General features: G+C 40.9%; 44 protein-coding genes and 1 pseudogene. 35 read left to right on the top strand and 10 right to left on the bottom strand.

All coding sequences use genetic code 11. From position 1 onward, the window contains the following. A pseudogene (locus ABJL82_RS12540) lies at nucleotides 1-1,396 on the top strand (IS66 family transposase); the annotation flags it as partial. 59 nt (nucleotides 1,397-1,455) lie between these two features. On the opposite strand, the gene ABJL82_RS12535 reads toward ABJL82_RS12540, so the two are convergent. Further along, nucleotides 1,456-1,641, bottom strand: coding sequence for a hypothetical protein (locus tag ABJL82_RS12535; RefSeq protein ID WP_347275030.1), 186 nt, complete (start codon nucleotides 1,639-1,641; stop codon nucleotides 1,456-1,458). 315 nt (nucleotides 1,642-1,956) lie between these two features. On the opposite strand from ABJL82_RS12535, the gene ABJL82_RS12530 reads away from it, so the two are divergent. The 22 genes from ABJL82_RS12530 to speB all read left to right on the top strand — a co-directional run bounded on the left by ABJL82_RS12530 (nucleotide 1,957) and on the right by speB (nucleotide 20,536). Further along, nucleotides 1,957-2,142: a hypothetical protein gene (locus ABJL82_RS12530; protein WP_347275029.1), complete on the top strand. Its 186-nt coding sequence runs from the start codon at nucleotides 1,957-1,959 to the stop codon at nucleotides 2,140-2,142. A gap of 315 nt (nucleotides 2,143-2,457) precedes the next feature. Then, nucleotides 2,458-2,694, top strand: a complete 237-nt coding sequence (locus tag ABJL82_RS12525) for a DUF433 domain-containing protein (protein ID WP_347275028.1) — start codon at nucleotides 2,458-2,460, stop codon at nucleotides 2,692-2,694. Then, on the top strand, nucleotides 2,691-3,044 hold the full coding sequence (locus ABJL82_RS12520; protein ID WP_347275027.1) for a DUF5615 family PIN-like protein: 354 nt from the start codon (nucleotides 2,691-2,693) through the stop codon (nucleotides 3,042-3,044). Before ABJL82_RS12525 ends, ABJL82_RS12520 begins: the two co-directional genes overlap by 4 nt. 346 nt (nucleotides 3,045-3,390) lie before the next feature. Further along, on the top strand, nucleotides 3,391-3,573 hold the full coding sequence (locus tag ABJL82_RS12515) for a hypothetical protein (protein ID WP_347275026.1): 183 nt from the start codon (nucleotides 3,391-3,393) through the stop codon (nucleotides 3,571-3,573). Further along, nucleotides 3,561-3,866, top strand: coding sequence for a type II toxin-antitoxin system RelE/ParE family toxin (locus tag ABJL82_RS12510; protein ID WP_347275025.1), 306 nt, complete (start codon nucleotides 3,561-3,563; stop codon nucleotides 3,864-3,866). Before ABJL82_RS12515 ends, ABJL82_RS12510 begins: the two co-directional genes overlap by 13 nt. 83 nt (nucleotides 3,867-3,949) lie before the next feature. Beyond that, entirely contained in the window at nucleotides 3,950-4,117 is a 168-nt protein-coding gene (locus ABJL82_RS12505) for an addiction module protein (protein WP_347275033.1), read from the top strand. 695 nt (nucleotides 4,118-4,812) lie between these two features. Then, on the top strand, nucleotides 4,813-5,148 hold the full coding sequence (locus ABJL82_RS12500; RefSeq protein WP_347275024.1) for an ankyrin repeat domain-containing protein: 336 nt from the start codon (nucleotides 4,813-4,815) through the stop codon (nucleotides 5,146-5,148). Between the two features lie 291 nt (nucleotides 5,149-5,439). Then, nucleotides 5,440-6,822, top strand: a complete 1,383-nt coding sequence (argH, locus tag ABJL82_RS12495; protein ID WP_347275023.1) for an argininosuccinate lyase — start codon at nucleotides 5,440-5,442, stop codon at nucleotides 6,820-6,822. A gap of 5 nt (nucleotides 6,823-6,827) precedes the next feature. Beyond that, nucleotides 6,828-8,117, top strand: coding sequence for a diaminopimelate decarboxylase (lysA, locus tag ABJL82_RS12490; RefSeq protein WP_347275022.1), 1,290 nt, complete (start codon nucleotides 6,828-6,830; stop codon nucleotides 8,115-8,117). A gap of 13 nt (nucleotides 8,118-8,130) precedes the next feature. Beyond that, the gene (locus tag ABJL82_RS12485) at nucleotides 8,131-8,769 is read left to right on the top strand and encodes a bifunctional precorrin-2 dehydrogenase/sirohydrochlorin ferrochelatase (RefSeq protein ID WP_347275021.1); all 639 of its coding nucleotides are present in this window, start codon (nucleotides 8,131-8,133) and stop codon (nucleotides 8,767-8,769) included. A 147-nt stretch (nucleotides 8,770-8,916) separates the two neighbouring features. Then, nucleotides 8,917-9,807 (top strand): 4Fe-4S binding protein, encoded by an 891-nt coding sequence (locus ABJL82_RS12480; protein ID WP_347275020.1) that lies wholly within the window; start codon nucleotides 8,917-8,919, stop codon nucleotides 9,805-9,807. Nucleotides 9,808-9,820: 13 nt separating this feature from the next. Beyond that, nucleotides 9,821-10,240 carry a DsrE/DsrF/DrsH-like family protein gene (locus ABJL82_RS12475; protein WP_347275019.1) on the top strand — a complete coding sequence of 140 codons (420 nt, stop codon included), beginning with the start codon at nucleotides 9,821-9,823 and terminating at the stop codon, nucleotides 10,238-10,240. A 63-nt stretch (nucleotides 10,241-10,303) separates the two neighbouring features. Further along, on the top strand, nucleotides 10,304-11,188 hold the full coding sequence (locus ABJL82_RS12470) for a cysteine synthase family protein (RefSeq protein WP_347275018.1): 885 nt from the start codon (nucleotides 10,304-10,306) through the stop codon (nucleotides 11,186-11,188). A gap of 41 nt (nucleotides 11,189-11,229) precedes the next feature. After that, nucleotides 11,230-11,649 carry a M67 family metallopeptidase gene (locus ABJL82_RS12465; protein ID WP_347275017.1) on the top strand — a complete coding sequence of 140 codons (420 nt, stop codon included), beginning with the start codon at nucleotides 11,230-11,232 and terminating at the stop codon, nucleotides 11,647-11,649. A gap of 44 nt (nucleotides 11,650-11,693) precedes the next feature. Continuing rightward, nucleotides 11,694-11,939 carry a sulfurtransferase TusA family protein gene (locus ABJL82_RS12460; protein WP_347275016.1) on the top strand — a complete coding sequence of 82 codons (246 nt, stop codon included), beginning with the start codon at nucleotides 11,694-11,696 and terminating at the stop codon, nucleotides 11,937-11,939. Between the two features lie 314 nt (nucleotides 11,940-12,253). Further along, complete coding sequence (locus ABJL82_RS12455) at nucleotides 12,254-12,775, top strand: ubiquinol-cytochrome c reductase iron-sulfur subunit (protein ID WP_347275015.1); 522 nt, start codon at nucleotides 12,254-12,256, stop codon at nucleotides 12,773-12,775. A 35-nt stretch (nucleotides 12,776-12,810) separates the two neighbouring features. Beyond that, nucleotides 12,811-14,556 (top strand): FAD-dependent oxidoreductase, encoded by a 1,746-nt coding sequence (locus ABJL82_RS12450; protein WP_347275014.1) that lies wholly within the window; start codon nucleotides 12,811-12,813, stop codon nucleotides 14,554-14,556. 82 nt (nucleotides 14,557-14,638) lie between these two features. Then, on the top strand, nucleotides 14,639-15,409 hold the full coding sequence (locus ABJL82_RS12445) for a cytochrome b N-terminal domain-containing protein (RefSeq protein ID WP_347275013.1): 771 nt from the start codon (nucleotides 14,639-14,641) through the stop codon (nucleotides 15,407-15,409). Between the two features lie 41 nt (nucleotides 15,410-15,450). After that, the gene (locus ABJL82_RS12440) at nucleotides 15,451-16,173 is read left to right on the top strand and encodes a hypothetical protein (RefSeq protein ID WP_347275012.1); all 723 of its coding nucleotides are present in this window, start codon (nucleotides 15,451-15,453) and stop codon (nucleotides 16,171-16,173) included. Between the two features lie 37 nt (nucleotides 16,174-16,210). Continuing rightward, a complete protein-coding gene (locus tag ABJL82_RS12435; protein ID WP_347275011.1) occupies nucleotides 16,211-17,302 on the top strand; it encodes a multiheme c-type cytochrome in 1,092 nt (363 codons plus the stop codon). A gap of 82 nt (nucleotides 17,303-17,384) precedes the next feature. Beyond that, nucleotides 17,385-19,139, top strand: a complete 1,755-nt coding sequence (locus ABJL82_RS12430; RefSeq protein ID WP_347275010.1) for a multiheme c-type cytochrome — start codon at nucleotides 17,385-17,387, stop codon at nucleotides 19,137-19,139. Between the two features lie 473 nt (nucleotides 19,140-19,612). Beyond that, nucleotides 19,613-20,536, top strand: coding sequence for an agmatinase (gene speB, locus ABJL82_RS12425; protein ID WP_347275009.1), 924 nt, complete (start codon nucleotides 19,613-19,615; stop codon nucleotides 20,534-20,536). Nucleotides 20,537-20,628: 92 nt separating this feature from the next. Here speB and ABJL82_RS12420 read toward each other — a convergent pair whose 3' ends face one another. The 3 genes from ABJL82_RS12420 to cimA all read right to left on the bottom strand — a co-directional run bounded on the left by ABJL82_RS12420 (nucleotide 20,629) and on the right by cimA (nucleotide 26,402). Further along, on the bottom strand, nucleotides 20,629-22,059 hold the full coding sequence (locus ABJL82_RS12420) for an SUMF1/EgtB/PvdO family nonheme iron enzyme (protein WP_347275008.1): 1,431 nt from the start codon (nucleotides 22,057-22,059) through the stop codon (nucleotides 20,629-20,631). Between the two features lie 4 nt (nucleotides 22,060-22,063). Beyond that, entirely contained in the window at nucleotides 22,064-24,751 is a 2,688-nt protein-coding gene (locus tag ABJL82_RS12415; protein WP_347275007.1) for a valine--tRNA ligase, read from the bottom strand. A gap of 79 nt (nucleotides 24,752-24,830) precedes the next feature. Further along, the gene (gene cimA, locus ABJL82_RS12410) at nucleotides 24,831-26,402 is read right to left on the bottom strand and encodes a citramalate synthase (RefSeq protein WP_347275032.1); all 1,572 of its coding nucleotides are present in this window, start codon (nucleotides 26,400-26,402) and stop codon (nucleotides 24,831-24,833) included. Between the two features lie 559 nt (nucleotides 26,403-26,961). Here cimA and ABJL82_RS12405 point away from each other — a divergent pair. Next, nucleotides 26,962-28,038: a radical SAM protein gene (locus ABJL82_RS12405; protein ID WP_347275031.1), complete on the top strand. Its 1,077-nt coding sequence runs from the start codon at nucleotides 26,962-26,964 to the stop codon at nucleotides 28,036-28,038. On the opposite strand, the gene ABJL82_RS12400 is transcribed toward ABJL82_RS12405, so the two are convergent. Continuing rightward, a complete protein-coding gene (locus ABJL82_RS12400) occupies nucleotides 28,035-29,276 on the bottom strand; it encodes an aspartate kinase (protein WP_347275006.1) in 1,242 nt (413 codons plus the stop codon). The genes ABJL82_RS12405 and ABJL82_RS12400 overlap by 4 nt on opposite strands. Before the next feature lie 517 nt (nucleotides 29,277-29,793). Between ABJL82_RS12400 and ettA the strand changes: the two genes are divergently transcribed. Further along, nucleotides 29,794-31,479, top strand: coding sequence for an energy-dependent translational throttle protein EttA (gene ettA, locus ABJL82_RS12395; RefSeq protein WP_347275005.1), 1,686 nt, complete (start codon nucleotides 29,794-29,796; stop codon nucleotides 31,477-31,479). 186 nt (nucleotides 31,480-31,665) lie between these two features. Here the strand turns inward: ettA and ABJL82_RS12390 are convergent, their stop codons facing one another. The 3 genes from ABJL82_RS12390 to ABJL82_RS12380 all read right to left on the bottom strand — a co-directional run bounded on the left by ABJL82_RS12390 (nucleotide 31,666) and on the right by ABJL82_RS12380 (nucleotide 36,935). Beyond that, nucleotides 31,666-34,062 (bottom strand): glycosyl hydrolase family 65 protein, encoded by a 2,397-nt coding sequence (locus tag ABJL82_RS12390; RefSeq protein WP_347275004.1) that lies wholly within the window; start codon nucleotides 34,060-34,062, stop codon nucleotides 31,666-31,668. Further along, a complete protein-coding gene (otsB, locus tag ABJL82_RS12385) occupies nucleotides 34,055-35,626 on the bottom strand; it encodes a trehalose-phosphatase (protein ID WP_347275003.1) in 1,572 nt (523 codons plus the stop codon). The genes ABJL82_RS12390 and otsB overlap by 8 nt, the downstream gene beginning before the upstream one ends. Nucleotides 35,627-35,825: 199 nt before the next feature. Then, nucleotides 35,826-36,935 (bottom strand): site-2 protease family protein, encoded by a 1,110-nt coding sequence (locus tag ABJL82_RS12380; protein ID WP_347275002.1) that lies wholly within the window; start codon nucleotides 36,933-36,935, stop codon nucleotides 35,826-35,828. A gap of 263 nt (nucleotides 36,936-37,198) precedes the next feature. Between ABJL82_RS12380 and ABJL82_RS12375 the strand changes: the two genes are divergently transcribed. The 10 genes from ABJL82_RS12375 (at nucleotide 37,199) to ABJL82_RS12330 (ending at nucleotide 44,538) form a co-directional block, all read left to right on the top strand. Continuing rightward, entirely contained in the window at nucleotides 37,199-37,360 is a 162-nt protein-coding gene (locus tag ABJL82_RS12375) for a hypothetical protein (protein WP_347275001.1), read from the top strand. 267 nt (nucleotides 37,361-37,627) lie between these two features. After that, nucleotides 37,628-39,016: a F0F1 ATP synthase subunit beta gene (gene atpD / locus ABJL82_RS12370; RefSeq protein WP_347275000.1), complete on the top strand. Its 1,389-nt coding sequence runs from the start codon at nucleotides 37,628-37,630 to the stop codon at nucleotides 39,014-39,016. Beyond that, nucleotides 39,013-39,405 (top strand): F0F1 ATP synthase subunit epsilon, encoded by a 393-nt coding sequence (locus tag ABJL82_RS12365; RefSeq protein ID WP_347274999.1) that lies wholly within the window; start codon nucleotides 39,013-39,015, stop codon nucleotides 39,403-39,405. The genes atpD and ABJL82_RS12365 overlap by 4 nt, the downstream gene beginning before the upstream one ends. Continuing rightward, nucleotides 39,398-39,712, top strand: a complete 315-nt coding sequence (locus ABJL82_RS12360; protein WP_347274998.1) for an AtpZ/AtpI family protein — start codon at nucleotides 39,398-39,400, stop codon at nucleotides 39,710-39,712. The genes ABJL82_RS12365 and ABJL82_RS12360 overlap by 8 nt, the downstream gene beginning before the upstream one ends. Before the next feature lie 299 nt (nucleotides 39,713-40,011). Beyond that, complete coding sequence (locus ABJL82_RS12355; protein WP_347274997.1) at nucleotides 40,012-40,317, top strand: ATP synthase subunit I; 306 nt, start codon at nucleotides 40,012-40,014, stop codon at nucleotides 40,315-40,317. Nucleotides 40,318-40,327: 10 nt separating this feature from the next. Further along, nucleotides 40,328-41,038, top strand: a complete 711-nt coding sequence (locus ABJL82_RS12350) for a F0F1 ATP synthase subunit A (protein ID WP_347274996.1) — start codon at nucleotides 40,328-40,330, stop codon at nucleotides 41,036-41,038. A 6-nt stretch (nucleotides 41,039-41,044) separates the two neighbouring features. Then, entirely contained in the window at nucleotides 41,045-41,326 is a 282-nt protein-coding gene (locus ABJL82_RS12345) for a F0F1 ATP synthase subunit C (protein WP_099326714.1), read from the top strand. Further along, the gene (locus tag ABJL82_RS12340; RefSeq protein WP_347274994.1) at nucleotides 41,326-42,093 is read left to right on the top strand and encodes a hypothetical protein; all 768 of its coding nucleotides are present in this window, start codon (nucleotides 41,326-41,328) and stop codon (nucleotides 42,091-42,093) included. Before ABJL82_RS12345 ends, ABJL82_RS12340 begins: the two co-directional genes overlap by 1 nt. Nucleotides 42,094-42,101: 8 nt before the next feature. Next, nucleotides 42,102-43,652, top strand: a complete 1,551-nt coding sequence (locus ABJL82_RS12335; RefSeq protein ID WP_347274993.1) for an alternate F1F0 ATPase, F1 subunit alpha — start codon at nucleotides 42,102-42,104, stop codon at nucleotides 43,650-43,652. After that, entirely contained in the window at nucleotides 43,639-44,538 is a 900-nt protein-coding gene (locus ABJL82_RS12330; RefSeq protein WP_347274992.1) for a F0F1 ATP synthase subunit gamma, read from the top strand. The genes ABJL82_RS12335 and ABJL82_RS12330 overlap by 14 nt, the downstream gene beginning before the upstream one ends. Before the next feature lie 46 nt (nucleotides 44,539-44,584). On the opposite strand, the gene ABJL82_RS12325 is transcribed toward ABJL82_RS12330, so the two are convergent. Together ABJL82_RS12325 and ABJL82_RS12320 are read right to left on the bottom strand one after the other, a co-directional pair. Next, entirely contained in the window at nucleotides 44,585-45,208 is a 624-nt protein-coding gene (locus ABJL82_RS12325; RefSeq protein ID WP_347274991.1) for a peptidoglycan DD-metalloendopeptidase family protein, read from the bottom strand. A gap of 224 nt (nucleotides 45,209-45,432) precedes the next feature. Continuing rightward, complete coding sequence (locus ABJL82_RS12320; protein ID WP_347274990.1) at nucleotides 45,433-46,407, bottom strand: transposase; 975 nt, start codon at nucleotides 46,405-46,407, stop codon at nucleotides 45,433-45,435. Between the last annotated feature and the right edge of the window lie 166 nt (nucleotides 46,408-46,573).

The raw sequence follows: 46,573 nt of genomic DNA, 5'->3' as shown, positions 1-46,573 counted from the left end.
CAACACTCCGGAAAGTAGAGAAGCTACTTTCTGAAGAGAAAGGGCTGTCACCGGCGGTGAGGTCAATGATAGAGTTGTTGGTATTATTGATAACACTGCTGGCAGGACGTCTGAACCGGAACAGCCGGAACAGCAGCAAGCCGCCCTCAAGTGATCCGAATCGCAAGAGAGAAAGCAAGGCGAAGGGTGAAAGGAAGGCAGGCGGGCAAAAGGGCCGTGATGGAGTAACGCTCAGAAAGGTAGACAATCCTGATGAGGTGGAAGTAATAAAAGTAGACCGGAGGAAGTATCCGCGCAGCAAATACAAGGTGGTAGGTTACGAAGCACGCCAGGTGTTTGATATAAAGATTTCGCGTGTAGTAACGGAGTATCGTGCAGAGGTAGTTGAGGATGCGAAAGGGAATCGGATTGTAGCGTCATTTCCGGAAGGGGTAACAAAGGCGGTGCAGTATGGTCCGGATTTGAAAGCGCATGCGGTCTATATGTCGCAGTATCAATTGATACCCTACAAGAGGATACAGGAGTATTTTGAAGGGCAGATTGGGATACCGGTGAGTGAAGGTTCTATTTACAACTTTAACAGGGAAGCCTACGAGTCTTTGGAACCCTTCGATGTGAGAGTCAGGGAAGAACTTGCAAAATCAGAGGTGATGCATGTGGATGAAACGAGCATCAACAAGAATGGAGACAGGTATTGGTTGCACAGTGCATCCAATAGTTTGTGGACGTACTTTTTCCCACATGAAAGGCGTGGAACAGAAGCGATAAATAGTATTGGTATATTACCTGAATTTAAGGGGATTCTTTGCCATGACCATATGAAGTCGTATTACACCTATAGCAACTGTACGCATGCGTTGTGTAATGCGCACCACTTGAGGGAATTGGAGGGGGTGTGGGAAGATGATAATAAGCAGGAGTGGGCGAAAGAGATGAAAGCATTACTTAAAGAGATAAACCGTGCGACAAGCGATGCCGGGGGGGGATGTTGAGAACAGATGAGTCTGAAAAATACCGGCAAAGGTATAGGACGATACTACAAAACGCAGAAGCCGAAAGCCCTCCTCCAGATGAAACTAACCGTAAGGGAAAAAGGGGGAGGGTGAGAAGGACAAAGGCACGGAATCTTCTGGAACGATTGAGGAAGTATGAAGGTGATGTGCTGAGGTTTATGGACAATAAAAATGTTCCCTTTACGAACAATTTGGCAGAAAACGATATCAGGATGACGAAGGTTCAGCAGAAGATATCGGGCTGTTTTCGTTCTTTGGAGGGAGCAAAAATTTTCTGCCGCATTCGGAGTTATCTCTCTACCTGCCGAAAACAAGGGGTAAATTTGAGCCGGGCATTACAGATGCTATTCCGTGGTGAATTGCCTGATTTTGCTAGCTCGTAGTGACAGTGGGTGAAAATACGCTGAATAGATACGCATGTTTTAGATATCCCGGAGAATATTCAATCTTCCGTTTCATCAAATACTGCCTTTACAGCATCTTCTATAGTTTCAAACAGTATCCCAGGTTCCTTTTCAGCCTTAAGCACCCTCTTTTCAAATGCCTTGCGTTTTTTTTCCTTTTCAAGAAGACGCTCGACATATTTTTTTACCGCTTTAAGTTTCTTTTCCGGGAGTTTTGTGAGCATTTTGTCAATATCGGATATTTGAAGTGTTTTCATGTCACAAATAGTAAAGAATAAATTATTTTATGTCAATGGAAAATAGTGCTGTGTGTAAGGGTAGACAGCGATTGGCAATGCAGAGGAGTGGGGAAAGATTGAAGGATGAAAATTAGATTGCAGATTGGAAATAGCGGGGAAGAAGAACGGGGTCACATCTTGATTAGTAATTATGTGTTTGACAATTAAAAAGGTAACACTTTATTTTTTTGAAAAATCCCAGCAATCTGGATTCTAAGCCCACGAAATTCTTGTAGTGCGACGAGGTTCGTCGCACTACAAATGACAATTTCCAGTTTCAAAAGACTAAAGTGTTACTTAAAATCTGATTATGCTATCGTTTATGCCATGGCAAGGCAATGGAGAATAGAATTTGAAGGTGCTTATTATCACATCTTATCAAGAGGGAATGAAAGGAGGAATATTTTCCGTGATAATGATGACCGCGTTTCTTTTCTTGATATTTAGGAAAATGGCGGACAGGTTTAGTATTGAGGATTTTGCTTATGTTCTCATGAACAATCATTACCATCTGCTGCTTAAAACCAATAAACCTAATATATCCAAAAGTATGCAATGGTTCGGTGACCCCAATATTGCCACATGCAACACGCAGGCAGCTTGAGTGTTCAATAGCACAAGCAAGATGCTTGTGATACAATATTGTGAAAATTTTACACATTGGTAGTATGGCAAATATAGTTTGGAACAACTATTTTTGTAGTTAGCGACACTTTCTAAAGTTTTGAACGTAAGATGATATGTCCTTTGAAAGGAGAAAAAATGCAGAAAAAATTAATCATATCAGACCCTGCGGTGATGATGGGCAAGCCGGTTATTGCTGGAACACGCATTACCGTGGAGCTTGTTTTAGATAAGCTTGCCGCCGGTGAAACTATCGAGCAAATCCTGGCTGCACACCCACGTCTTACCCGCAATTCTGTTCAAGCAGCCCTGGCGTTTGCGGCGGATTCATTACGAGATGAAGTAGTTTATCCAATTCAGCAGGAGGTGGCTTGAACTTTCTGGCAGATGAAAGTATAGATCGGCAAATAGTAGAGCGTTTAAGGCAAGATGGCCATCAGGTATGGTACGTTGCTGAAATGGAACCTGGGATTTCAGATGAGAATGTGTTTGATCTTGCGAACAAGGAAAGATATTTGTTAATAACAGCAGACAAGGATTTTGGGGAATTGGTATTTTTACAGCGACGCCTGATGTCAGGTATTATTCTTATCCGCTTGACGGGGTTATCCCCATTGAATAAGGCGGATGTGATCGCTTCGGCTTTAAATAAACATGGTGCAGAGTTAGACCAGGCATTCACCGTTATTATGGCAGGAGCTATCCGTATTCGTAAGCGGAAATAAGTGGGAAGAACGGGGGGGGGAGCATGCCCGTTTTTTTGTAACCGTTAATGATGGGGTCAGGACGAAACAACCCTGTCAGGGTTAACACTACTGCAACGTTTCATTAAGGAACAAGAACGGGGTCACATTTTGATTAGTGATTATGTGTTTGACAATTAAAATCGTAACACTTTAGTTTTTTGAAACTGGAAATTGTCATTTGTAGTGCGATGAGGTTCGTCGCACTACAAGAATTTCGTGGGCTTAGAATCCCGATTGCTGGGATTTTTCAAAAAACTAAAGTGTTACCATCTTAAAGATCATTATGTAATATACTATTATAAACAACAATTTAGGGGGAACAATTATGATTCCAAAAGAACAAGTACTTAAAGCAATTCAAGATCTTCCAGAAAATGCTTCTATTGAAGACGCTATGGAAAAATTGTATCTCATTTATAAAGTAGATAGAGGTATTAAACAGGCTGATTCAGGGCAAAAAATTTCTCAGGAGGAAGCAAAAAAGAGAATGGGAAAATGGTTAAAGTAACATGGACAGATCAAGCTTTAGATGATTTGGACTCTATTTGTCTCTTTATTGCGCGTGACTCTATTCAATATGCAAAGTTGTTTGCAATTAGAGCATTTGAGACAACAGATCGTCTTGAACTCTTTCCAAAATCAGGCAGAGTTGTTACCGAAATAAATCGTGAAGATATTAGGGAAATTATATTAGGTAACTACAGAATTATTTATCGTATAGTTGCTGAGGAAGTTGAGGTTCTTACTGTCCATCATGGAGCAAAACCCGTTGAATTTAATAATCTATCACAAATCACATAACAAAAAATGTCGCGAAGGGGGTCGAATCTTTACCATTGACAGATATGTAATTGATAAAGATTTGCCCCCCATCTCTCTTTTAAATCCTAACGCAGCTTGACAGACCATACCCGGAAATCGACCGTATCTGGGCGGAAGAAGCAAGGAATCGCTGGCAGGCGTACAAGGCAGGCAAATTAGAGACAGTTTATTATGAAAATGTGATGAGCAAACAGTCGTCATGTCACACTTGTGACACCCGAAAACGATGAAAATTCATAAGCACTTGTATAATCTGCACTTAATTTTGAATTTTCGTGTTTAGCAAGATTGATAGAAAATTAAAGTAATTATAGAGGGAGGTAATAAGGAAATTCTCAAAGATAAGGATTTACTTAAAAGTATTATAAGAGGTGATGAGGATTTTAAAGCAGGCCGATTTAAAAAGTGGTCTGAGGTAAAAGAGAATGTATGAAGTCCTCATTTCGAATGAAGCAGAAAAGAATTATAAAAAACAGGATAAAGGTACTAAGCGAAGATTAAATAAATGCATAGACGACCTCATTAGAGAGCAGAGGAGATATTTACAAATAAGAGCCACAGATAGACGGGGGATCACCTTGATACATTTGTTATCAATTTCATTTTTGCGGATAATGTGCCAGAATTCCGGAAGATTACTTAGGATTTTTTTGAAAACTATGTAAAAAAAGGTAAATATCTTGTTTACGTTTCAGATGTGGTAATCGCAGAAATTGAAAAGACAAAACATGGGTAACACTTTAGTTTTTTGAAAAATCCCAGCAATCGGGATTCTAAGCCCACGAAATTCATGTAGTGCGACGAGGTTCGTCGCACCAAAAAAAATTGTGCGATAAGAAATGGGGTCTACTCAAATAGTGCGACGAACCTCGTCGTACTACAAATGACAATTTCCAGTTTCAAAAGACTAAAGTGTTACAAGAAAATGGGTATTTTTTCAGGATTTCAAAACAAATTACAGAAAACAAAACTTCAAATTGAAATTGAAGCAAGGAACGTAATTGCAATAAAAAATCTTCTCAAAACAAATCCTTCATTAGTAACCGCTACGTACCAAAACAATTATACCGCCCTTCATCTGGCGGCACATGAGGGACAAAAAGCTATTGTAAAGACGCTTATCTCCTACGGCGCGGATATTCACGCCAGGGCAAAAAACGGGGATACTCCCCTGGATATCGCAAAAAAGAGGAATCATCTTGCGGTAGTAAACATTCTGGAAGGAAAAGGCGACCATCCGGGGAAAAAACAAGACGAATAATGCATCGGGATGCTCCCTAAGCTCTGGCTTGGTCAGCGCAAATATTTGGCACACATCCTTGTTCAGGTTACTTCGCATTATGACTTTGATGTTGCCGTGTGCGAGAATGATATTGTGTTGACTAGGGGCAGGTATTGAGCTATAGTACTCCTTTTTCTTTTCTATAGCCTGAGTGTGCTCCTCTTTCAGGCATTGTATTTGACGTTTGGAGCAATACGTTCTGCATGTGAATTGTCATTTTATAAAGGCAACATGTTTAAAAAAATTTTTTAATGGTGAAAGTATAAATTCATGAAGAAGAAACTTTGGGGTGGAAGGTTTACCGAACAGACAAAGGCGTCTGTAGAGTCCTTCACCGAATCAATATCCTTCGATTGGCGTCTTTATAAGTTTGACATTGAGGGAAGCATTGCACACGCTACCATGCTTGCGCAGCGCAAAATCATTACTGAAAAGGAAAAAAAGGAGATTATAAAGGGTCTGGAGATTATTTTGGCGGAAATGAACGCCGGTACATTTAAATTTAAAAAAAATCTCGAAGACATTCACATGAATATCGAATCGGCTTTGATAGAACGTATCGGAGAACCGGCGAAAAAACTACATACGGCAAGGAGCAGAAATGATCAGGTAGCCCTCGACCTGAGATTGTGGGTGCGTGAGCAAATATTGATTACGAACAACTACTTAACCCTTGTACAGCAAGGGCTGGTGAAAAAGGGCAAGGAGTATTTTGGAGCAATAATGCCTGGCTTTACCCATATGCAACATGCCCAGCCAATACTTTTGTCGCATTATTTACTGGCATATGTCGAGATGTTTGAAAGAGATAAAAAGAGGCTTGCCGATTGCGCAAAAAGACTTAATGAATCCCCTTTGGGAGCGTGCGCCCTTGCGGGTACAACGCTGCCGACAGATCCGATGATAACTGCAAAATTGCTTAACTTCGGCAGTATTTGCCAAAATAGCATTGACGCGGTAAGCGACCGGGATTTTTGTATGGAATATGCCTTTGCCCTCTCTTTGATCTCAATGCATTTGTCACGGCTGTGTGAAGAGTGGATTATTTGGTGCAATGATGAATTGCGTTTTATTGATATTAGCGATGCTTATTGTACAGGTTCAAGCATAATGCCACAGAAGAAGAATCCAGATGTGCTGGAGCTTATCAGGGGTAAGTGCGGGCGCGTGTACGGCCATTTGACCACATTGTTAACATTGTTTAAGGGATTGCCTTTAAGTTATAACCGTGATATGCAGGAAGACAAGGTTGCCGTTTTTGATGCTGTGGAGACGGTTCATTCTATGTTGAATATATTTGCTGAGCTTATTGCAAATACTCGTTTTAACAGCGAAAGAATGAAACTGGCATGTGAAAATGGTTTCAGTGACGCAACGGCGCTCGCTGAATATCTGGTAAAGCGGGATGTGCCGTTTCGCAAGGCGCATGAGATTGTCGGGAATATTGTGAGGGAATGTGTTCGGCTGAACCGGAAGATAAAAGATTTAGATTTAGAAACATTGAAACGTCATTCTCACCTTATTACGAAAGATGTATTTCAGGTGATTGGGGTAGAGAATTGTGTTATGAATTACAAGAGCTCCGGTTCTTCAGCACCGCGTTTTGTGAAAAACCGTATTGCACACTGGGAAAGAAAATTGAATAAGGGATAATGTTTATGAATGCTTTTAATTATGATGGGAATACCCTCTATTGTGAGGGGTTAAAGATTAAAGATATTGTTTCAGAGACAGGCACGCCGGTTTATATTTACAGCAAAAATGCAATTCTCACAAGGTTTAACGAATTAAAAACCGCATTTCAGGAGGTTGACGCTACCATCTGTTTTTCGGTGAAGTCGAATTCAAATCTTTCGGTTTGCAAAATATTGGCCGATGAAGGTTCCGGTTTTGATGTAGTTTCAGGCGGTGAGCTGTTTCGGGCGCTTAAGGCAGGAGGAAAGCCATCAAAAATTGTATTTGCCGGAGTGGGGAAAACGGATAAAGAAATACAATACGCCCTGGAAAATGATATTTTCATGTTTAATGTTGAATCAATTGCGGAGATTGAACATATAAATGCGGCGGCATGCAGGGCGGGGAAGACGGCAAAAGTTGCTTTGCGTATTAATCCCGATATTGACGCCAAAACTCATGCAAAAACCACGACAGGGAAAAAGGAAAACAAATTTGGCATTGACCTGATTGTTGCGGAAACAATTATTGAAAAAGCGAAGGCATATACAAATGTTACTATTTGCGGAATTCATGTACATTTAGGTTCGCCGATATATTCAGCAGACCCTTATGTGAATGCCTTAAAAAAAATTACCATATTTATGGAGAAATGTCGTAATGCCTGCATCAATATACAATATTTAAATATAGGGGGGGGATATTGTATTTCATATACGGGGGAAAAAGTAATAGCGCCAAAGGATTATTCAGCCCAAATACTCCCATTTGCTAAAGAGATGAAGTGCCGGATAATTATGGAACCCGGGCGGTTTATTGCAGGTAATTCGGGGATTTTAGTAACAAGTGTTATTTATAACAAACAAAACTCGCATGGCAAGAAATTTGTTATTTGTGATGCGGCTATGAATGATTTGTTACGTCCCGCTCTTTATGATGCGTTTCACAGGATATGGCCGGTAAACACCAGCATTGCGATGCCTGATGTTGAAACTCCTGACACAAGTGAGGCAAAACAAGTGATGGATTTGGTGGATATTGTAGGCCCTGTATGTGAAAGCAGCGATGTTTTTGCGAAAGACAGGGCGATTCCTCCGGTCAATGAGGGAGATTTGCTGGCAATATTTAGTGCTGGCGCGTATGGGTTTACCATGAGTTCCAGCTATAATTCCCGTCCCCGTCCATGCGAGATTCTTGTGGATAGAGACAAATATTTTGTTATAAGAAAAAGGGAAACGTACGAAGATTTAATTGCAGGCGAGGAATTGGTTTAATTGCGGAGAAAATATGTCGAAATATTACCCGGCGCAGATCAATATTAATAATAAAAAATGTGTGGTGGTCGGGGGTGGGAACGTTGCCTGGCGTAAGGTCTGTAGCTTGAAAAATGCCGGTGCAAAGGTAGTTGTGGTGTCTCCTGTGTTTTGTCCGGAGATGGAAAGGGAAGAAGGCATTGAACTCGTCGAACAGAAATATGACGAATATGTTTTGAATGGAGCAGTAATTGTAATTGCATCTACTGATGATGAAAAGGTGAATGAAAAAGTCTATCATGATGCAGTGAGAAAGGGGATGCTGGTGAATGTTGTGGATAAACCGGATTACTGTTCCTTTATTGTTCCGTCGTCTATTGTACGCGGAGATCTTTGTATTACCATTTCTACCGGGGGGTCAAGCCCTGCTTTTGCGCGCAATATACGGTTGCATCTGGAAAAACAATTTGGAAATGAATACAGTGAATTTACAGAACTTTTGTCAGAAATGCGGAGAAAAGTGCTTGGCGAGATTTCAGATGAAAAAATCAGGCGTGAAATTTTACAGCGAATTGCGGAGTGGGATATGTTTGATTTTTTTAAGGAAAAGGGCGTCGCTGAAACTAGAAATAAAATGCTGAATATTATTTCAGAGAAACATATTTGTAAATAATATATGTAAGATTTCTGTTAAAAATCTCTTTTTTCTTGCTTGAGTTTTTGCAAAGTGCTAATATTGATTTAAGAAAGAAATATGTTGTAACAATATACGTAAATACTTTAATGTGTTATGGTTATAATTAAAACGACTGGAGTGGCAATGGCAGAAAAAACAGTGAAACAAAAGATTGATTTAAACGAGCTAAAGTCCGGAGGATTTATAAAACAGACGCAAAAAGATCTTTTTACGGTTCGTTTAAAAGTTCCTGGTGGTAGAATTACCCCTGATAAAATGTTAAAGATTGCGGAAGTTGCGAAGAAATACAGTCGGTTGGGATATTGCCACCTGAGTTTCAGACAATCGGTGGAAATTATTGGGGTTCATATTGACGATTTCGATACGGTAGTAAAGGAGCTGGCGGAGGTAGGTCAAAAAATTGCTTCCTGCGGGCCTAGGGTCAGAGTTCCCACTGCATGTGGTGGTTGTGAATACAATCCGAATGGAATAATGGATACACAAGCAAAGGCGCTGGAAGTGGACGAAAAGTTTTTCGGCACGCCGTGTCATCATAAGTTCAAAATGGGTTTTTCCGGATGCCCGATTGACTGTACGAGAACGAGGGAGTCTGATTTGGGGTTTCAGGGTGTTGTTTATCCTGTGTGGACAGAAGATTTGTGCAATGGGTGTACCTTATGCGCAAAGGCGTGCCTGGAAGGTGCTATAGTTTCTGATAAAGAGGGAAAGCCTATATTTGACCAATCGAAATGTGTATATTGCGGCGATTGTATTAAGGCATGCCCGACGGATGCCTGGAAAGAAAAGAAAAAGGGCTGGCTGGTAAGAGTGGGAGGCAAGCATGGTAGGCACCCCCGTGAAGCGGATGTTGTTCTTGATTATTTACCTGATGAGAAAGTAAATGATTTTGCGAATGCCACAATCGAATGGTATAACAAAAATGGTAAAACGAAAGAAAGAGTTGGTGCATGTATTGACCGCGTAGGTTTGGATAAATTCAAAAAAGAAGTTGTTGGCGCTTTTACGAAAAGATAAAGGATTGTTATCAATGAGCAGGAAAAAAAAATTTGTCATATTTGCGCATAGTGGAACCTACGATAAGCTTTATCAGATTGTGACATTGGCTATTACTGCTGCTTCAATGGGAAGGGAAACGTACATTTTCCTCTTTTTTTGGGCATTGAAACGTTTTGTTAATGAAGAATTTTCTCCTGAAATTTTGGGTTCTGAATTTGGAGAGGAAGGCAAAGGGCTGGGGAATCGTATGGTCGGTCTGAACCCGGTACCGCTCAAAGAGCTATTGGAAGAGGTAAGGTCTCTTGGAAATTTAAAACTGTATGCATGTTCGGGAGCCGTGAAGCTAATGGATCTTGAAGAAGTAAAAGTAAAATCGAAAGTAGATGATATTCTTGGCTTGACAACAATAATAGAAATTGCTGATGGAGCAGAAACACAATTGTTTATTTGATGTATGCAGGTTGGGATATTAAAAGATAACTATATGCCCCGAAAAGTACGTTGCAATTCAATTTTGGAGAGAATTGGAAACACGCCGCTTATCAGGATTAACAAAATTGCAAAGGAATTGCAGAAAAGGAACGTAGAAATTTACGTTAAAGCAGAATGGTTTAACCCTGGAGGCTCTGTAAAGGATCGTCCTGCGTTACGAATTGTCGAAGATGCTGAAAAATCGGGGAAGTTGAGCGGCGATAAAGTATTGATAGATTCGACTTCAGGGAATACCGGCATAGCATATGCGCTTATTGGTGCAGTAAAAGGATACGAGGTTAATTTGGTAATGCCCTTAAATGTGAGCGAGGAAAGAAAACGAATCGTATCTGCTTTCGGGACAAAAACCATATACACGGATCCATTATTAGGTTCTGACGGCGCTATGAATGAAGCCAAGAGGCTGGTCAACGAAACCCCGGCAAAATATTTTTATGGCAATCAGTACAATAACCTTTCAAATTGGATGTCACACTATGAAACAACCGGTGTTGAAATATGGAAGCAGACAGAGGGTAACGTAACCCATTTTATTGCTTGTTTGGGAACGAGCGGCACGTTAATGGGTACGGGAAAAAGGTTGAAGAAATTTAACTCAAATATTCAGGTAATATCGGTTGAACCCGCGACTTCCATTCACGGACTGGAAGGAATGAAGCATATGGAAACTTCGATTACTCCTGGCATTTACAATGAGGATTTCCCCGATAGGAAAATGTATGTTGAAACAGAAGATGCGTATAAATTGGTAAAGAGGCTTGCCGCAGAGGAGGGATTTTTTGTCGGGTATTCTTCTGGCGCCGCCCTTGCAGCATCGTTAAAGGTAGCGGATGAAATTAAAAATGGGATGATTGTGACAATATTTCCCGACAGGGGTGATAGATATCTTAGTACAAGTTTTTGGTAATTTGTGTACAGGCTTTTCTTAAGATTTGAGGTGCTGAGTAATTGTTGCACATCGGTAAAAATGAGTTAAACACTATTAAAAATGAGGTAATAAAGAACTACCCTTCAGAATGTTGCGGGTTATTAGTCGGCATGAATACTTCAGAAAAAAGAGTAGTAGAGGTACATACTGTTCAAAATAAAAATACTGAAAGAACGCAGGATAGATACGAAATATCCGGTAAGGATTTCATGAAAACAGACAGAAATGCTTCCAAAAAAGGATTACAAATTATAGGCATTTACCATTCACATCCCGATCATCCCGCAGTCCCTTCAGCATTTGACACAGAGAATGCATGGAGTGGTTATTCTTATGTGATCGTTTCTGTGGAAAAACGGAAAGATATTGAATTCAGGGCATGGGTTTTTGATGAAAAGAGAAAATTATTTATAGAAGAAAAAATTAATTGCATCGGGTAATTTTTACAATACATATTATTTTGTTATTTTTTGGGGATGTATAAGTGACAGAGAAAGAGGAATTTGTTCCGGATGATACAATTGATTTAAGGGGAGTGCTTTGTCCTATTAACTTTGTAAAAACAAAATTGAAATTGGAAATGTTGGATACCGGTCAAATTTTGGAAGTTATATTAGATGATGGAGAACCGATGAGAAGTGTTCCCAGAAGCATAAAGGAAGAAGGCCATAAAATAATTAAAGTAGAGAACTTGGATGATAGTTATAGAATCCTGATTAAGAAGGTCTGAAAATATCTTTTAGTTTATCAAAATATCCTTGACTTTTCTTTTTGATATCTTTATGATTCGACCCTAAATATACGCTTGACTTGCACTGAATATGTACATCTGAAAGATATCCTATCTGTTGATTTTACAATTCAGTACTAACAGAAGCCGTTCTAAAGAAGAAACAGGACAAAAGCAATTTTAATTATTTTTACCATTCAAGCATTCGTCAGATTAAAGATAGTTTTTGATTATTTTATTAAATGTTGCGTATTAGATAGAGTGATCGATTACAAACCTGAGAAAATCAAATTCAATTGATTGAGGAGGTATTTATGGGATCAAAAAAAGATGAAAACAAATGCTGTGAATCAGGGAAAGAAGGGGGTATCTGGTTTACGATATCCCGCAGAAATTTCCTGACGTTAGCTGGTTGGGGTTTGTTCTTTGCTGCGATGGGGGCTTATTTAGGCCAATTGTTTGGTTATAAGGGGTTCTTCTATCCAAAAGTTCTTTTTGAACCGTCGCCAAGGTTTTCTGTTGGCGAACCGAAAGCGTTTCCGGCTGGCTCGGTTACTACTTTGAAATCGAGGAAAATATTTGTTGTTCGTGACGCAGATAGTTTTAAAGCAATTTCTGTTGTTTGTCAGCATCTTGGTTGTGCAGTAGAGTTTTCAAAAGAAAAAAATATATTCGAATGTCCATGCCATGGAAGCAAATATTACCGTAACGGTGTAAATTTCGCGGGGCCAGCGCCGCGGCCATTAGATCATTTTCAGATGATACTTGACGATAATGGAAAATTGGCTGTTGATACAAGCGTGAAAGTACCGTTAGAGACAGAGTTAATTGTGTAGGATTTTTTTTTGGATTTATTTAGAAAGATACTTCAATGACTCAAACAACAATACCAGAGCAAGGAATACGTGCACTTTTAGATTTGGATTGGTTGAGAGAAAACATACGTTGCCAGCACCGTTGTCCGGCGCATATGGATGTACCGGGATATATACGATTAATTAGCCAGGGTAAGTTTGAAGAATCTTACAGACTTATGAAGGAAACAAACCCTTTTCCCGCGGTGTGTGGTTACGTCTGCCCCCATCCATGTGAATCTAAATGCAAGCGCGGGGATTTTGACCGGCCTGTTGCTATCGATGCTTTAAAGAGATTTGTCACTGATTATGTTTTTAAAAATAAAATAAAAATTCCTGCTCCGGCGATAGTGAAGAAAAAAGAGAAGATAGCGATTATAGGAGCTGGACCGGCGGGGTTGACTGCGGCTTTTGACCTTGCAGGGATGGGATATAAAGTGACCGTATTTGAAAAAGAAGCCCAGGTAGGCGGTATGATGATGTGGGCTATTCCATCTTATAGGTTGCCTCGCGAGCAGATTATATTTGATGTTAGCCATATTTTAGAAAGAGGCGTGCAAATAAAGACAAACACTCCAATTGGAGGCAAAGGCAAGTCTTTTTCTGATTTACTGGAAATGGGATATGATGCGGTGTTTATTGCTGTAGGTGCGCAAATTGGCAAACGCCTTGAAATAGCAGGGGAAGAAGGTACTGATGGTGTAATGGATTGTCTTGTATTTTTGAAAAATGTTAGTGCTGGTGATACAAGGAAACCCGGTGAAAATATCGTTGTAATTGGCGGCGGCAATTCTGCCGTAGATGCTGCAAGAACTGCAAAGCGGCTATCCAAAAATGTTTCCATTGTTTATAGAAGAACCAGGGAAGAGATGCCTGCATTGTCGTGGGAGGTTGAAGAAGCTGAGCACGAAGGGGTGGATTTCCACTTTTTGGCTGCTCCTGTGAAAATTGTAACCGAGAATGGGAAGGCAAAAGGTTTGGAATGTATCAAGATGCAGTTGGGAAAACCAGATGAAAGCGGAAGAAGAAGGCCGGAACCTATTCCAGATTCTACTTTTGTGATTGATACGGACTGTGTTATTTCAGCGATTAGCCAGGAACCGGACTTGAAATTTTTAGGCGATAAACATGGTTTGAAAGTTAATAAATGGGGAACTATTGCCGTTGACGGAAATCTTGCAACAAGTAAAAAAGGGGTTTTCGCGGGAGGAGATGTAACGTTAGGTCCAAGCACAATAATCGAATGTATAGCACAGGGCCATATAGCTGCCAATTCTATTAACAGGTTTATAAGCGGTGAATCTTTGAAGGAACCTAAGAAAAAAGTTTGGGTAACGCTTCTTGATAGTGAAATTGATTTGCGGGAAGAAAATTACGATGCAACTCCCCGGCAAGACATGCAATTGTTGCCAGAACACGAAAGGGAAGGCAGTTTTGATCTTGTGGAGCTTGGCTTAGATGAATTTCAGGCGGCAAGGGAAGCAAACAGATGTCTTAAGTGTGACCTTACGATAAATGTTGAAACAAATGAATGCGTGTTGTGCGGGCGTTGCAGCATGGTGTGTCCTGTAGGCGCTCTTAAGCAAGTTGATGCATTTGACCAAAGTAAAGAACACAGGCCATTTATGAGCAAGGATGGTATTGTTGTTAAATATACTGATAAGTGTATTCGTTGTGGAAATTGTAAAGATTGTCCGGTAAATGTGATATCTATGAAGCGGGTGTTATGGCAGCCCAATGAGGACGTTAATAAATTTCTATAAAGAAAGGGGGGAGGTTGGAGGGTATATTAATCATGAAAAGAGAGCATAAAGATAAAAGTATAGCTGAGAAGGGGATGTTTAAATGAAATCACTGAATGAATTAAAAAGACTGATTACGGAGAATGAAATTTGGAGATCTGTATTCCGGCATGGTTATGCAGATACCCCAAGGAACAGAGTCCTTCAGATAATCAGCAATGTATGGTTGCATTTGCATCCGGCGAAGGTGCGAGAACACGGTACAAAGATACGGTTCACTTGGTGCATGGGTGGGATTACGTTTTTCATTTTTCTATTTGAAGCATTGACTGGTATTTTGCTCATGTTTTATTATACACCAGATGTAAACAGGGCATATGCTGACACCGTAGATTTGATGTATGTGGTGCCATTTGGGAGATTTTTAAGAAATTCTCATCGCTGGGGCGCTCATGCAATGGTTATTACCGTGAGTATTCATATGTTGCGAGTGTTTTTGACAGGCTCTTACAAACCGCCGCGCCAGTTCAATTGGGTGGTGGGTGTTTTTTTGCTAGTGTTAACATTTTTGCTGAGTTTTACTGGTTATTTGTTACCGTGGGATCAATTGGGATATTGGGCTATTACTGTTGGCACAAACATGGCTAGGGCGACCCCCTTGTTAGGACATGAAGGTCCCTTTGCTTATATTTTGGGAATGGAGGCAAGTAATGATATCCGATTTGCCTTATTGGGAGGCACATCAATTGGAGCCCCTGCGTTATTGCGTGCTTATGTGTGGCACTGTATCGGTATACCTGTTATCGCCTCTGCTCTTATGATGGTTCATTTTTGGAGAGTTCGTAAGGATGGCGGTATTTCTGGCCCGTTATAGTTTAAATTTTTGTTTCATCGGAATTTCAGAGGAGTAGTTCCATGGAAGTTAGTGAGCGAAGAAGTGTTTCTATTGAAATCAAAGATGATAAGGTCTTTACGTGGCCCAACTTGGTAGCTAAAGAGTTTTTGGCGGCTATCTTCGTTACCGTAGGGCTTCTTGTTTATTCATATTTTGTAGATGCGCCGTTACGTGAGTTGTCAAATCCAGGGCAAGCTGAAAATCCAGCGAAAGCGCCGTGGTATTTTTTGGGATTACAGGAGGCTTTGGTTTATTTTGACCCTTGGTTTGCAGGTGTTGTACTTCCTAGTATAATTGTTTTAGGGTTAATTGTGATACCATACATTGATAACAATCCCAAGGGGAACGGTTATTATACATTCAGGGAAAGAAAGTTTGCAGTAAGTGCTTTCATGTCTGGTTATATATTCTGGTATATTTTGATTTATATCGGAACAGCATTAAGAGGGCCTTTTTGGTCTTTCTTTTGGCCGTGGGAAGAATGGACGCATGATTTTCCAACGCCTCCGCCTTTACATGATATGCCGTTGCCGGTAGGTGTGGCATTGTTGTTAGGCTTTTATTTCGTTGGATTAGTTGTTCCCGTTTTAGTTAATCGTAATTTTTTTAATAGGATAGGCGTTATACGTTATGTCATAACGATGGGGCTTATGCTTACAATGATTGGCACTGTATTAAAAATGTTTTTAAGGCTTGCTTTTAATATTAAGTATATTATAGCGACACCTTGGATTAACATATGATTTTAATACAAAAAATATTTCTTATGGCAGGTGATTTATGAGCATACAAAGACTGATATTTTTTGTTTTTAGCAGCATGTTTTTTATCAGCACGCTTTTTTGGTTCAACGAAGAATTCAATCCTGAATGGAAGAATTATCAGGAAGAATATTACAAAGAAAAAGCAAAGGATGTTGAAAAGGAGTTTAATGCCGCGACTTCAGTACAGGAAAGGGAAATGTTGGGCAAGAGGCTAACCTCTTTGAAAAATCCAAAGTACGAAGTGAAGCAGATTCTTTTAAAAGGCGACTACGCGTGGACCGATGGCAAAAACGGCGATAAAGTTAACAGGTGTATAACATGCCACATTGATGAAGGGAAACTTGTGGCGGCTCATCCTAACACAAAATATTTTCCGTTTGATATTTACGGATGCGCTGTTTGTCACGGTGGAATAGGTAGGGCGCTTAGTGAAGAAATGGCGCATGAAGGTATGGTTGTCGGCAGACGAGATATGTTGAAAAAGCTGGAAACTGCAGAACCTTTGTTTGAATTTTGGGATGAACTTGCAACGTTAACTCCGGAAGAGAATGACCCTAATCAGAGAATTGAAATGGGGGACTTCAAGCGTTTTGGCATAACGGGCGATAAAAATATCTTTGTAGGGAGCGAAAAGTGTTTGAAGTGCCATATCGGGTTAACCTCTCCGCATGTTGAAAGATGGCAGCGTATAAAATTTAAGACTTTCGAAAAAGTAAAAAAGGCGCCTGATTATATCGCGGGGAATGAGGCATACAGAACAACATGTTTGAAGTGCCATACAACTGGGTATGATGCAGATACCGGTACTTACTCAGAAGAAGGGGTAACATGTGAAGCTTGTCACGGTGCAGGTGAAACATATGCACATTTCATGGAAGTTGGTAAGGCTCCCGAAGGGCAGAAGATCGCGAAAATAGGCACGTTTGGGACCGTTTATAACATTTGTGGGCCTTGTCATCATACAAGAGGCCACGAAATGCGCTTGAAATTTTTTCAGGAATATGACAAAGGTGATGAATGGTTTTTCCCGGAACATACAGAACCATATAAAACAACTGCAATTGATGATATAGGCTTGCAAGAATTCAAACGCCCTAAAATGCATTGACATTTTCAAAGAGTTAAACAGTAAAACGGATCTTTTTACGATATATTATAATGCTGGATTTAGTGGAAGAGGAGGCAAGATAATGAAGTTTCACAGGATGGGAGCGGTACTACTCGCTATCCCTTTTTTAATGTGTGTCTTTTTTTTAAATGTTAAAGAAGTGAAGGCAGAGGCAGATTTAAAGGAATTACAAAAAAAAGCAACCAGTTACTATGAGATTCTATATCCAAATGAACCATTGCCAATGTGGGATTGGCTCGGGGCTAATGTTGGACTGGAAAAGGGTGCAGGGCCTTGGATGGAGTTATATAAACCGGTGCCATTGCAGATGTATTGGTTCCCAGGGAGGCACTATGTGAAACCAGATGGTACTTATTATGACCAACTTTTAGAGAGGTTTAAACCTACTGATTGTGTTGCGTGCCATGAGGAAGTTACGCCTGGATTTGTGAATGACTGGAAGGATTCGACACACGCGAATCCTAAAAAATCCCCGCGATTTGCAGAAAAAACGCAACAAATAGAAAAACTTATTGGTCGTGAATTAAAAGAGGTTACCTGTAGCGATTGCCACGGGAAAGATCATAATGAGTTGCATATGCCTACGCCTGCTCATTGCGGTGAATGTCACCCAAAGGAAGTAACCGAATTTATGGGTGAAAGAGAACGTGGCAGACCTAATCACATTGACGGCCTTATGGCAAATGTGGTTCCTCCTTGGTATCCTGAGATGTTCAGGAGGGGCTATCCGGCAGCACAATTCGGTTGCGATTTGTGTCATGCGACAGACCGTTGCAACATATGTCACACAAGGCACAAATTCGCAGCAGCGGAAGGCCGGAGACCAGAAGCCTGTATGAGTTGCCACATGGGTTTTGATCATCCGGATGCTGAATCGTATAGCGAATCGAAGATGGGATATATTTATCACATGGAAGGCGAACACTGGGATTGGGAAAAGCCTTTGGCTGAGGTAGTTCCTGGCAAAGATTATAGAACACCCACGTGTCAGTTTTGTCATTTTGACCAGGGAAATGGAACATTTGCACATAATCCTGTCACTAAAGGTGTATGGAGGATGGGAACTGTCCCTCCTAAAGGGATTGAGTATAAATCATCATTAAAGGATTATCCTTACGGTATCAATTTACCGCCGATGAACTATAAACTAGACGTTTATTCTCCTGAAAACAAAAAGAGATCTGACCAATGGGTTAATGTATGCAGTAAGTGCCATAGCCCTAGGTTTGCAAGGTTGTATAGGGAGAATTTAGACGACTTTATGTTTGAAATGTGGAGATTGCAGGACAGAGCACAGGGAGTGCTTGATGAAATAGTAGCGCTTGATGCATTTGAAGTACCTATTAAGAAAAGAGATATCTTCCCACTCGGTGATATTCTTGCTGATGCGCTAGGGCCAGGCCTGTTAGGTGAAGCTGTATATAGTGCTTTTAAAACTACTGGTGGGAAAGTACCTGTAATAGGACCTATTTTGGGGCTATATGGATTATTTATGACAGGAAAGAACAATCCTTCCCAGATAGAATTAGAATATGCAAGTATGTGGTTTGGTGACAAGGCGCATGCCTATAAGGGTGTTGCTCACGGACAGCAAGATATTGCATGGTGGTATGGAGCAGCAAAGGTGTATCAAGGGATTAACAAGTTGGAGAGTCAGGCAGAACAACTTAAGAAATTAAAGAAATTAGACGAGTTATTGGAGTCAAAGAAGAGAAAAGGTCTTGCCGGTATTTTAGGCAGTATTATTGGTGGCGTTGCTGTACTTATGATTGGCGCTGCCATTTGGAAAAAGAGACGTGATACATCACAACAGTAATGTATAAAATTGAGTGATAATTTTAAAAAAAGGCATCTTGAAAGATGCCTTTTTTTATTTTATTTTGCAATTATTAAACGCACGTTCTCAAACTCCCAGACTGGGTCAAAAGAGTCTTTTTGTACCAAAAATAGTGATGAACCTTCACATATTGCCTGTTTTGCTTCTGGACAGTGGTATTATGTAGAATGGGTTAAACGGAGCAGACACATCGATTATTACTTCTACGCTTGTAGCGCGAAGTGTAACTTTGTGCGTAACGAACCAATCAATTCGTTCTACAATGCTGGCATAGTCAAAACCAAACAAGCAGAAAATATGAATGGGGAACAACAGATTTCACAGATTAAAAAAATTTTAGAATTTCAGATTTCACCATTAAATATTTTGCCAAAAAATGCAAAGAAATTACTGATAAGGTTACTAGACGTTACATTTTCACTATTAGCGTAACTGAAATATCATCTTAGAACATGTTAAAAAAATTAAGAGAATCTGTTTCATCTTCCATTCAATTTGGTGCGTTTTGCTACAATTTCAAATCTGAAGTTGAAGCATACAACAAATCAAAAGTTATTTTACTTGGGGTGCCATATGATGGAACCGTTTCATATCAATCTGGCGCAAAAAAAGGACCAAATGCTATATTAGAAGCATCTGTTAACATCGAACCATACGACGATGAATTGGGAAATATTTTTAAAATCGGAATTTTTACTGCAGGCAATTTAAATATTGAAGAATTTTATACTAATGAAAAAAGAGTTATGGAAGAAATATTTACTTGCAGTAGAAAGGTGATAGATGATAATAAATTTTTGGTGATCCTGGGTGGTGAGCATTCAATATCCCAAGGTGCGATAAAGGCATATAAAAGTAAATATAAAAAATTATCCGTACTTCAGTTAGATGCTCATTTAGATTTGCTAAATGAGTTTGGCGGTAGCAAATATAATCATGCGAGTGTAATGAGAAGAGTTGTTGAAGATATAGGCTGCAGGGTAACAAGTTTTGGTGTCAGGGTAACTTCGCAGGAAGAATTGGAATTTGTGAAAAAAAATAAAAAATCTGTTTCGGTATTTTATGCCAGGAATATTTACAACAATGATTTATGGCATGATGAAGCATTGAAAACTTTAGAAGAAAATGTCTATATAAGTTTAGATGTTGATGGTTTAGATATTTCTATAATGCCTGCTACCGGTACACCAGTTCCAGGGGGGATTGGGTGGTATCAGACAATAGATTTTTTAAGGAAAGTTTATGAGGAGAAAAATGTTGTTGGATTCGATATTGTAGAGTTAAAACCAAACATAGGGAATGAAGCTCCAAATTTTTTAGCAGCGAATCTTGTTTACAAAAATATTGGTTTTTACAAAAAATATTCCAGACAATAACATTGAAAAGACAGTGCCAATAAATAAAGGTATTACGATTTTACCCACTCGAAATGAGGAAGAGCCAAAAAATACATTATTACATATTATTTTCACTCTTTAACCTTGACGTCTTTTGCACATCTAAATCCTATTGCCATATTGAATAAATCAGGCCGCTCTGATTTTCTTTCTGTAACTCGGACTTGAAAAGGTCTTGAAAATCTTGAGCCGCCACGAATAAGTTTCCGTTCACCTTTTTCCGGACCTGTCGGATTAATTGAAGGAGAATATTGATAATACGTGCTTGAAAACCAATCATTGCACCATTCGAATACGCTTCCGCTCATGTCATAGCAACCATACATGCTTTTGCCGGATTCAATGCTTCCAACAGGCATGGGTTCTCCGCTCAAGTTGCATCTTGTGTGATCCCATTCATTGCCCCATGGGAATGCCCTTAAATCCAATCCCCTCGCAGCCTTTTCCCATTCCGCTTCAGTGGGCAGTCTCTTCCCCTTCCATGCGGCATAGGCATACGCATCATACCAATCAATTCTTGCCACCGGATAATCCGGCACATTGTAATACTCATCTTCCCAATATCTGGGTTTGTGGTCTTTACCGATTGGTTCATCCTTGAAACATTTGCTATGGTCATTTGTCTCTTCTATATACTTTACAAATTCCCAGTATTGTGCATTTGTAATTTCGTAACGATCTATTTCATACGCATCCAAATATACGACATGCTCAGGTTGAGAAACATCGCGTGCTTCATTTGTCCCCATACTGAATTTGCCAGCCGGTATCAGAACGGTATCATGTTTTTTGTTTTGAATTTCAAGCGCCTTTTCCATTGCCTCGTCTCGCGATTTGTACTTTTCAATAACTTCAATTTTTTTCTGGTGAGCTTGTTTTAATAATGCAATGTAACTCCGCACTTCAGTGATGTCTTTACTGTCGGGAGCGAGAATGATATATTTTTGTAAGTGGTCAACGGCACGGTCCACATCCCCTAGTTTACTATAGAGCCATCCCATATTGTAATGCAGCCCGGGAAGATCTGGATAAAGTTCTTCAGCTTTCAGATATGATTTTAAAGCTAAATCATATGATTCGTTGTCACAATGCGTATTTCCTTCCTGATAATATTTAGCAGCAAGAGACATGTTACGTTCTAAATCAGCGGGATCTTTTATTGCAGAGAGTCTTTCTATGGGTATTAACTTTTCTCCATGTTCAACACAAAATTTTTCATTGCCAGATCCCTCTTTTTTACAAACAGGACAGACTAACTTGCCGGCAGTATCTGACAATACGGTCCCGTCTTTCCCGCAAAACTTTTCATTGTTTTGGTAAAGTTCATTGCATGTCGGGCATATTTTAATAGTTACATTCAAAATTTGTTCATCTGCTTTAAGATCAATAAAATTTAACCATAGCAAAAAAAATGGTAATACAAAAAACCAATATTTTCTTTTTAATAAAAGTTTTAAAAATTTAATTGTTGTCGTGATGAAAGGCGCATATTTTTGTTTCATTTTGTTATCCAATATTTAATAAAATGTGTTTAACTTTTTCTATTTGCACTTGTAGCTCATCTTCTTTTTTCCGTTCTGTTTCGACGATTTGCGGTGGTGCTTTTGCTGCAAAATTTTCATTATTAAGTTTACGGCGTATAATGGTCAGATGGTTTTCCAATTGTTTTAAGTGCTTTAACTGCCGGTCTTTTTCTGCAAGTGGGTCCAATATGCCAGCAAGTAATACAAAGACCTGAAGATTGCCAATTACTTCACTTGCAGAATGGCTTGGTTTCTGTAATTCAATCCCCATATCCAATTCTTCAAGATTCGCCATTCTCTTTAACAGATTTGTATGTTCATGCAAATCGTATACAAAATCCCGGGGGTAAGAAATCACTGCCTTTAATCTTTGTTTATCCTTAATATCCATTTTGCAGCGTATATTTCTGATAGCTCTTATTATGTCCTGCAGGACAGGCATAATGTGTTCAGAAGTATCATCTGCAAATTGTTTACTGAATATTGGCCACCAGCTTGTTACAAGAGAACAACTAGCTGTCACTCCAATTTGAAGGGCAATTTTGTTATGCTGTGCAATACGGGTTAAATTATTCCATAGTTCTTCAGTGATAAATGGGATAAAGGGGTGCAGTAAATGTAACGTTTTGCCAAATATAATTGCAAGAGTTGTTTGAGCATTTTTTTTGTCGATTCTATTGTTAGCATTGTTTAAGCGATGTTTAACCATTTCCAAATACCAGTCACAGAATGTATGCCATGTGAAATCGTACATTTTCATTGCAGCATCGTTAAATTTATATTGGTCTAAAGAAGCAGTGCATTCTTCGATTGTAGTATTTAAACGGTTATGAATCCATTTATCTTCAAACGGAAGTGTCGTTATATCATAGGCTATTTCTTCGGGGTTTTCTTCATTTAGATTCATAAATATGAAGCGTGCCGCATTCCAAAGCTTATTGGTAAAATTTCTTCCCATCTCGAATTTGCTTTCAGATAGTTTGACGTCTTGCCCTTCTGTGGTAAGTATGATAATTGAGAAACGCACGGCATCCGCCCCATAACGGTCAATCATGAGAAGCGGGTCTATGCCATTACCCATGGATTTGCTCATTTTTCTTCCCTGTTCGTCGAGAATTGTTCCGTGAATATATACGTGCGAAAAAGGAACCTGTTTTACCATTTCAATTCCCATCATAACCATGCGCGCTACCCAGAAATAGATAATGCCTCTATCGGTGACAAGGGTTGATGTAGGGTAGTAATATGCCAATTCCGGAGTTTCTTTGGGCCAACCTAATGTTGAAAAAGGCCAAAGCGCCGAACTAAACCATGTATCAAGAACATCCTCGTCCTGTTTAAGGCGGGGGCTGTTGCATTTTGTGCATTGATTTATATCCTCAGTTGAAACGGAAATAGCACCACAGTCGTCACAATACCATGCTGGTATACGGTGTCCCCACCAGATTTGCCTTGATATACACCAATCTCTTACGTTATCTAACCAGCTTAAATAAACTTTTTCCCAGCGTTCCGGGTAAAAAGTGACTGATTTGTTTAAACTCGCTAGTATTGCGGCATCTGCAAGGGGGCGCATTTTAACAAACCATTGATTCGAAAAATACGGTTCAATGACGGTTTTGCATCGGTAGCAGTGGCCTACGGAATGTTTGTGAGGGATAATTCTATCGATGTGCTTTCTTAATTTTAAATCTTCTACCAATGCATTTCTGCACTCAAAACGATCCTGTCCATTGTAATCTCCCGCATTAATATTCATAGTTCCATCTTCGTCCATAACAACAATTGAAGGCAGGGCGTGCCGCATGCCTATTGCAAAGTCATTTGGATCATGTGCGGGAGTTACTTTTACTGCGCCTGTACCGAATGAAGGACTAACAAAGTCGTCTGCCACAACAGGCAGTTCCCTGCCCAATATAGGCAGCAGGAGGGTTTTGCCTATAAAATCTTTGTAGCGGTCATCCTTTGGATTGACAGCCACGGCAACGTCGCCAAGCATGGTTTCAGGTCTTGTTGTTGCCACAACGATATGTTGTTGTGGATTTTCCTTAAAAGAATATTTGATATGCCATAGATGTCCTTCGTGTTCTTCATGTTCAACTTCATCATCGGCCAGGGCAGTGCGGCACCTTGGGCACCAATTTATCATGTACTTGCCTTTATAAATCAGCCCCTTGCGGTAAAGTCTTACAAATGTTTCTTTCACTGCAGCGGAAAGGCCTTCATCCATGGTAAACCGCTCTCTCTGCCAGTCACAGGAACTCCCTAGTTTTTTTAATTGTTGAATGATAGTAGAGCCATATTGCTGTTTCCACTTCCAGACCTCTTCTATAAAACGTTCACGTCCTATGTCCTGACGTTTAATATTTTTTGAAGAAAGCTCCCGTTCAACTACATTTTGTGTTGCAATTCCCGCGTGGTCTGTACCCGGCATCCAAAGCACATTAAAGCCCTGCATTCTTTTCCATCGGATTAAAATATCCTGAATTATATTATTGAGAGCATGGCCCACGTGAAGGACGCCAGTGACATTCGGGGGGGGGATAACAATAGTGTAGGGTTTTTTTGAAGACGATGGTTCACTGTGGAAAAAACCGCTTTCTTCCCAAAAGCGGTACCATTTATCTTCAATTTCTTTTGGACTGTATTGTGATGGTAAATTGTTTTCCATATCGTAGCAAAAATGTTGAATAGTTATCTTTGTTTTAAAAGCTGTGAGGATTTTTTCGAGTTTGTCTTATAAAGCAGGATCAAAGTTGTTTTGCTTCATATTCTTTAATAAGTTTATATTCTATGCTGTCGACAAGCGCTTGCCAGCTTGCTTCAATAAGGTTTTCTGATACACCAACAGTACTCCAGACGTTTTCTTTATCCTTTGATTCTATGATCACCCTTACTTTTGCAGCGGTTGCACTGCGGGGATTTATAACTCTTACCTTATAATCGAGAAGTTTCATGTCCTTTAAAACGGGATAAAACCTCTCCAATGCTTTTCGTAATGCAGTATCTAATGCATTTACAGGACCAGACCCTTCACTGGCAGTGAGTTCCTGTGTGTTATTCACATTTATTTTAACGGTAGCTTCCGTTATCGGTAAACCATTTTCTCTTTTTTCGACAATTACCCTGAAACCTTCAAGTTCAAAGAATGACTTATATTTTCCGGTTTTCTTTCGTACCAGTAATTCAAAGGAGGCTTCCGCTGATTCAAGTTGATATCCTTTGTTTTCAAGATTTTGCACTTCTTCGAGGATCGACCTTAAAAGAGCGGTATCGTGTGTTAAATTAAATTTTTCTGTTTTGGAAAGAATTGTAGCGCTTCCTGAAAGTTCAGAGATCAATATTTTTCTTTTGTTACCGACCGATTCAGGATTGATATGTTCGTAAGTAACCTTGTTTTTTTGAATTGCATTGATATGTAAACCGCCTTTATGCGCAAAAGCGCTTGACCCGACAAAAGGTTGATTTGTGCGAAACAACAAATTTGCGGTTTCGTAAACGTAGCGTGATATTTCCGTCAATTTCCTAAGGCCATCGTTATGTAAACAGTGATATTCCATTTTTAAAACCAGATTAGGGATTACGGAACAGAGATCAGCATTGCCACATCGCTCGCCAATGCCATTGATTGTTCCCTGTGCCTGCCTCACCCCTTTGTTTACAGCCATAATTGTATTTGCAATTGCAAGGTCACCATCGTTGTGGGCATGAATACCTAATATGCATTTATTGCTTTTTCTGACTTCTTCAACAATGGTTGCAATTTCGTCAGGCAAACTGCCACCATTGGTATCGCATAAAACTATTACGTCTGCGCCTGCGGAACAGGCTTCATTAATAACTTTCAACGCATACCCGCGGTTGCTTTTGAATCCGTCAAAAAAATGTTCCGCATCAAAAAAAACCTCACGATTCCTGGATTTAAGAAATGAGATAGTATCCGTTACCATTTTTACATTTTCGTCTAACGTAGTTTTTAAAACATCGGTGACCTGAAAATCCCAGCTTTTACCCACAATAGTCACTACAGGGGTTTCGGCAAATAGAAGGGCATTCACATTTTTATCTTCTTCTGTGCGCACCCCAACTTTTCTTGTGCTGCCAAAAGATGCGATTTTGGAATGTTTTAAAGATAAAGATTTTACTTCTTTAAAGTACGATTCGTCCTTCGGATTGGCAATGGGAAATCCGCCTTCTATAAAATCTATGCCTAATTCATCTAATTTGACGGTTATTGCTAATTTGTCCTGTAACGAGAAGGAGACCCCTTCTGCCTGGCTTCCATCACGTAACGTTGTATCGTATATAAAGATTCTATCCATAATTAGTGTTGTTGTTACAATTTTTATTGACAAAAAATACCCCCATTTTCTATAGCAAAAAAAGAAAAATGGGGGGAGGTTTTTAGTGTGCCGGTTGAGAAAACTAAATGATTAACTAAATAGAGCGATTAATTATGTAAATGCTTAATAAATATTTAATTGGCGATAATATGTTGCATAACTATAAGTTACAATGAGGTTAAATGGTATCAGTGATAAAATATATTGTCAAGTTTAAAAGGCTAACGAGGTTTCTCTCTACATTTTATATGTTGGTGTTCGTTTTCCGGCAAAGTTTTTTTTGTTTTTAAGCAAGGGTTTTGAAGAAAAGTTTGTTTTCTTAATTGACCAAACTATGGGTATTTTTTATAATAAGAACCTTTATTATGCTGGTCAAAAATGAATGCAAAAAACTACGGAGGAAAACACTTTGCACACTGAACAAAAACAAAAAAACAGCCATCCTATGCCTCATGGACATAGCGAACATACTGAAACAATCAGACAGACATATGATCGTATAAAACATGATACATCAGGCAAACCTGCAATTGAATATATGAAAAATATGAAAAATCAGTTAAGGCTTGTGTTTTGGGAGACGACTGTTGGTTGTAATCTTGAGTGTATACATTGCCGCAGACTGGATGTAAGTACTACTCTTGCAAAAGACGATATGTCTACAAAAGAAGCCTTTGAATTTGTTGATGCTATAGTGGAAACGGGCAACCCGATTTTGGTACTGAGTGGAGGAGAACCTCTCTTTCGGCCGGATATATTCGATATCGCAAAACATGCGGTAAGCAGAGGGTTGAGCGTGGCATTGGCTACAAATGGCACACTTGTTGAAGACGATGTGGCAAGAAAAATTGTTGATGCGGGCATTGCAAGGGTTTCTATCAGCTTTGATGGCGCAGACGAAAAGACGCACGACAATTTTCGAAAAATACCCGGTTCGTTCAAACGTTCAATGGAAGGTTTTAAAAGATTGAAGAATCTGGGCATGAGCATGCAAATAAATTGCACGATTGCCAAGCATAATGTTGAACAAATAGATGACCTTTACAAATTGGCCTTAGATCTAGGTGCTGATGCGCTGCATGTTTTTATGCTGGTGCCTGTCGGTTGCGGGGTTCAGATTGCGGACGATCAAATGCTTCACCCCGCCAAATACGAAGAAGTACTTAATCATTTCTATGATTTATCAAAAGAAGCAAAAATCCAGACGAAGGCTACCTGTGCGCCGCATTATTTTCGTATTATGAGAGAACGGGCAAAAGAGGAAGGGATTACAATATCTCCCCAAACCCATGGTATGGCTGCTATGACAAAGGGGTGTTTAGCGGGTACAGGTGTTTGTTTTGTTTCCCATAAAGGAGAGGTTTTTCCCTGCGGTTATTTGCCGGTCGAAGCGGGACATGTAAAGAAACAAAAATTTGCGGATATCTGGAAAAGCTCTCCGGTATTTGAAAAGCTGCGAAATCCGGATTTGTTAGAGGGCAAGTGCGGGGACTGTGAATACAAAAAAGTCTGTGAAGGGTGCAGGGCCCGTGCATTTTACGATACAGGAAACTATTTGGCGGAAGAACCCTACTGTATTTATCAACCGAAACTTACGCGTACAAACGAAGGTTAGGTTTTAACAGCCACTTCATTTTTAACGTGGTTTAATCCGAATATTTTATGCACTGCATTTAATGCCCGTTCGGCGTGAGCCTCATCTATTATGCAGGATATTTTTATTTCTGAGGTGCTAATCATCTGTATGTTAATTTTTTCTTCAGCAAGGATGCTGAACATCTTTTCCGCTACACCGCAATGGCTCCGCATACCTATCCCCACTACGGATAGTTTGGCGATTTTTTCATCGTATAAAACCTCTGTTGCCCAGAGGTCCTTTTTTATCTTTTCTGCGGTTTCCAGCGCGTTTTTCAAATCACTTCGCGGTACTGTAAATGTTACATCAGCGCGTCCTTCGACACTTGCGTTTTGAATGATCATGTCCACGTTAATATTTTTTTTCGCGATCTCGTGAAATATTTTTGCCGCCTGGCCGGGAACATCAGGAATAGATCTGATAGTAATTTTTGCGTCGTTTTTGCTGACGGTTGCACCGCTTACAACAATGTTTTCCATATCATCAATCTCCTTACATATCAATGTTCCTTCAGAGTTGTTAAAACTTGAGCGAACGTATAAAGGCACATTGTATTTTTTTGCAAATTCTATCGAGCGTGAGTGCATTACCTGGGCGCCCAGGCTCGCAAGCTCTAAAATTTCATCATACGAGATTTTATTGAGTTTTCTGGCATTTGGCACCTTTCTTGGGTCAGCGGTATAAATTCCATCCACATCCGTAAAAATATCACATCTGTCTGCATGCAGAATAGATGCGAGGGCGACTGCCGTAGTATCAGAACCACCTCTTCCCAGGGTGGTTATGTTTTCATTTGCGTCAATGCCCTGAAAACCCGCTACAATAACAATGGAGCCATTATCTAATTCCTTGCGGATTCGGTCGGCATTAATGTTGCGGATTCGCGCCTTCGTGTGAAAACTATCCGTAACGATACCCACCTGACCACCGGTAAATGATATTGCAGGATACCCAAGCGCATGAATCGCCATTGCCATGAGGGCAATAGAAACCTGTTCGCCCGTTGATAATAACATATCCATCTCGCGTGTAGAAGGTTTATCAGTAATTTCATTTGCAAGTTCAATAAGCTCGTCAGTTGTTTGTCCCCTCGCAGAAACAACAACAATCACTTTATTCCCGGCATCATATGTTTCTGTAATTCGCCTGGCAGCAGCCTTTATGCGTTCAGCATTAGCAACAGAAGTACCTCCAAATTTTTGAACAATTAGTCCCATGAGTCGCTCTTATGATAAAAATGTAATGGTGAATATAGTATTGCCCTGTAAAAACATCTTTTTTTTGTAATTAGAGACGCACGCCCGTGCGTCTCTACATTCTGATTGCGGCTTTGTGTGCTATGAATAACTAAAAGAAAATTTTTATCAAGATTATAAAAAGAGTTAAACAAAGTCAAATCATTTTTAACGATAATAATAGCCAATAGTTTAATTGAGAAAGAGTACCTTATCAGTAATTTCTTTACATTTTCTGGCAAAATATTTAATGACCCCTTCTGCAGTTGACCAATGACCAATGACCAATGTCGGGAGGCTAAGTTGAGGTTTTAATAATAATTTCAATCTTAATTTGCCGACAGTAAATTGCCGATTGCCGACTGTAAAGTTTATGGAGGTGTTCAACCGCAGTCTTGCTAAGCAGGCAAAAATCTTTTATAGTTATGCGCATGCTGATTCATATTAAGAATACAAGCAGAAAAAACCATGTAACCATTTTTCCCGGAGGCATGCCAAAATGAGCAATCAACCGAACAAAGTTATTTATTCCATGAACAGTGTGAGCAAATTTTATGAAAAAAAACCCGTATTAAAAGATATCTCGCTTTCCTATTTTTACGGCGCTAAGATTGGCGTGCTTGGTTTAAATGGTTCTGGAAAGAGTTCTCTTTTACGCATAATGGCAGGAGTAGACGAGAATTATAACGGACAGGTAACGCTTTCACAGGGATATACAGTAGGGTTTCTTGAACAGGAACCCTTGCTTGACGAAACAAAAACGGCGCGTCAAATTGTGGAAGAAGGCGTCCAGGAATTGGTAGATCTCCACAATGAATATAACCGTATAAACGAACAATTTGCGGAACCAATGTCAGGCGATGAAATGAATGCCTTGATAGAGCGGCAGGGGGCGGTTCAGGAAAAGATTGACGCGCTTAATGCATGGGACCTTGATTCCCGCCTTGAAATGGCAATGGATGCGCTACGTTGTCCTGAAGGAAGTACAACGGTAAAGGTTTTATCAGGTGGAGAAAAACGGCGTGTGGCGCTTTGCAGATTGCTCTTAAAAAAACCGGACATCCTGCTTTTGGATGAACCGACGAACCACCTCGATGCTGAAACGGTTGCCTGGCTGGAGCAACACTTGCTGAAATATGAAGGAACGGTGATTGCTGTGACGCACGACCGGTATTTTCTTGATAATGTCGCCGGCTGGATATTAGAACTTGACCGCGGATATGGTATACCATGGAAGGGCAACTACTCTTCATGGCTTGATCAAAAACAGAAAAGATTGCAACAGGAAGAAAAACAAGAGACGGAACGGCAAAAGACGTTGCAACGCGAGCTGGAATGGATCCGGATGAGTCCGAAGGGACGGCACGCAAAATCAAAGGCGCGCATCAATTCTTATGAATCATTGCTTGCGCAACAAACCGAGAAACAAATAAAAGAACTGGAGATTTACATCCCGCCAGGACCGAGATTGGGGAATTTAGTTATAGAAGCGGATAAGGTTTTCAAATCATACGGAGACCGTATTTTGATAGAGGGCATGACGTTTTCCCTGCCGCGTGGCGGAATTGTCGGCATCATTGGCCCTAACGGCGCCGGGAAGACTACTTTATTCCGGATGATTACCGGACAAGAAAAGCCGGATAACGGAACAATCAGGATAGGGGAGTCGGTAAAACTCGCATATGCAGACCAGAGCCGTGAAACCCTCGATCCGAATAAAACGATATGGGAGACAATTTCCGGCGGCAACGACATAATTCAAATCGGCAGCAGAGAGGTCAACTCACGCGCATATGTGGCAAGATTTAACTTTTCAGGTGCGGATCAGCAAAAACCGGTTAACGCTATTTCCGGAGGGGAAAGAAACAGGGTGCATCTTGCCTGCATGTTAAAAGAAGGCGCCAACGTCCTCCTGCTCGATGAACCAACAAATGATCTTGATGTAAATACCATGCGCGCCCTTGAGGATGCGTTGGAAAACTTTTCCGGCTGCGCTGTGGTGATAAGCCATGAGCGCTGGTTCCTTGACAGGATTGCCACCCACATTCTTGCTTTTGAGGGGGATAGCAAGGTTGTCTGGTTTGAGGGAAACTATACAGAATACGAAGAAGAGAGAAAAAGACGCATTGGCTCCGCCTCCGACCAGCCTCATCGCATCAAATACAGACACTTAACACGGGCGTAATACCAACAACTTTAATATGGGTAAACCAGAACCAAATTATCTTGATTTTATATACATTATGAATATAAAAGTTATTAAACAGTTATTATAAGCCTGATTCTTGCCAAACAACAGGAAAAGCATCGCGACAAAGGCAAACCTCGGGTGTGAAGATTTACAAAAAATCTGGAATACGCCCCTTGGCATTTATACCTTGATATCAAAATTTAAAGTGTCGCCAGGTTTAATTTCATATATCTTTTCGCGGAAACAAATTTTCGCTATTATGTCTCTTTCTTTGCTTGAGGTAATGGACAATGCCTCCGGTGTTATGTTGATGTCAAACCAGTTTCCCCTATATTTTATCTTTAACATGAGCCTTTGCAAACCTTCGGGAATTTTCGGATTCAGATGGAGCATCTCATTACAGAATTCTATACCTGTATAACACCGCTGGAGAATATCAACAGTCCCAGCCATTGCGCCCAGATGTATGCCTTCGTGTGTAGTGCCTCCCTGTATATCTGAGATATCGCTTTCCATTGCCTTATTAAAAATATTCCATGAACCCGTACGGTCTGACCTGGCAAGAACCCATGAGAGGACAATATTGCTGAGGGTAGAACCGTTAGAGCTCCGCTTAAGATAGTATTCTATGTTCTTTGGAATAATTTGTGGATCAAAAACGTATCCCATTTCTTTAAAAAGTCCGTGTAGTTCCTCTGAAGAAAAGAGATAAAAAAGCATGAGTACGTCCGCTTGCTTTGAAGCCTTATAGCGGTTGGTTGTATCTCCTTCTGCCTCGAGAATACGGTCAAGACGCTGTATATCTCCATATTTTTTGATATAACCCTCCCAGTCGAATTCAGCTAACTCATTGTATCCCTCGAACTGGCTGATGATGTCATCAACATGAAAGACAAGCCGCATTTTATGGATAATGTCCTGCCACTGGTCGATCTCGGTTTTCTCCAATCCAATTGTTTCCAGAAGGTCATACCTCCTTTTAGGGTTCAGCTTGTTGAGGGCTTTAATAGCAGTACGCAATACCCAGACGGTCATTACATTAGTATAGGCATTGTTATTCAGCCCAGGTTTTTCAGAGTCAGGATATTTATCATGATATTCGTCAGGCCCCATGACGCCGAGTATTTCGTAACGGTCTATTTCTCTGTTATAAGAGGTAAGGCTTGACAGAAATCTGGCGATTTCAAGAATCATTTCCGTGCCATATGTAGCCATAAATTCCATATCTTCTGTTGTTTCGAAGTACTGCCAGACGTTATACGCTATAGCTGCATTGACATGGCGCTGTAGGTGGGTGTTGTCCGGAAGCCAGCGGCCTGATTTGGGATTAAGATGAAGCTGTTGCGTTTCCTCCCTTCCGTCGCTTCCGCTTTGCCAGGGATAGAGTGAGCCTCTAAATCCCTCCTCTTGCGCTGCAAGACGAGACCTGTTTAACCGCCTGTATCTGTAAAGCAGCAGAGATCTGGTAAGCACTGGAATTCTCAGATTGAGATAGGGAAAGATAAACAATTCGTCCCAGAAAATATGCCCCCTGTATGCTTCTCCGTGCCAGCCTCTTGCAGGTACTCCTGTGTCCAGGTCAATCGAGTTTCTGGAAACGGTCTGCAACAGATGGAATATGTGCAGGCGGAGGATCATCTGCGTGCGATCGCTGTCCGCTACCTGGATGTCGCATCTGTACCAGAGATGGTTCCATTCCATAACATGGCTTTCAAATAATTCTTTGAAATTGCCGGTATGCCTGAGAGCCTCAACTGCATTCTGGGCAGATTCGGAAATGGCAAAGTCTTTAGATGTATAAAAAGAAACAATCTTTTCAATTGTCACAGGCTTATTATTCACTACCTCAATAAAAAATTCCTGAGCAATATAACCTGGCTCTTCAACAGTCTTTCTTTCAACCTCTGTCTGTTTACCTTCAAAATAAACACGGGTTCTTGCCGCCTCTGCCACACGGATATGAGATTGATTGGTCTCTACGAGCAGATAAATTATGTCATCATCGGATTTTCCGCTTTTCACAGGTGCAAGATGTTTGCTATTTAACTGCTTATAACGTTCAACTCCTGCATTGATAATAGTTCCGTCCAGGGCGGAGAGTATTTGAATACGCCCTGACCAATTCTCAGGTATGATTGTAAATTCAAGCGCTGCAAGATGCATATTTGCCATATGTACAAAACGTCGTTGAATCAATGTTGTCTCGCGATTTTGTCTATCTCTGAATCTCACTGTTCTTGAGAGAATGCCTTCCTTCATGTTGAGTTCCTGCCGGTAGGAAAGAATGTCAACGGTCATCAGATTAAACCAGTCGCCGCCTTCGTGCCGGAATTTCGTGAGTAACCAGTTTGGCATATTTACCAGGTCTTCATTTTCGACCACACGGCCTGCAATATCAGTTTTCAACCGGTTATAACCTCCTGCGAGGTGAGTGCCCGGATAATGAATCTCGTCCGCCTCAGCCTCCGGCGCTGCGCCACGTGTTGCGAAATATCCGTTTCCAAGTGTACAAAGGGCTTCTCTGAGGCTTTCCCTGGAAGGTTTAAAGTCTTCATATAAAAGCGTCCAGTTATTCATGACCACCTCCTAATGGAATAAGTTTCAAAAGGAATTTGCGTACCTCTTCCGGATGCTTAAGACTATAAGAAGCCGCAGTCTCATAGGGTTCGTCCCAGACAACAATTCCGATACCACGACCTTTGAGCGCCCTGAATGCGTCTTCATCTGTTACATCATCTCCTATATAAAAAGGCAGGACGTCGTCTCCGTCAAGCTTCAATGCGTTGAGCAAGGTAAGCAGAGCCTTTCCCTTGTGCCAGTCAATATCCGGCTGTAGTTCGAATATCTTTTTTCCGTATGCCTTTCTAAGTTCAGGATAGACGGAAGCCACTTTGTCCACAATCTGATTTACAAATTCGGCTTTCTCCGGAGTTACAAGGCGATAATGAATTGCAATGGCGAATTTTTTCCGTTCCACAAGAACGCCTTCTATGGAGCGGAGCTTTTCGGAAAGTTCCTTCTCTGCTTTATCGAGAACGGGCAGGAATTCTGCCCCTGCCTGACTCTTTATGTTTAATCCCTCTGGCCCTGCAATATCAAAACCATGGCTTCCGGCATAGACAAGTGAGTCTATTTTCACCTTATCCTGCACATCTTTGAGGTCGCGGCCGCTTATTATTCCTACCGTACAATTATTGGAAAGTTTTATCACAGCCTCCCGCATGTCTTCTGCCATAATCGCTTTGTCGGGTGTTTCAACTATAGGGGTTAGGGTTCCGTCGTAGTCAAGAAAAACGGCAATGCGTTTGCCCCTTGCCTGATTGGCAATATCATTAATGCTGTCCAGTGCGGAAGGCTGGCCATGAATTACTTCAATATCGTCCCTGACGCCGATTTCAGAGAGGTCTTCAACTACTACATCAGCTCCGTTTTCAAGCAGGGATTCTCTATCGCCTGTCCGCATCACACCAACCACGAGCCTGAATTTGCCGGCTTTTCCTGCCTGAACGCCAGAAATAGCATCTTCAATCACAACCGCACGTTCAGGTTTCACCTTGAGTTGTCTTGCTGCCTCAAGAAAAATATCCGGTGCAGGTTTACCTTTAATGCCAAGAACTTCAGAATCCAGTCCATCCACCCTGACGTCAAACAGAGATGAAAGATTTGTTGAATCAAGGATCATGGCGCAGTTTCTACTCGAGGATATTATGGCTGTTTTGCAGCCTTGTTTTTTCAAACTATGTATAAAATCTATTGTCGAATCATATACTTTCGCGCCATGTCCTCCGATGTATTTCAGGAAATATTCATTCTTTAATTTGCCCAGGCCGTGGATAGATTCTGTACCTGTCAAATCATCTGGTTGTCCTTCGGGCAGATTAACACCCCTTGAACGGAGGAAACTCCTCACGCCGTCAAAACGTGGTTTGCCATCAACATAAAGGCGGTAATCTGAGTCAATATCAAAAGGTTGAAAGGGCTTATTATGTCGGGCAGCATATTGGGAGAGAAATTCATCAAACATCTTCTTCCATGTATCTGCATGCACGCTTGCCGTATCGGTGACCACTCCGTCAAGATCAAAGATTACAGCATCAAAGTCTTCCATTGATATTGTGTGTGCCGGTTTTTTGTTAACCATCGAACCACCTCCGGGTAATTATAAATTATTACAGCTTTTTAAAATAATTCCATATGCTTCCTCTTTCGAAAACCTTATTTGTTTGACTATTGCTTTAAGTTTCCGGAACTTATTACTTTCCTTCGGATGCAAATGTTCCGGTTATTCTTTGCTGCCGGTATGATTGCAGGTGCCTAAGGCAGAATATCAATAGACCTTATCATTTCCCGGCAATTTGGACATAACGGGCAATGCCGTTCCTGGTAATGAGACCCTGTATAAATTCCCCTTTCTTCACAACCAACCTCCCTGTATCTTCCCGCAGCATCGATTCAAGGGCTTTTATTGCCTCCTCTTCGGCAGATATTTCCCATTGTTTTTTATGTTTCAGATAAACTTCTCCAACCATTGTGTCTTCGAAAGCGTTTTTAGGTATGCCTTTTATTTCTTTTAGAGTTATTATACCAAGATATTTTCCATCATCCACTACAGGGAAACCTCCATAGCCATATCTCAGGAAGTAGCTATTCACAATTTCATCGAGGCTAAGAGAAGGACTTACGGTAATCAGGTCCCTCGCCATTATATCTTTGACCTTAACACCAAAAAGTGATTCCTGAAGCGTTGACTGCTGATAACTTGCCTGGGCTGCCGTAAAGAGAAACCAACCAATAAGCATCAGCCACAGACCACCCGGCACTCCTGTAAAAAGAGAAAACAACCCGAAAAAGACAAAAAACAGGGCAATCTTCCTCCCGACGCCGGCTGCCTTTTGCGTCGCAGAAAAGAAGTTCTTATTCTTACTCCATAAAATGGCTCTCAAAACCCTTCCGCCATCCAAAGGGAAACCCGGAATGAGATTAAATATCCCAAGAATCAGATTAATCTGTGCCAGATATATAAAAAGCGCCTTCATGCTTCCTAATACGCCCATAGAAATAAAGTAAAACAAAGCGTACAAAAAAAAACTGGAAAGAGGCCCTGCAATAGCAATATTCAATTCAGCCCTTGGGTGGGGAGGTTCATTTTTCATCCTGGAAACTCCACCAAAGATAAAGAGTGTAATGCTTCCTATGGAAATTTTGTACCTCTTTGCCACAACGCAATGGGCCAGTTCGTGAAAGGCAACGGAGGCGAAAAGTAGAAGGGCTGCAAGGGCGCCTTTTATCCAGTAAGATGTCACAGGCAGGTCAGGAGCTGCCTTTGGAAAGTATAGAGTTGACAGAGACCATGTAATCAAACCGAATACGATAAACCACGTAAAATGCACTCTTATTGGAATACCCATTACCGTACCTATCTTCCAGGCCCCCTGTAGTGATCCGTTCATGTTTTTCTCCTTTCATCTGTTCTTAAATTATTCAACCCAAAATACGCTTACAGTATCTTTAATCTTTTCAATGTTAAATGCTATAGTAATTTTAACATCATGGCAACTATTCAGCGTAATATAAACTACTGAGGACGACGGACATCCTTCGTCTCTCATCCTTCGTCTCTCGTGCCTCGTCTCTCGCTCTCACGTTTTTCAAAAAACTAAAGTGTTACAAAATATTTTAACCGCTTGTCTTGTAAGCAATGTGCATGTGTATTATGCTTGCATTGAATTTTCTTTTGACCTATACTGATTTTTCTCAACAGCTTCGTTTTATTAATAAACACGGCAATAACGCCGTTATCAGCGGTATAGCGGCGACGTATGAATCGCCGTTACATATGGTTACAAAGGCGTCTTCTACTATTCGTGTTTATTGAAAAATGGAACCAATTTAGTCTTGTGAAAAACGTATTCTATGTTTATTTTAAGCCTTCTGAATTTTTCAAAAAGCTAAAATGTAGTAACATTTTAGCTTTTTGAAAAATTCACGGGATAGAAAAAATACCATGTAGCCCCGTTAGGGGCAGTCTGTTTGTAGCGCAATAAAATTCAATAGGATAAATAGCTCCGTAGGAGCGGCCTGTCCGTATTCAGATAGACCAGTATTTCAACAAGTAATACGATAATAAATGAGTATGCATCCCATGTTACGACAAAAAGAAATCAATAAAGGTGAGATTGTATCGATAAGGGGGAGTATTGTGGACGTTCGCTTTCCAGGAAGAGTCCCTCCTATTCATAATGAACTCAGGGGAGAATTGGGAAATGTAAAATACGTAATCGAAGTAGTGATTCATCTTGATCATGAAACTGTTCGTGGAATAGCGCTAACTCCCACAGGGGGATTATACCGGGGGTTTATATTGACCGACATGGAACAAACGTTAAGGGTACCCTTGGGAAAAGAATTACTTGGGAGAATGTTTAATGTTTTTGGTGAAACTATTGATAATGGAGAACCTCTTCGGGATGTTGTGTGGAAGTCCATATACCAGCCAACGATTTCACTGTCCAGCCGTTCCGTTTCTACAGAGATTTTCAGTACGGGAATTAAAGCAATCGATGTGCTTGCGCCTCTTGAGAGAGGAGGAAAAGCCGGGCTTTTCGGAGGCGCCGGGGTTGGAAAGACAGTGCTTATTACTGAAATAATTCATAAAGTCATGGGTATTTACGGTGGAATAAGCTTCTTTTGCGGTATAGGTGAACGGTGCCGTGAGGCTGAGGAACTTTTTCGGGAGATTAAAACTGCCGGGGTTTTGGATAATACGGTAATGCTCTTTGGGCAAATGAATGAACCGCCAGGCGCGAGATTTCGTATAGGGCATGCGGCGCTTCGAATGGCTGAATATTTTCGGGATGAAGAAAAACAGGATGTGCTGCTCCTGATAGATAATATTTTTCGTTTTATACAGGCAGGTTCCGAGGTGTCGGGGCTTTTGGGGCAATTGCCTTCCCGCGTAGGGTATCAGCCTACATTGGGAACTGAACTTTCAGAACTACAGGAACGAATTTGCAGCACCTCTTCGGGGTCAATTACTTCTGTTCAGGCAGTGTATGTGCCTGCGGATGATTTTACCGATCCTTCTGCCGTTCATACGTTTAGTCATTTATCTGCCACAATCGTGTTGTCGCGAAAAAGAGCAAGCGAGGGTCTTTATCCTGCAATTGACCCGTTGCAATCGGGGTCAAAGATGCTTATGCCGCATATTGTCGGGAAGAAACATTATCAGATTGCACGGGAAATTTTAAAAATATTGGCAAACTATGAAGAACTCAAAGATATTATCGCTATGCTGGGTCTGGAAGAACTTTCTCAGGAAGACAGAAGGACGGTATATCTTGCCAGAAGGCTTGAGCGATTTTTTACACAACCTTTTTTTACGACCGAGCAATTTACCGGGCATAAAGGAAAAACAGTCGGGATTGAGGATGCATTGGAAGGATGTGAACGGATTTTGAATGGAGAGTTCGATTCATTTCCGGAAAACGCACTTTACATGATTGGCGGAATTGATGAAGCAAAGAAACCATGAGATTAAAAGTACTGCTTCCTACTGAAATATTTATAAACGAAGAAGTTGAAAAGGTCGTTGCGGAAGCGGATAATGGATATTTCTGCTTACTGCCCCGCCATGTAGATTTTGTATCTGCTCTTGTTCCGGGGCTTTTAATATACGAGCAGGAAGGACGCGAAGTATTCCTTGCTATTGACGAAGGGATTCTCACAAAATGTGGCGCCGAGGTACTCGTTTCCACCAGAAATGCCGCTCGTGGCCCCGACCTTGGGAAATTGAAAGAAACGGTGGAAAATAAATTTAGTTCGGCAGATGAACGAAAGAAAATCGCTCACTCCGCTGTGGCAAAACTTGAGATTAATTTTGTACGGCAATTTATTGAACTTGGTGAAAGCAGACATGGTTGACCCTGCACAAAAGAAAGAGGATGATGTATTAAAAAAGTTTGTTGTGGAAGTAGGAAAAAAAGAATCGCGTAAAATAAAAGGCAGGAAAGAATCGAAGTCCAAATCGTTTTGGTTTGGCATGGGGATGTCGGGGATTATCGGCTGGTCTATAACTATTCCCACATTACTTGGCATAGCACTGGGTATCTGGATTGATAAAAAATGGCCATCGCCTATATCATGGACGCTTACGCTTCTCGGTGTTGGCATAGCAATTGGTTGCCTGAACGCGTGGCGCTGGATGAAAATGTACGGTAAAAATGATTAATGTGAACCTGGCTTTATTGTTAAATATACTTAGCACTGCCCGCATAGTGTGGGAATGAAACATTTGTTAAAAACGGTTGCGGCTCGTTCCTCACTTGATATCTAAGTAGAGACAGGTTTGAAACCTGTCTCTACCATGTAGTGCGACGAGGTTCGTCGCACTACAAATGACAATTTCCTGTTTCAAAAGACTAAAGTATTACGAAACAACGTAGTATTTGCAAGCTTGGTATATTAGCCCTGACAGGGTTCCAAACCCTGTCAGGGTTGTTTCTTCCATTTTCAAAGGAAATAATGACCATGATAAATGATATATTTACGTTTGCCACCGCACTTGCAGTTGGAATGGCGGTAGGTTTGCTGAATTTTGCCGGCATGTGGAGTACCATACATTATCTTCCAATAATAAAATACCCATCCGCACTGATTATGCTAAGTTATATTGTACGCATGGCAATTGTTCTGGTTACATTTTATTTCATCATGGATGGTCGCTGGGAACGATTACTTGTGTGTTTTGTGGGATTCTTTATTGTACGACGAGTATTGGTAAAACGTTTTCTTCCCGAAGGGTCCAAGATGAAGATGACATACCATTCAAAATAGTGGGTAATGCGTGAATATAAGTCCTGACAATATAATAGTCCTTCAAATTGGGCCGATTGCATTAAATGCAACCATCGTCTATACCTGGATTACCATGGCGGTGATTGTTGCGCTGTCATGGTTTGGCACGAGGAAATTGACGACAGAATGCAAGATATCCCGCTGGCAAAATCTTCTTGAAACGCTTGTATTAGGCATGAATAAACAGATTCGGGCAATCAGCAATCAGGAACCGGACAGGTTTTTGCCTATCGTGGGAACGTTATTTTTGTTCATTTCAGTGTCAGTCATTTTGAGTATTATTCCTGGGTATCAACCGCCCACCGGTTCCTTATCGACCACTGCAGCGCTTGCCATTTGTGTATTTGTGGCAGTGCAGTTTTACGGAATATCAAAACGCGGTTTTATAGGTTATTTGAAACATTACTTGAAACCCACGCCATTCATGTTGCCGTTCAATATTTTGGGGGAAGTATCCCGTACGATAGCGCTTGCAGTCAGGCTTTTTGGAAACGTTATGAGCGGGTCTGTTATCATCGCAATCCTGCTTTCGATTGCGCCTCTTTTTTTCCCCATTCTCATGCAGGCGTTGGGATTGCTGACAGGGTTAATACAGGCGTACATTTTCGCTATTCTTTCTATCGTTTATATCGCTTCTGCAACGCGTGTTTATGAAGAAAAAGAACAAACATTAGAAAAATATGGAAAAGGAAAGGAGTGAAACAGCATGGATAATGTTGGCCTGATTGGAATGGTTTCTATTATTGTCGCCGGTTTTACAATAGCGGTTGGTTCGATTGGCCCCGCGCTGGGAGAGGCTCGTGCGGCGGCTCAGGCTCTCAGTTCAATTGCACAACAGCCTGACGAGGCAAATACAATTACGAGGACGTTGTTTGTCAGCATGGCTATGATAGAATCCACTGCGATCTATTGTTTTGTTGTAGCTATGATTGTTATTTTTGCAAATCCTTTTTGGAATTATGTGATAACTAAAGCCGGGGGACAGTGATGCTTATTAATTGGTTCACCGTATTTGCCCAGATATTTAACTTCCTGCTTCTTGTTTTTCTCCTGAAGCATTTTCTTTATGGAAGGATTATTTCGGTTATGAATGCGAGAGAAGAAAAGATCACTTCCAAATTGCAGTCGGCGGAACAGAAGATGATTGATGCAGACAACGAAAGAGAACTTTATCTTCAAAAAAATAAGGAAAATGATGCAAGATGCGAAAAGCTCTTTACCAGCGCAAGTTTGGAAGCAGAAGCACAGAAAAAGGAACTTATTGAAAATGCGCGCAGGGAAGTTGAAGAATTGAAAGAACGATGGCATGAATCTTTGAAGGAAGAGAGAGAAACGTTTCTTGCAAATCTCCGAAAAAAAACGACAACGCAGATATATGCTATTCTGAGAAAAATATTGTCGGATCTTTCAAGCGCTGATCTTGAAAAAAATATGACAGATACCTTTCTTAAAAAAATCAGAAATCTTGGCAACGCAGAGAAAAACAAGATTAAAGACATTTTAAAACAATCACACTATCAGGCAGTGATAACCAGTATGTTTGAGATTCCTGCAGAACAGCAACAAATCATTACCACTGAAATCAGCAATGTCATGGGCGAAAAACTGGAAATTCAATATATATCTCCCCATGACCATATCTGTGGAATAGACTTCAAGGTAAAAAACTACAGGATCGGATGGAACCTCGATGATTACATTAAATTCCTTGAGGAAGAAGTGGATAAAACACTGGAAGAAGAATTAGCGAGGTAATCATAATTATGGCGACTACTGGAAATCTCCTGGAAACACAAATTAACAAGGCCTTTGATGCCCTCGGACAGATCTTGGAGAAAAAAGAATATCCACTGGAAATACGGGAAACAGGCACGGTTACCTACGTGGGAAAAGGAATTGCGCGGGTAAATGGCTTATGGAATGTTAAATCTGAAGAAATGGTGCTTCTTTCCGGCGGTCTTCCCGGCCTGGTATTCAACCTGGATCAGGGGGAAGCCGGGATCATTTTGCTCGACGAAGATGATGATATAAAAGCGGGAAGCGAAGTGCAGCGGACAGGCAAGGTCATAGATGTGCCTGTCGGCAAAATGCTGCTTGGGCGCGTGGTTGATGCAGTGGGAAGGCCATTGGATAATTATGGCCCTGTACGAACAACTCACCGTCAGATTATAGAGAGAGAGGCGCCGTCTATTGTCGACCGTTCTCCGGTAAATATACCGCTGCAAACAGGAATAAAGGTGATAGACGCATTGATCCCTATAGGAAGGGGGCAAAGAGAACTCATTCTTGGCGACCGCCAGACAGGAAAGACAACGATTGCTCTGGACACGATTATCAATCAAAAAGATAAGGGGGTTATTTGCGTTTACTGCGCAATAGGGCAAAGAAGTTCTTCCGTGGCAAAATTGATAGCGGATCTTCGGAAAAATGATGTATTGGATAATACAATTATCGTGGTTGCCGCCGGTGAATCGACTCCCGGAATGAAATATATCGCACCCTATGCCGCCACTGCCATGGCGGAATATTTCATGTATAAGGGAAAGGATGTGCTCATCGTGTACGATGATTTAACTAATCATGCACGGGCATACCGGGAACTATCCCTCCTGCTGAGAAGGCCGCCTGGCAGGGAAGCTTTTCCCGGCGATATTTTTTATATTCATTCCCGCCTGTTGGAAAGATCCACACACCTGAAAAAAGAGCTTGGAGGAGGGTCTTTGACCTCTTTGCCTATTATTGAGACGGAAGCGCAGAATATTTCGGCGTATATTCCGACAAATTTGATTTCTATCACTGACGGACAGATTTATCTATCTCCGGAACTTGCGCAGAAAGGGATTATGCCGGCTGTAAACGTAGGGAAGTCGGTATCCAGAGTCGGGGGCAAGGCACAATTTCCGTCTTACAGGATGGTAGCAAGTGATTTACGGCTTTCTTATTCTCAATTTGAGGAGCTGGAGAGGTTTGCGCGTTTCAGCACGCGGCTTGATGAATCAACCCGAAAAATTATTGAGCGTGGTAAACGTGTCCGCGAGATTCTCAAACAGCCGCAGTTTCAACCTGTGCCGGTTTCTGCGCAAATTGCTGTTTTAATGGCGGTAGTGGAAGGCGTATTGGATAAATCGCCCATAGAGCTTATTTCTGCAGCCGAATCTGCCATCAGTAAAGAAGTGACAGAAAAATTGCCTGATGTATGCAGTAAGATTGAAAAAGGTGAATCACTCGGCGACGAAGACCAGTATAAAATTGTCTCTCTGGCAAGAAATGTTATTGATGAAAAAGAAGAGGGGCATTTAGATGCTAACACTTGAACGGTTGAGGAGAAAAATTCAGAGCGCTGAAGATTTGCATGCCATAGTAAAAACGATGAAAACGCTTGCTGCGATAAATGTTCGCCATTATGAGGAAGCTGTTGAAGCGGTTTCCGGTTACTATCGAACCATTGAAATGGGCCTTCAGGTGGTTCTCCAAAAAGGAGAGGGAGAAGTTGTTTCAAAAATATCCGGAAAGGAAAAAACTGCAGGATGCGCCGTGGTATTCGGTTCTGACCATGGCCTTTGTGGCGGATTCAATAGCCAGATAGCATCATATGCGCTGGAAAGCATGTACGGTGAAAGCATTGCTCATGAACGATATGTTTTGCTCTGCATTGGAGTGCGGGCAGCAGATCTTATCGAAGAACGAGGGCATCCTGTTGAAGAAATATTCCCTGTGCCGGCATCCCATTCAGAGCTTGTAGATACCGGATACAAAATTGTAATGGCACTTAACAGTTTGGAAGAGAAGGGGAAAATCACAAAGGTTATTTTGTTTCACCATAAACTGTTATCTAGCGCTTCCAGCAAACCTCAAACAGCGCATCTCTTGCCGCTGGATCAGGAATGGTTGGATGCGTTATCTAGGAAAAAGTGGCCATCTCATATAATTCCCACATTTACAATGGAGAGGAGGAAACTTTTCTCAACGCTTGTTCGCCAGTATATTTTTGTTTTACTCTATCGGGCGCTTGCCGAGTCTATGGCAAGTGAAAACGCAAGCCGGCTTTCTTCCATGCAAACTGCAGAAAAAAATATAAAAGAAACGATAGAAGAGTTGAATATGTCCTATCGTCATCAGTATCAAACCTCTATCACTGAAGAACTTCTTGATATAGTAGCGGGCTTTGAAGCATTGCAATCGGAAGGGAAACAATTTTGATTCATTTCTTTTTGTAACATGGGGGAATGATTCGGTAAGCCAAAAATCAGTCTTTTGCCGGAAAATAATCCTCCAGATCGACCCATTCCCTTTCAACGGTAAATTTGCAATCGATAAATTCCAGAGGATTGCAAAGGGTGGTTATCTGCGGATCATTTATCATTTTCCAGGTAAGTCTTTCATGGGGAAAAGATACAGGTATCCATGCCACTGTGATATGCACATGGGGAAGAATCCTTGTATGTTCCTGCACATTTGCGGTGGTTGCAAGTATGTTGCCCTCTCTCACCATATCTCCTGTACTAAGGCCATTCACTGGAATGGTATGTCCATATACAGTGAAAAGCGCATGCCCGCGCTCGTCGTAGGTATTGTGGTGCACATAGATAGATTTGCCCAGAAAATCATCGTGGATATGCGCTACCCTTCCATCATAGAGCGCCGGGATCTTTGTTTTATAGTCAATAGTACGTATGCCTCCCGTTGTATCCCGGTAAAAACAGAAATCAACTCCTTCGTGAGGAGAGCGGCGAATACCTGTATCGGACCACCATTTACGAAGATCGTTAAACAGCATGCCTGGGTAAAAAACCCAATTTTCAAACCCTGACCGGCCAAAATCATTTTGTTTTATAATAAATTGATGGAATCGCGATTTTTCAATAATCATAATGCGGTCTGGAAATGTCGTGCGGGAGAAGTAATCGGGAGCTGCTTTATTAGTACCTTTTTGCAGTCGGCAATCTACAATCTACAATCTACAATCTACAGTCGGCAGTCGGCAAATTGCCGATTAAGGATTGCCGATTGAAGATTGAAGACTGAGGACTGAGGACTGTTTCGTGCTTGTTTGATTCTGGTTATGCCAGCTTAGGGAGACGAGTCAATTTTTCCTCATTGGAAGAAAGCTTCAATCCTTTTGATAATCCCGGAAAGATGCCTGTTGCCTTTAAGTCTTTCCCGTAATCGTTTTCTCTCCATGCTTACCGTGCTATAGCCAATCCCCATCATTTCTCCAATCTCCGTTCCGCTTAGCCCGCCAAGACGGTACAATAAGTCCATGGCTATTTGCCGTATTACACCCCGTTCATTCTTTATTTCATCAAAACTTTTCTTTGTCTCTTTGCAGAGCGCTTTAATGATGGTCTCTTTTCTGATATAGTTTTTTAACCGCCGTGCAGGTAAAATCTCACGTGATCTCAGCGGCAAATATTTATCTCTCACCCTGTTGATAAACGCGGTACTCCCCAGTATGTTTCCTCCAACAACCATATCTTTTATTTCAATACCTGCCGGCAAATCACTGCAAATAGCCTCCCAATACAATTGCCGTCCTTTTTTGTTGTCCCCTCCATACGGCGCAAGTACCCCGGCATACGCTACAATGCCATTTCTTTTGGTAGGATCGATAGTGCCTAAAAGGCTGCTCCACGCATAGTTCTTCAAATAATTTCTCTTTTCCGATAGCGGCAGTTTTTTCCCCAGCCTTGTATTGACAGGGTTTAAATGAATATATCGGGACACAATATCCAAATACTCTTTCTTTTCCAGGAGAATGCTCTTGTATCTCCCCTGATACAAATGGCCTGTCCTTTTGTATCTTTTATTGTAATATGCGGTGTAGGTGATGTTAATCCATTTCATAAATTCACTGAGATTGGCGAGGGGTGTTTCTAAAAGCAGATGGAAATGATTCTCCATGAGAACGTAACCATGCAGGAGGGTAGTATAGGTTTTCAGGCCGTCATTCAACAACTCAAGAAACTGTTTCTTATCCTGGTCATCCCTGAATATTGCCTTACGCTTGTCACCCTGGCAGGTCACAAGATATAATGCATTTTTATATTGTATGCGTAATGGTCTTGCCATGCGGGTATCATATCAGATACAAGTTATTTGTCAATCGTTAACAGGCTGTCCGAGAATGTGATCAGCAATGAAAATAAAACGCAAAGAAAATTGTGTGTAAATCAAAAGCAATCTATAAACAAATCAGGAAAAGGTTAAAATTTTTCCATCTAAATCATAATTTTGT

The organism is Candidatus Kuenenia sp. (genome assembly GCF_039794105.1).
In the GTDB taxonomy this organism is placed as follows: domain Bacteria; phylum Planctomycetota; class Brocadiia; order Brocadiales; family Brocadiaceae; genus Kuenenia.
Note: the sequence above shows the minus strand (reverse complement) of the source record. Positions and strands in the feature narration are given on the sequence as shown.

Coding starts and splice junctions, on each gene's coding strand:
- ABJL82_RS12535 (WP_347275030.1), bottom strand. CDS start 1,641: ATGCTCACAAAACTCCCGGAAAAGAAACTTAAAGCGGTAAAAAAATAT.
- ABJL82_RS12530 (WP_347275029.1), top strand. CDS start 1,957: ATGACAATTTCCAGTTTCAAAAGACTAAAGTGTTACTTAAAATCTGAT.
- ABJL82_RS12525 (WP_347275028.1), top strand. CDS start 2,458: ATGCAGAAAAAATTAATCATATCAGACCCTGCGGTGATGATGGGCAAG.
- ABJL82_RS12515 (WP_347275026.1), top strand. CDS start 3,391: ATGATTCCAAAAGAACAAGTACTTAAAGCAATTCAAGATCTTCCAGAA.
- ABJL82_RS12510 (WP_347275025.1), top strand. CDS start 3,561: ATGGTTAAAGTAACATGGACAGATCAAGCTTTAGATGATTTGGACTCT.
- ABJL82_RS12500 (WP_347275024.1), top strand. CDS start 4,813: ATGGGTATTTTTTCAGGATTTCAAAACAAATTACAGAAAACAAAACTT.
- argH (WP_347275023.1), top strand. CDS start 5,440: ATGAAGAAGAAACTTTGGGGTGGAAGGTTTACCGAACAGACAAAGGCG.
- lysA (WP_347275022.1), top strand. CDS start 6,828: ATGAATGCTTTTAATTATGATGGGAATACCCTCTATTGTGAGGGGTTA.
- ABJL82_RS12485 (WP_347275021.1), top strand. CDS start 8,131: ATGTCGAAATATTACCCGGCGCAGATCAATATTAATAATAAAAAATGT.
- ABJL82_RS12480 (WP_347275020.1), top strand. CDS start 8,917: ATGGCAGAAAAAACAGTGAAACAAAAGATTGATTTAAACGAGCTAAAG.
- ABJL82_RS12475 (WP_347275019.1), top strand. CDS start 9,821: ATGAGCAGGAAAAAAAAATTTGTCATATTTGCGCATAGTGGAACCTAC.
- ABJL82_RS12455 (WP_347275015.1), top strand. CDS start 12,254: ATGGGATCAAAAAAAGATGAAAACAAATGCTGTGAATCAGGGAAAGAA.
- ABJL82_RS12450 (WP_347275014.1), top strand. CDS start 12,811: ATGACTCAAACAACAATACCAGAGCAAGGAATACGTGCACTTTTAGAT.
- ABJL82_RS12445 (WP_347275013.1), top strand. CDS start 14,639: ATGAAATCACTGAATGAATTAAAAAGACTGATTACGGAGAATGAAATT.
- ABJL82_RS12440 (WP_347275012.1), top strand. CDS start 15,451: ATGGAAGTTAGTGAGCGAAGAAGTGTTTCTATTGAAATCAAAGATGAT.
- ABJL82_RS12435 (WP_347275011.1), top strand. CDS start 16,211: ATGAGCATACAAAGACTGATATTTTTTGTTTTTAGCAGCATGTTTTTT.
- ABJL82_RS12430 (WP_347275010.1), top strand. CDS start 17,385: ATGAAGTTTCACAGGATGGGAGCGGTACTACTCGCTATCCCTTTTTTA.
- speB (WP_347275009.1), top strand. CDS start 19,613: ATGTTAAAAAAATTAAGAGAATCTGTTTCATCTTCCATTCAATTTGGT.
- ABJL82_RS12420 (WP_347275008.1), bottom strand. CDS start 22,059: ATGAAACAAAAATATGCGCCTTTCATCACGACAACAATTAAATTTTTA.
- ABJL82_RS12415 (WP_347275007.1), bottom strand. CDS start 24,751: ATGGAAAACAATTTACCATCACAATACAGTCCAAAAGAAATTGAAGAT.
- cimA (WP_347275032.1), bottom strand. CDS start 26,402: ATGGATAGAATCTTTATATACGATACAACGTTACGTGATGGAAGCCAG.
- ABJL82_RS12405 (WP_347275031.1), top strand. CDS start 26,962: ATGAAAAATATGAAAAATCAGTTAAGGCTTGTGTTTTGGGAGACGACT.
- ABJL82_RS12400 (WP_347275006.1), bottom strand. CDS start 29,276: ATGGGACTAATTGTTCAAAAATTTGGAGGTACTTCTGTTGCTAATGCT.
- ettA (WP_347275005.1), top strand. CDS start 29,794: ATGAGCAATCAACCGAACAAAGTTATTTATTCCATGAACAGTGTGAGC.
- ABJL82_RS12390 (WP_347275004.1), bottom strand. CDS start 34,062: ATGAATAACTGGACGCTTTTATATGAAGACTTTAAACCTTCCAGGGAA.
- otsB (WP_347275003.1), bottom strand. CDS start 35,626: ATGGTTAACAAAAAACCGGCACACACAATATCAATGGAAGACTTTGAT.
- ABJL82_RS12380 (WP_347275002.1), bottom strand. CDS start 36,935: ATGAACGGATCACTACAGGGGGCCTGGAAGATAGGTACGGTAATGGGT.
- ABJL82_RS12375 (WP_347275001.1), top strand. CDS start 37,199: ATGCTTGCATTGAATTTTCTTTTGACCTATACTGATTTTTCTCAACAG.
- atpD (WP_347275000.1), top strand. CDS start 37,628: ATGTTACGACAAAAAGAAATCAATAAAGGTGAGATTGTATCGATAAGG.
- ABJL82_RS12365 (WP_347274999.1), top strand. CDS start 39,013: ATGAGATTAAAAGTACTGCTTCCTACTGAAATATTTATAAACGAAGAA.
- ABJL82_RS12360 (WP_347274998.1), top strand. CDS start 39,398: ATGGTTGACCCTGCACAAAAGAAAGAGGATGATGTATTAAAAAAGTTT.
- ABJL82_RS12355 (WP_347274997.1), top strand. CDS start 40,012: ATGATAAATGATATATTTACGTTTGCCACCGCACTTGCAGTTGGAATG.
- ABJL82_RS12345 (WP_099326714.1), top strand. CDS start 41,045: ATGGATAATGTTGGCCTGATTGGAATGGTTTCTATTATTGTCGCCGGT.
- ABJL82_RS12340 (WP_347274994.1), top strand. CDS start 41,326: ATGCTTATTAATTGGTTCACCGTATTTGCCCAGATATTTAACTTCCTG.
- ABJL82_RS12335 (WP_347274993.1), top strand. CDS start 42,102: ATGGCGACTACTGGAAATCTCCTGGAAACACAAATTAACAAGGCCTTT.
- ABJL82_RS12330 (WP_347274992.1), top strand. CDS start 43,639: ATGCTAACACTTGAACGGTTGAGGAGAAAAATTCAGAGCGCTGAAGAT.
- ABJL82_RS12325 (WP_347274991.1), bottom strand. CDS start 45,208: ATGATTATTGAAAAATCGCGATTCCATCAATTTATTATAAAACAAAAT.
- ABJL82_RS12320 (WP_347274990.1), bottom strand. CDS start 46,407: ATGGCAAGACCATTACGCATACAATATAAAAATGCATTATATCTTGTG.